Annotated in this window: 42 protein-coding genes (2 of these 42 running past the window's edge); 15 read left to right on the forward strand and 27 right to left on the reverse strand. The window is 44.9% G+C overall.

All coding sequences use genetic code 11. The annotated features are described in order from the left end of the window. Window positions 1-1351: the 3' portion of a bifunctional alpha,alpha-trehalose-phosphate synthase (UDP-forming)/trehalose-phosphatase gene (locus P2W76_RS12620; protein ID WP_276348187.1), read on the forward strand. The gene continues 884 nt to the left of window position 1, outside the view; only the last 1351 of its 2235 coding nucleotides appear in the window; the start codon falls outside the window, past its left edge; it ends in the stop codon at window positions 1349-1351. Here the strand turns inward: P2W76_RS12620 and P2W76_RS12625 are convergent. Beyond that, window positions 1338-3119 carry a glycoside hydrolase family 15 protein gene (locus P2W76_RS12625; RefSeq protein ID WP_276348188.1) on the reverse strand — a complete coding sequence of 594 codons (1782 nt, stop codon included), beginning with the start codon at window positions 3117-3119 and terminating at the stop codon, window positions 1338-1340. The two genes, P2W76_RS12620 and P2W76_RS12625, sit on opposite strands and share 14 nt — an antisense overlap. 225 nt (window positions 3120-3344) lie before the next feature. Here P2W76_RS12625 and P2W76_RS12630 point away from each other — a divergent pair, with 225 nt between their 5' ends. Next, on the forward strand, window positions 3345-4208 hold the full coding sequence (locus P2W76_RS12630) for an N-acetylglucosamine kinase (protein WP_276348189.1): 864 nt from the start codon (window positions 3345-3347) through the stop codon (window positions 4206-4208). A gap of 42 nt (window positions 4209-4250) precedes the next feature. On the opposite strand, the gene P2W76_RS12635 is transcribed toward P2W76_RS12630, so the two are convergent. Beyond that, window positions 4251-4952: an NUDIX domain-containing protein gene (locus P2W76_RS12635; protein WP_276348190.1), complete on the reverse strand. Its 702-nt coding sequence runs from the start codon at window positions 4950-4952 to the stop codon at window positions 4251-4253. 123 nt (window positions 4953-5075) lie between these two features. On the opposite strand from P2W76_RS12635, the gene pfkA reads away from it, so the two are divergent. The 4 genes from pfkA (at window position 5076) to P2W76_RS12655 (ending at window position 9650) form a co-directional block, all read left to right on the forward strand. Beyond that, a complete protein-coding gene (pfkA, locus tag P2W76_RS12640; RefSeq protein WP_276348191.1) occupies window positions 5076-6059 on the forward strand; it encodes a 6-phosphofructokinase in 984 nt (327 codons plus the stop codon). A gap of 4 nt (window positions 6060-6063) precedes the next feature. Then, window positions 6064-6912 carry a hypothetical protein gene (locus P2W76_RS12645; RefSeq protein WP_276348192.1) on the forward strand — a complete coding sequence of 283 codons (849 nt, stop codon included), beginning with the start codon at window positions 6064-6066 and terminating at the stop codon, window positions 6910-6912. Window positions 6913-7029: 117 nt separating this feature from the next. Further along, window positions 7030-8028, forward strand: a complete 999-nt coding sequence (gene gap, locus P2W76_RS12650) for a type I glyceraldehyde-3-phosphate dehydrogenase (protein ID WP_276348193.1) — start codon at window positions 7030-7032, stop codon at window positions 8026-8028. Between the two features lie 653 nt (window positions 8029-8681). Next, a complete protein-coding gene (locus P2W76_RS12655; RefSeq protein ID WP_276348194.1) occupies window positions 8682-9650 on the forward strand; it encodes a Gfo/Idh/MocA family oxidoreductase in 969 nt (322 codons plus the stop codon). A 997-nt stretch (window positions 9651-10647) separates the two neighbouring features. Here the strand turns inward: P2W76_RS12655 and glgB are convergent. The 3 genes from glgB to P2W76_RS12670 all read right to left on the reverse strand — a co-directional run bounded on the left by glgB (window position 10648) and on the right by P2W76_RS12670 (window position 18416). Next, window positions 10648-12606, reverse strand: coding sequence for a 1,4-alpha-glucan branching protein GlgB (gene glgB, locus P2W76_RS12660; RefSeq protein ID WP_276348195.1), 1959 nt, complete (start codon window positions 12604-12606; stop codon window positions 10648-10650). Window positions 12607-12663: 57 nt separating this feature from the next. Beyond that, window positions 12664-15120 (reverse strand): TIM-barrel domain-containing protein, encoded by a 2457-nt coding sequence (locus P2W76_RS12665; RefSeq protein WP_276348196.1) that lies wholly within the window; start codon window positions 15118-15120, stop codon window positions 12664-12666. Between the two features lie 419 nt (window positions 15121-15539). After that, on the reverse strand, window positions 15540-18416 hold the full coding sequence (locus P2W76_RS12670) for a TonB-dependent receptor (protein ID WP_276348197.1): 2877 nt from the start codon (window positions 18414-18416) through the stop codon (window positions 15540-15542). A gap of 218 nt (window positions 18417-18634) precedes the next feature. Here P2W76_RS12670 and P2W76_RS12675 point away from each other — a divergent pair, with 218 nt between their 5' ends. Then, entirely contained in the window at window positions 18635-21076 is a 2442-nt protein-coding gene (locus P2W76_RS12675; RefSeq protein ID WP_276348198.1) for a penicillin acylase family protein, read from the forward strand. 58 nt (window positions 21077-21134) lie between these two features. Here the strand turns inward: P2W76_RS12675 and P2W76_RS12680 are convergent, their stop codons facing one another. The 7 genes from P2W76_RS12680 to P2W76_RS12710 form a co-directional block, all read right to left on the reverse strand. Next, window positions 21135-21494 carry a four helix bundle protein gene (locus P2W76_RS12680; RefSeq protein WP_276348199.1) on the reverse strand — a complete coding sequence of 120 codons (360 nt, stop codon included), beginning with the start codon at window positions 21492-21494 and terminating at the stop codon, window positions 21135-21137. A 133-nt stretch (window positions 21495-21627) separates the two neighbouring features. After that, complete coding sequence (locus P2W76_RS12685; RefSeq protein WP_276348200.1) at window positions 21628-22614, reverse strand: acyl transferase; 987 nt, start codon at window positions 22612-22614, stop codon at window positions 21628-21630. Window positions 22615-22649: 35 nt separating this feature from the next. Continuing rightward, a complete protein-coding gene (locus tag P2W76_RS12690) occupies window positions 22650-22973 on the reverse strand; it encodes a hypothetical protein (protein WP_276348201.1) in 324 nt (107 codons plus the stop codon). Between the two features lie 96 nt (window positions 22974-23069). Beyond that, window positions 23070-24518, reverse strand: coding sequence for a Gfo/Idh/MocA family oxidoreductase (locus tag P2W76_RS12695; protein ID WP_276348202.1), 1449 nt, complete (start codon window positions 24516-24518; stop codon window positions 23070-23072). 22 nt (window positions 24519-24540) lie between these two features. After that, window positions 24541-25113, reverse strand: a complete 573-nt coding sequence (locus P2W76_RS12700; RefSeq protein WP_276348203.1) for a gluconate 2-dehydrogenase subunit 3 family protein — start codon at window positions 25111-25113, stop codon at window positions 24541-24543. Between the two features lie 10 nt (window positions 25114-25123). Beyond that, window positions 25124-26803 carry a GMC family oxidoreductase gene (locus P2W76_RS12705; RefSeq protein ID WP_276348204.1) on the reverse strand — a complete coding sequence of 560 codons (1680 nt, stop codon included), beginning with the start codon at window positions 26801-26803 and terminating at the stop codon, window positions 25124-25126. A gap of 60 nt (window positions 26804-26863) precedes the next feature. Beyond that, window positions 26864-27748, reverse strand: a complete 885-nt coding sequence (locus P2W76_RS12710) for a TIM barrel protein (RefSeq protein WP_276348205.1) — start codon at window positions 27746-27748, stop codon at window positions 26864-26866. 308 nt (window positions 27749-28056) lie between these two features. Between P2W76_RS12710 and P2W76_RS12715 the strand changes: the two genes are divergently transcribed. From P2W76_RS12715 to P2W76_RS12735, 5 genes are all read left to right on the forward strand, one after another. After that, window positions 28057-31437 carry a ThuA domain-containing protein gene (locus P2W76_RS12715; protein WP_276348206.1) on the forward strand — a complete coding sequence of 1127 codons (3381 nt, stop codon included), beginning with the start codon at window positions 28057-28059 and terminating at the stop codon, window positions 31435-31437. A 13-nt stretch (window positions 31438-31450) separates the two neighbouring features. After that, window positions 31451-32617, forward strand: coding sequence for a Gfo/Idh/MocA family oxidoreductase (locus tag P2W76_RS12720; protein ID WP_276348207.1), 1167 nt, complete (start codon window positions 31451-31453; stop codon window positions 32615-32617). A 10-nt stretch (window positions 32618-32627) separates the two neighbouring features. Further along, on the forward strand, window positions 32628-33680 hold the full coding sequence (locus tag P2W76_RS12725; protein WP_276348208.1) for a sugar phosphate isomerase/epimerase: 1053 nt from the start codon (window positions 32628-32630) through the stop codon (window positions 33678-33680). 140 nt (window positions 33681-33820) lie between these two features. After that, window positions 33821-34258, forward strand: coding sequence for a c-type cytochrome (locus P2W76_RS12730; protein WP_276348209.1), 438 nt, complete (start codon window positions 33821-33823; stop codon window positions 34256-34258). 3 nt (window positions 34259-34261) lie between these two features. After that, entirely contained in the window at window positions 34262-34969 is a 708-nt protein-coding gene (locus tag P2W76_RS12735; RefSeq protein WP_276348210.1) for a DUF1080 domain-containing protein, read from the forward strand. Window positions 34970-35073: 104 nt separating this feature from the next. Here P2W76_RS12735 and P2W76_RS12740 read toward each other — a convergent pair whose 3' ends face one another. The 3 genes from P2W76_RS12740 to tyrS all read right to left on the reverse strand — a co-directional run bounded on the left by P2W76_RS12740 (window position 35074) and on the right by tyrS (window position 38376). Beyond that, on the reverse strand, window positions 35074-35433 hold the full coding sequence (locus tag P2W76_RS12740; protein ID WP_276348211.1) for a four helix bundle protein: 360 nt from the start codon (window positions 35431-35433) through the stop codon (window positions 35074-35076). A 161-nt stretch (window positions 35434-35594) separates the two neighbouring features. Continuing rightward, window positions 35595-36719 (reverse strand): DSD1 family PLP-dependent enzyme, encoded by a 1125-nt coding sequence (locus tag P2W76_RS12745; RefSeq protein WP_276348212.1) that lies wholly within the window; start codon window positions 36717-36719, stop codon window positions 35595-35597. A gap of 373 nt (window positions 36720-37092) precedes the next feature. Beyond that, on the reverse strand, window positions 37093-38376 hold the full coding sequence (gene tyrS, locus P2W76_RS12750; protein ID WP_276348213.1) for a tyrosine--tRNA ligase: 1284 nt from the start codon (window positions 38374-38376) through the stop codon (window positions 37093-37095). A gap of 136 nt (window positions 38377-38512) precedes the next feature. Here tyrS and P2W76_RS12755 point away from each other — a divergent pair, with 136 nt between their 5' ends. From P2W76_RS12755 to dapA, 3 genes are all read left to right on the forward strand, one after another. Then, window positions 38513-39187, forward strand: coding sequence for a hypothetical protein (locus P2W76_RS12755; protein ID WP_276348214.1), 675 nt, complete (start codon window positions 38513-38515; stop codon window positions 39185-39187). Window positions 39188-39300: 113 nt separating this feature from the next. Next, window positions 39301-41313, forward strand: coding sequence for an NAD-dependent DNA ligase LigA (gene ligA / locus P2W76_RS12760; RefSeq protein WP_276348215.1), 2013 nt, complete (start codon window positions 39301-39303; stop codon window positions 41311-41313). Window positions 41314-41395: 82 nt separating this feature from the next. Next, window positions 41396-42283, forward strand: coding sequence for a 4-hydroxy-tetrahydrodipicolinate synthase (gene dapA / locus P2W76_RS12765; RefSeq protein WP_276348216.1), 888 nt, complete (start codon window positions 41396-41398; stop codon window positions 42281-42283). Between the two features lie 50 nt (window positions 42284-42333). On the opposite strand, the gene P2W76_RS12770 is transcribed toward dapA, so the two are convergent. The 12 genes from P2W76_RS12770 to P2W76_RS12825 form a co-directional block, all read right to left on the reverse strand. Then, window positions 42334-42531 carry a histone H1 gene (locus P2W76_RS12770; RefSeq protein ID WP_276348217.1) on the reverse strand — a complete coding sequence of 66 codons (198 nt, stop codon included), beginning with the start codon at window positions 42529-42531 and terminating at the stop codon, window positions 42334-42336. Window positions 42532-42784: 253 nt separating this feature from the next. Further along, window positions 42785-44026: a pyridoxal phosphate-dependent aminotransferase family protein gene (locus P2W76_RS12775; protein WP_276348218.1), complete on the reverse strand. Its 1242-nt coding sequence runs from the start codon at window positions 44024-44026 to the stop codon at window positions 42785-42787. 158 nt (window positions 44027-44184) lie between these two features. Next, the gene (ftsZ, locus tag P2W76_RS12780; protein ID WP_276348219.1) at window positions 44185-45804 is read right to left on the reverse strand and encodes a cell division protein FtsZ; all 1620 of its coding nucleotides are present in this window, start codon (window positions 45802-45804) and stop codon (window positions 44185-44187) included. Between the two features lie 122 nt (window positions 45805-45926). Beyond that, entirely contained in the window at window positions 45927-47279 is a 1353-nt protein-coding gene (gene ftsA, locus P2W76_RS12785; protein WP_276348220.1) for a cell division protein FtsA, read from the reverse strand. A 10-nt stretch (window positions 47280-47289) separates the two neighbouring features. Then, window positions 47290-48150, reverse strand: coding sequence for a cell division protein FtsQ (locus P2W76_RS12790; protein WP_276348221.1), 861 nt, complete (start codon window positions 48148-48150; stop codon window positions 47290-47292). After that, window positions 48143-49498 (reverse strand): UDP-N-acetylmuramate--L-alanine ligase, encoded by a 1356-nt coding sequence (gene murC, locus P2W76_RS12795; RefSeq protein WP_276348222.1) that lies wholly within the window; start codon window positions 49496-49498, stop codon window positions 48143-48145. The genes P2W76_RS12790 and murC overlap by 8 nt, the downstream gene beginning before the upstream one ends. A 14-nt stretch (window positions 49499-49512) precedes the next feature. After that, complete coding sequence (gene murG, locus P2W76_RS12800) at window positions 49513-50610, reverse strand: undecaprenyldiphospho-muramoylpentapeptide beta-N-acetylglucosaminyltransferase (protein ID WP_276348223.1); 1098 nt, start codon at window positions 50608-50610, stop codon at window positions 49513-49515. Between the two features lie 2 nt (window positions 50611-50612). Continuing rightward, window positions 50613-51773: an FtsW/RodA/SpoVE family cell cycle protein gene (locus P2W76_RS12805; RefSeq protein ID WP_276348224.1), complete on the reverse strand. Its 1161-nt coding sequence runs from the start codon at window positions 51771-51773 to the stop codon at window positions 50613-50615. Window positions 51774-51825: 52 nt separating this feature from the next. Next, complete coding sequence (gene murD / locus P2W76_RS12810) at window positions 51826-53178, reverse strand: UDP-N-acetylmuramoyl-L-alanine--D-glutamate ligase (protein WP_276348225.1); 1353 nt, start codon at window positions 53176-53178, stop codon at window positions 51826-51828. Next, window positions 53178-54419 (reverse strand): phospho-N-acetylmuramoyl-pentapeptide-transferase, encoded by a 1242-nt coding sequence (gene mraY / locus P2W76_RS12815; RefSeq protein WP_276348226.1) that lies wholly within the window; start codon window positions 54417-54419, stop codon window positions 53178-53180. The genes murD and mraY overlap by 1 nt, the downstream gene beginning before the upstream one ends. Continuing rightward, window positions 54419-55879, reverse strand: coding sequence for a UDP-N-acetylmuramoyl-L-alanyl-D-glutamate--2,6-diaminopimelate ligase (locus P2W76_RS12820; protein WP_276348227.1), 1461 nt, complete (start codon window positions 55877-55879; stop codon window positions 54419-54421). Before P2W76_RS12820 ends, mraY begins: the two co-directional genes overlap by 1 nt. Then, a protein-coding gene (locus tag P2W76_RS12825) for a penicillin-binding protein (protein ID WP_276348228.1) crosses the window boundary here: on the reverse strand, window positions 55879-57671 show its 3' portion. It continues 307 nt past the right edge of the window; the window shows 1793 of its 2100 coding nt (coding positions 308-2100); its start codon lies off the right edge, out of view; its stop codon occupies window positions 55879-55881. Before P2W76_RS12825 ends, P2W76_RS12820 begins: the two co-directional genes overlap by 1 nt.

The following is a 57671-nucleotide window of genomic DNA, read 5'->3' on the forward strand; positions in this document are numbered from 1 at the left end:
TGAATATATCGGCAAGATCGCACTGTATATGATCGTGGTGCCATCACGGGACATGGTGCCCCAATACAGGGAGCTGAGAGATGCCATCGACAAGAAGGTTGGGAACATCAATTCAATCTATCGCACGATGGATTGGTCGCCCGTCCTGTATTTCTATCGTTCGTTCCCCATCGAAGCTATTTCTGCACTGTACTCGATGGCTGATATAGCTCTTGTAACACCCATGAGGGATGGAATGAACCTTGTTGCCAAAGAATATGTTGCAAGCCGCACCACCAATAGGGGTGTGCTGGTACTAAGTGAAATGGCCGGTGCCTCAAAAGAACTTATTGATGCTGTAATAGTAAACCCCAATAACATCGGCGACATCACCCGTTCCATTGTAAGGGCGCTGAACATGCCCGAGGAAGAACAGGAGTTCCGGATGCGCCAGATGCGCAGCATCGTGTCAAGGTTCAATATCTTTCATTGGGTAAAGATCTATATGGAGAAGCTGCAGGAAGTCAAAGAACTCCAGCGGTCTATGCAATCAAGGCATGTCGATACCAGCATCGGTAAATCAATCACGAGAATCTACGCAGAGGCCTCCCGCCGGATCATATTCCTCGACTATGATGGCACCCTTGTAAACTTCAATGCTGATATCAATAAAGCGTCGCCCGATGAGGCACTCTACAAATTACTTATGGAGCTAGTTGCCGACAAAGCAAATACGATAGTGCTGATCAGCGGCCGCGATCATGAAAAAATGGAAGAATGGTTTGGTGATACGGGCATCCACATGATAGCAGAACATGGAGTTTGGCAGAAAGCATACGGCAAGAAATGGAAAAGCCTGCGGGGGCTTAGCGATAAATGGAAAGAGGATATCATGCCCATCCTTAACACCTACACTGACCGTACCCCGGGCGCATTTGTCGAAGAAAAAAGCTTCTCACTGGTCTGGCACTATCGCAAAGTCCCGAAAGACCTGGGTGAGTTAAGAGCCTCAGAACTAGTTAACAATCTTGGATATCTTACTCGTGATCGCGGATTGCAATTACTTCCCGGGAGTAAAATCATAGAGGTAAAAAACATGGAAGTGAATAAGGGGAAAGCAACACTTCACCATCTATACAAACAAGACTACGATTTCATCATGGCCATAGGCGACGACCATACTGACGAAGATATTTTCAAGGCCTTACCTGATACTGCCTATACATTTAAGGTGGGCAGCACGATGTCCGCGGCACGATACTATTTGCGTAATACAACTGAAGTCAGGCAATTCCTGAGCCGCCTGGCTAACGCGCCGGTCATTGAGTTTTCAGAACGTATTTTTAAACAAAGGCCGCTTATAAAAAAATAGGCTTGTCCAGTTTGATGGCGATACGGTATGCAGCATTCATCAGGCCTACATGACTATAGGCCTGTGGGAAGTTACCCCACTGGCTGCCAGTTTCCTCATCCACATCTTCGCTGAAAAGCAATAAATGATTCGAGTATTTCAAAAGGTTCTCAAACTCTTTAACGGCCTCGTCGATCCTTCCCACGCAGGCTAATGCTTCCACATACCAGAAGGCACAGATCAGAAAAGTAGTTTTAGGCTTTCCGAAGTCGTCTGAATGAAGATACCTGTAAAATAATCCATTAGGAGTCTTCAGCTCCTTCTCAAGGGCTATCAGGTGATCTTTAGCACGATCTGAGGCCGGATCCAGGTAATTCATCATAATGAGTTGGAGTGTGCTGGCGTCCAGGTGCGGGCTATCAACCGCATGTGCATACACCTTCCGTACCGGGTCGTAGCAATTCTCAATATGAACAGCAGCACGTTCTTTCAGGGCTATCGCTCTTTGCATCAGCTTCTCGTCGCCAATTGCCCGCGCCATTTTTTCGGCAGCAGAGCAACCTGCCCATTGGAAAAGATTGCTGTAGCAGTGCGTATTGGCAATATTCCTGAATTCCCATATTCCCGCGTCTTTCTCATCGATGGTCAGCTCCACTTTTGTAAGCAGATAATCAATCCATCGTGCAGAATCCTTACGCTCCGAAAAAACAAAACGGTGATCAACATACAGTGGCAGCAGAGAAATCAAAACCTGCCCATAAATATCGTTTTGGATATGCTCATAAGCCTGGTTGCCAACCCTGACAGGCTTATTTCCCATGTATCCCTCCAGATGGTCTAATATATTTTCATAAAGATGCTTCTCACCTGTAATTCCATAAAGGGGCTGAAAACGGCCTTTCTCCGAAAAAGAGATATCCGATACATAATTAAAATAGCGTTCCATTTCTTCGAAATGCCCGATATGGCTTAATGAAGAAATTACATAATATGTATCCCGTAGCCAACAATACCGGTAATCCCAATTACGTCCGCTGCCCGGAAATTCAGAAAGACTGGTCGTACTTGCAGCGATGATGGCACCAGTATCTTCATATTGATGGATCTTCAAGACCAAAGCAGACCGGATAACATTCTTTTGAAAGAAAGCCGCAATTGATGAATGCTTGATCCAAAGCCGCCAGTAAGCCACCGTTTCCCGTAAAAATTGCTCTGAGGTATTCGCTAAAGGGGCTTCGAGCGGTTTACCATAGGTCAGCACAAGATATTTGGTTTCGCTTAATACGCTATACTGCTCATCAATTATATAGTTAATAGGTATATTGGTGGTAAGCCGTACTTTTTCCTCAGTTCCGAAGTACTCTATATGGCTGCTCCCCCGCTGCCGGGAAAGGGTTTTTAATCCGTAATCGTATACCGGTTTGCAAACAACCTTGACCCTCGGCGTTCCCTCCAGCACTTCGATCTTCCTGACAAGCATTAACGGCTTGAAATACCGTTCAAACTGGTTGAAACGCGGTGCAAAATCCGTGATCCTATAAACACCTTCCGTAGAAGTGATCACTGTACAAAGCACATTCGTATTTTCCAGGTAGTATTGTTCCGACTGGTAATCGCCCTCAGGCAGGATCGAAAATTCTCCTCCCTTCTCTCTATCCATTAACCCGCCGAAAATAAACGAGCTATCGAAACGCGGCCAGCACAGCCATTCAACATTTGTATTTTTATGTATATGTGCGAGATATGCACAATTTCCTATAAGACCGGTTTGATAGAGGTGGTTCTTCATAAAAAGTATCTGCTCTCAGGATGGGATCGTTCGTTCGAAATATAAACAAGTATTACACCAAATACCGCCAAAAAGTTTTCTAAAACTTACCGGGTTGTCAGAAATCAGCCTTCCACTGCACGGAAACCCACATAGACCCCTGAATCGCGCACAGAATTTTATTTTGCGGTTTTTTTAACTTTAGTATAAATTCATACATTTAGCTTTTTATAAGGAAACGAACGTATGATCATTATTGCAGATGGAGGGTCTACCAAGACCAATTGGTGTTTATTGAATAAAGCTGGTCAAAAAATATACTTTAATACAGAAGGTTATAATCCATATTTTGTAAGTACAAAGTACATTACAGATTCACTTAAAAAAGATCTTCCGTCAGACCTTGAGCTCGACGAAGTAACTGAGGTTAACTATTACGGCGCCGGTTGTTCAACCGAAGACAAGGTAAAAATAGTCGCCGATGCGATGAAAGCCGTTTTTAAAAACGCAAGCATACATATAGGTCATGATCTTTTGGCAGCGGCCAGGGCGCTCTTAGGTTTAGAGACAGGCTTCGCAGCCATTCTTGGAACGGGTACGAATACCGGAGTATACAACGGAAAAGATATTGTACATAATATTGATTCCGCGGCATATATCCTGGGTGATGAAGGCAGCGGCTGCTATATTGGCAAAAAACTGTTGACCGACTATCTTCGTGGCTATATGCCCGAAGTAGTGAGGCAGCGTTTTTGGGAGACTTATAAGCTTACTGTTGACGAAGTAACCGATCGCGTGTATACCCAACCTCTGGCTAACCGCTTTTGCGCCAGCTTCGCAAAGTTCGTTTATGATAATAATGTTCACGCTGAATACTCAAGGGCCATTGTAAAAACATCCTTTGTCGACTTCTTCGAAAATCTTGTAAGCCATTATCCTAATTATAAAGATTATACATTCAATTGTATCGGCTCTGTAGGATACAATTTCAGGAATGTGCTTGAAGAAACTGCAATAGAATATGGAATGAAAGTTGGAAAGATCATCCGTTCACCAATAGATGACCTTGTTCGATATCATGTTGAGCTGGCACCGAGGAAGAGGGCGTAGTTAGTATCCATTTACATGGCCGGGAATTACTGCCTAAGTAAATTACTTCCCGAATGATAGCTCCTTCTGGAACAACCTCGCATATTTTCTTTTATCGAATTTATAAAGCTTGGCCGCACGGTACGAAACACCCCGCTGCTTTTCATCAAGCTCTTTTAAGATCCCATAATTAAGCATCTTCTTTCGGAAATTACGCTTATCCAGCTTCTTATTAAGTATAACTTCATAAAGATGCTGCAACTGTGTCAACGTAAATTTCTCGGGAAGTAACTCAAATGCAATTGGCTGGTAGCTTATCCGCGTCCTGATCTTGCCAAAGGCCCGCCCAAAGATCTGATCGTGGTCGAATGCAAGATTAGGAAGCTCCGCGATCGGTTTCCAAACCGCCTTCCTGGCATAATCGGTAACCGGAACGGGCTTTAATTCCTTATTCCCACTAAGCCGGATCATCGCATAATAACCAACGGTGACCACCCGCCCCTGCGGGTGCCGGTTAACATCGCCAAAGGTGTAGAACTGATCCATATATATCCCTTTAAGGCCGGTTAGTTCATACAAGATCCGTTCAGCTGCAGTATCCAGGCTTTCATCCTGTTCTACAAGATATCCGGGGAGTGCCCACCAGTCTTTAAAGGGCTCAGCATTACGTTCAATCAGCAAAACTTTAAGCTCACCCTCATCGAATCCAAAAATCACGCAGTCTATTGAAAATACCGAATCGAATTTGGGCAGAATTGTTTCCACGGGGTAGCATTAATTAAAAGACTAAATATATAAGGATTAAAAGTAAAGGGTGAAAAAATCTGGCAAAAATTACTTAGTGTAAAAAATACACCCTATCTTCGTTGAGATCAATAAAGATTAATATTGTCGGAAATAAAAAAAATAGGCGTTTTTACGTCCGGAGGCGACGCGCCGGGCATGAATGCATGTATCCGGGCCGTTGTCAGAACTGCAATATTTAAAAATATCGAAGTGGTGGGGATCCGTCAGGGATACCAGGGAATGCTTGAATGCAATTTTTGGGACATGACGGCCAGAGACGTTGGTAACATTATCCATATAGGTGGCACTATTTTAAAAACAGCGCGATGCCTTGAGTTTAAAACTGCCGAGGGCACAAAAAAAGCCTATGAAAATCTGAAAGCCCACGGGATAGACGCCCTTGTAGCAATTGGCGGTGATGGGACAGCGAATGGCGCCGACCGGCTCTCGAGGACGTTTGATATTCCGGTAATGTGCATACCCGGCACGATAGACAACGATCTTAACGGATCTGACTTCACACTTGGTTTTGATACTGCCACAAATACAGTTATCGAAGCAATCGACAAGATCAGGGATACAGCCGCATCACACGACCGCCTATTTTTTATCGAAGTTATGGGGCGTGATTCGGGTTGCATCGCACTTCATGCGGGTATCGCCGGAGGTGCGGAAGCCGTACTTCTTCCCGAAAGGGAAACCGCTATAGATGAGCTGATAGAGAAGCTTTCGAGCCAGGCAAAGAACAAGAAAACGTCAAGCATAGTGATCGTTGCAGAGGGCGATAAAAACGGAGGCGCCTATCATGTTGCCGCCCGTGTAAAAGAAAAATTTGATTTTTACGACAGTAAAGTCACTATATTAGGGCATTTACAAAGAGGTGGCAGTCCGAGCAGTTTCGACCGTATTTTAGCCAGCAGACTGGGTTTCGCTGCTGTTAAGGCGTTATTAAATGGCAGGACCCGTCAGATGGTAGGCCTTCGCGGCAACGCAATAGTGCTTACTCCTCTTGAAGAAGCATTAAATATTTCCCATTTCAAGCTTGAGGATGATCTGCTGGAAATGATAAATGTATTATCAATATAGTTATATGATTGCGGTAGTTTATAGCGGGTCGAGATTTGCAGATTGGAAGTTGGCTGAAAGAGGAAAGATCGTTTCAGAATTTAAAACTCAGGGGATCAACCCGTTTTTTAGTGACAAGAACTCAATAAATCAACTACTTAACAAGAACGTTCAGCTAATCAATAATGCTGAAAAAATAAATTGGGTTTATTTTTTCGGTGCAGGCGCATCCTCACCGGAGAGACAAAAAATTATATCCGAGTCTTTTGGATCATTCTTCAGATATAGCCGCGTGGTGGTTGATCATGACCTGAAAGCTGCTGCACTGGCAGCCTGCGGCGACGAACGCTGCGTCCTGGGCATTCTCGGCAGCGGGTCAAATGCCGCTTATTTCGACGGGAAAAAAGTCCATAGCAACAATTTTGGATTAGGGTATATTCTCGGTGACGAAGGCTCTGCGAACTGGCTTGGCATAAATTTGCTTAAGGCTTTCCTGAATGAAAAGATCCCATCTGATTTCGAAAAGCTGTTTCTAAAAAAATATGACCTGGACAGGACACAAATCCTCGATAAAGTTTACAGACAGCCACAACCGGCCTTATTTTTGAGCTACTTTTCTGATTTCCTAATGGATCACCGAAATGATACCTTTGTAAAGCAGCTGGTGCTCTGCGGCTTTGATGCTTATTTTAAGACCTATATCATTCCGCTCAAAAAACAGTATCCCGGCGCGCCCGTACACATCGTCGGAACGGTGGCTTCAGGCTTTGAAGACTATCTGCGTGAGTCTGCTACAAATAACGGCTTAAAAATCAACTCCGTGATTAAGGAACCGATATATAACTTATTAAAATATTACTCTAACAAAAATTAATAAACATGAAAACGGCATGAGCTTACCATTTCAAAAACCAAACAAGCTCATGCAAGCCCGTCCGAATGGTTTGGCCGGGCGGACTTCATATCCGCTAAAAAATAAAAATAAAACAAAATGAAAATAGGAATCAATGGATTTGGCCGGATTGGCCGTTTAGCTTTCAGAGCTGCAATTGAACGTGAAGGTGTCGACGTAGTAGGCATCAACGACCTTGTTGAACCAGATTATATGGCATATATGCTAAGGTATGATTCAACTCACGGGCAGTTCAAAGGCTCGATCGAAGTTAAAGACGGTAACCTTGTTGTAAACGGTAAAACCATTCGCGTAACCGCAGAGAAAGATCCTTCCAATCTAAAATGGAATGAGGTAGGCGCAGAGGTTATCATCGAATCAACCGGCTTGTTTTTAACCCAGGCCGATGCTCAAAAGCATATCGATGCAGGCGCAAAAAAAGTAGTGCTTTCTGCTCCGGCAAAAGATGATACTCCTACGTTTGTAATGGGCGTAAACCATAAAGAACTGACAGCAAGTCAGAATATCGTTTCAAACGCCTCATGTACCACCAACTGCCTTGCCCCACTGGCTAAAGTCCTGCATGATAATTTCGGCATCGTTGAAGGATTGATGACTACTGTTCACGCGGTTACAGCAACTCAAAAAACTGTTGACGGCCCGTCTGCTAAAGACTGGAGAGGCGGAAGAGGCGCGTATCAAAACATTATACCATCATCAACCGGCGCGGCTAAGGCGGTAACCCTTGTTATTCCTGAACTGAAAGGAAAACTTACAGGAATGTCTTTCCGTGTACCTACAGTCGATGTATCTGTAGTAGATTTGACAGTTCGCCTGGATAAAGGTGCAACTTACGAGCAGATCAAGAAGGTTATGAAAGATGCTTCTGAAGGTGAACTGAAAGGCATCATGGGTTATACTGAAGACGACGTTGTTTCGACAGACTTCCTGGGAGATGCCCGTACATCTATTTTCGATGCAAAAGCCGGGATCGCGCTGAATGATAATTTTGTAAAAGTTGTTTCCTGGTATGATAATGAATGGGGTTATTCAAATAAATTGATTGACCTGGTTCAGCTGGTTGGATCAGTTAAATAAAAATAGGATTGATAGGATTGTAGGATTAATAGGATGTTGGGCGGAGAGTTCAATGTCATTGCGAGCGGAAGCAAGGATGCTGGGCGGAGATGCGCCGTATTTTTCATTGCGAGCGGAAGCAAAATTTTTAATACAACCGAAGCCCTGCTTAATTTATAGAGCAGGGCTTTTTTTTGAGAACCCAGAGCAGCTTATCAGGACCAGATTCGCTGACTCCGAAGGAGTCAGATCTTTATAGAAAATTATTTAGTACGTTTTCCCGACCCCGAAGGTGGTCGCCCGGATGAACACCGTTCGGACAGGGTCGCATGTTTATAGATAACGTTGTTCATCTTACCCGACCCCGACGGGGTCGTATATTTATAGTAACCGGTGTTCCCGGGCAAATCGACCCCGAAGGGGTCGTATGTAATACAACGACACATGCGACCCCGTCCGAACGGTGTTCATCCGGGCGGGCACCTTCGGGGTCGGGGTGTCGGGCCGGAAAGATGTTCTATAAACATTTGACCCCTTCGGGATCGTTATCTACAGACCACTCGGTGAAACAATGTCAACCAAAATCCTGGATCCTTTAAATAATAACATTGGACGCAGCGGTGGGGTTTTTGCTTCCATTTCCTATTTTTATCTTCATAAAATGTGAAACTTCGATGAAAAAAGTCTCCTGGGGAATTATCGGCTGCGGTGATGTTACAGAAGTAAAGAGCGGCCCGGCCTTCAACCTTGTGCCAAATTCAGAATTAACTGCCGTGATGCGGCGTGATCCAGGAAAAGCAGAGGATTATGCAAAACGTCATGGTGTTAAAAACTGGTATTCTGATGCTGGTGAGCTGATCAATGACTCTGCCGTAAATGCCATCTATATAGCCACGCCTCCCGCCTTTCATGAAGCCTATACGCTGCAGGCCTTCAAAGCTGGCAAGCCAGTTTATGTGGAGAAACCCATGGCCCTGGATTCATCCGAATCGCTGCGGATGGCAGAGGCAGCCGCCAGATATTCCTGCAAGTTAAGCGTTGCTCACTACCGGCGTGCTCAGCCACGATTTCAAAAAGTCCGGCAACTGCTGCAGGAAAAATCAATAGGTGATGTCATTTCGGTAAACCTTCAATTACACCAGGCTTATCAGCCCGGGACGGAGAACACCTGGCGTACCAACCCTGCAATATCAGGGGGCGGTTTGTTTCATGACCTGGCACCGCATCAGATCGACCTGATGGTCTATTTTTTTGGATTCCCGCTGGATGTTAAAGGCAGTTCGCTGAACCGGGCGAATCTGTATGATGCGGATGACTATGTACACGCTGAACTTCTGTTTAAGAATAATATCCGTTTTAGAGGAATGTGGGACTATAACGCCCGGCTTGAAGATGAGTTGGATATCTGCGAAATAACGGGAACACAGGGTACAATCCGGTTTGCTGTGTTCAGCGATTTATGCGAACTGGTTAAAGATGGTCAAACCAAGGTTCTTGAGTTCGATCATTTGCCTCATGTTCAGCAGCCTATGATTGAGGCCGTTGTAAAGCATTTTCTTGATGAAGGGCAGAACCCCTGCCCGGCAGCAGATGCTGTTGAAGTGATGAAGATAATTGATAAAGTTACGGGGAAGATCAACTAGCAATTTGTCAATGAGTAAATCACTGGTGTCCGGTTAAAAAGTTTTGCTGTCGACCCCGACGGGGTCGTATATTTATAGTAACCGGTGTTCCCGGGCAAATCGACCCCGAAGGGGTCGTATGTAATACAACGACGCATGCGACCCCGTCCGAACGGTGTTCATCCGGGCGGGCACCTTCGGGGTCGGGGTGTCGGGCCGGAAAGATGTTCTATAAACATTTGACCCCTTCGGGGTCAGCGCTAATGGCGATTTAATAAGGGGTTTGCTTTTTAAACCTTATCAAAAAACGGTCAATCTAAAGCACAAGAGCATATTTATCAAGAACTTAATGTTAACCCGGACGCTAGTGATGAGTAAATTAGCAAATGGTGGTGATCAGTACAGCAATCACACTCGTCAAAATTGCAATCGTGCCGAATACACTTACACTAAGGTGACTTATGCCCAATAAAAAAACGACACGAACTAAGCGGATCATCAGGGCTGAAATATCTAAAGATCGTAACTGATAAATTTTATCAAAATTCGAGATGCTGCGGCAGACTAAAAACACCACCAACAACGGCGTCAAACAAACAGGCTATTTTACGCGTCCTGTTTCTTATGTAAGTATTCCCCGCATCAGGCAGAATATTTCCTTAGAGAGCTTTATTTTAGCTTAATACAGGGACTTGTCTGAAAACATGTCATCGTTCATTGTGAATTTTGCGATTCGAGATCTTTAGAATACTTTCCTGCCACCTTCTTCGTACCTTCCTCGTACCTTCTTTGTCTATTATTTGCCTGACGTTGGTTAAAATGGCTTTCGAGACGAAGAAGTGACGAAGAAGGCACAAACAAAACCTCTTTTTTAGACTATTTTCTGATCTGGTATAAAAACACGCTTGATTTCAAAAAGCCGCCGATAGCTTTTTACGGTAAAATGGGAAATTCAGGGAAGGTCACCCGCAGTCAACAGGGACACGATAAAAAGCCTGGTACTTACACTAAGTACTACTTAATCTGCCCGTTTAAGAACCATCCCTCCCAGTGGCGGCAAATTCATCAATCCCGATTGCTTCTTTCCATGCCAGGAGATCTCTTCAGAAATGATCATTTCTTCCCTAACAAAGCCACTCCCATAAAACTTCTGATCATCTGAATTGAGAATGATTTGCCATTTACCCTCGGCTGGCAAACCTATGCGCCAGGTAGTCCTCGGCACTGGCGTTAAGTTGAGAACTATAAGCAGGTCCCTGGCTCGCTCGTTGCCTTTACGGGAGTAAACCAATACCGAATTTTCGGAATCCCCCCCTTCTATCCATTCAAAACCGGTACTTTCAAAACTCTTCTCATACAATGCTGGCTCGGAAGTATATAGCTTATTCACAGATTTTACCATTTCGCTAACACCCTGGTGCGGCGTGTGCTCAAGTAAATGCCAGTCGAGTGAACGGTTAAAATCCCATTCAGCGCTCTGGCCGATCTCATTACCCATAAACAGGCACTTTGTTCCGGGATGCGTGAACATATACAGGTACAGCAAGCGGAGATTGGCAAATTTTTGCCAGTCATCCCCCGGCATGCGATTAAGAAGCGATCCTTTTCCGTGTACAACCTCGTCGTGTGAAAAGGGCAGCATAAAATTCTCTGTAAAGGCGTATTCTGTGCTGAACGTGATCCTGTTATGATGGTATTTACGATGAACCGGGTCTCTGGAAAAGTAATCCAGCGTATCGTTCATCCAACCCATCATCCATTTCATACCAAAACCAAGCCCGCCGGCATAAGTAGGCTTGCTGACACTGGGAAAGGCAGTAGATTCTTCAGCAATAGTCTGAACATCGGGAAAATGGCCGTAGACCGCCTCATTGAACTCTTTCAGGAAACTTATCGCTTCCAGATTTTCGTTACCTCCGTATTCATTGGGGATCCACTCTCCTCCTTCCCGGGAATAATCGAGATACAGCATTGAAGCTACGGCATCTACACGCAGACCATCAGCATGATAGCGGTCAAGCCAGAAGATCGCATTACTGATTAAAAACGATCTCACTTCGTTACGGCCATAGTTGAAGATATAGGATTTCCAATCGGGATGGAACCCTTTTTTCATATCGGCATGTTCGTATAAATGAGTACCGTCAAACCGGTAAAGGCCGTGCTCATCGCCCGGAAAGTGCGACGGAACCCAGTCGAGTATCAGGCCGATATCATTTTGGTGCAGTTGCTCAATGAGGTACATGAAATCCTGAGGTGTTCCAAACCGCGATGTCGCAGCAAAATAACCCGTGATCTGATAACCCCAGGAAGGATAAAAAGGGTGTTCCATCATAGGCAGGAACTCAACATGCGTAAAACCCATCTCCTTCAAATAAGGAATCAGCTTCGCTGCCATTTGGCGATAACTTAAGAATTCATTGGGCGACTCCATGCTTCTGGCCCATGACCCGAAATGCACCTCATAAACTGACATGGGTTTATTCAGTGCGTTTCTCTCGTAACGCGACTTCATCCACGATTCGTCCTTCCATTCATACCAGGTATCCCAAACGATCGAGGCAGTTGAGGGCGGCTCCTCCCATCTGAGAGCAAATGGATCTGCCTTCTCCAGGCTTTCGCCTGTATTAGAGTTAATGACATATTTATAAACCTCACCGGTGCCCACGCCCGGGATAAAGGTTTCCCATATGCCTGAACCATCCCATCGTACAGACATGGGATGTGATGACCGGTTCCACCCGTTGAAATTTCCTTCAACCGATACCTGCCGGGCATTCGGAGCCCACACGGCAAAATAAGTACCGTCAAGGCCGTCGTGAGTTACAACATGAGAACCGAACTTCTCATATAGCTTGTAATGTTTACCGGCCCTGAAGAGACTGATATCAAAATCTGAAAACCGTGAGTACCATGCACGGGGCTCTACGGCAGGAACAGGTACCGGCAGAACATGAGGTTGATCTTTTTTGGCCATATTGCTATATCACAGGTAGAACTAAGCACGTATGAATATACCGGTTTATCACAAAGATCAGGCAATAATTTCAATGCGTTTAAAGTTCTTATGGGATTTTATCCTTACACGTTTGAGTTCGTCAAAGCTAAGGTCGCCCACATATTCCTTTCCATCGATATAAACCTTTGCCGGTGTAAACGGAAGACCAATTACCTTTAGATCGTAAGTCTCATACCTTGGTGTGAACAGACCTTCAATAGACTGCGTAATGGTCATAGAAGCAGTGTCGCCCTTAACTACATACTTCTTTTCAAGATAGATATCCTGCTCAAAGGCAAACGTATCATCATGATCCTCGAAATAGAATGAGTTGGCTTCATAGTCTGAATAGTAGATCTGAAACATCAATTCATCAATTTCAAACTCACCCACGTACTGCATTAAGGGTGATTCGGGAATCACTGACCCCGCCTTCACAAATATCGGCATAGAGTCGATCGGGGCTTCCGCCGTATGTTCTTGTCCGCCTTCAAGCAGATCGTGTGTCCAGTAATTGTACCATTTGCCTGCAGGCATGTACACCTGTTTGGTGACGGCTCCCGGATCACTGACCGGTGCTACAAGTATCTTATCGCCAAACGTGAAGAGATCCTGGATACTATGGGTATGAAGGTTCGCCTGTTCCTGCATAACCAGCGGCCGCAGAATAGGGAAATTATGTTTATGGTGCTCCCAGAAAACCGAATAGATATAAGGCATTAAACGATATCGCAGTTCGATGAACTTACGGTTTATTGCTTCGAACTCTGATCCGAAACTCCAGGGCTCACGCTCAGCCGTGTCACCAGCCGAATGTGCGCGCATAAAGGGAGAAAATACGCCCATCTGGATCCACCTTGTAAACAATTCGGCATCCGGCTCGCCGCTGAAGCCGCCAATATCAGTGCCGCAGAAAGATAGCCCGGACATCGATAATCGCTGCAATTGTACGATCCCTATTTTCAGATGTTCCCAGGAAGCCACATTATCGCCAGTCCAGACAGAAGCATAACGCTGGACTCCCGAATATCCGGCACGTGTTATAGTAAACGGCCGCTTATTTTTCTGTAATCGCTTTAATCCTTCGTAGGTGGCCCTTACCATCTGCATGCCATAAACATTATGGGCTTTGCGGTGTGATCCGTGGAACCCATCGTAATTATGTCTCACATCATCCGGAAATGTTCCAGCCCCGAACACCGCAGGCTCATTCATATCGTTCCATACACCGGCAACGCCGGCATCAACCAGCTCTTTGAAAAGCCCACCCCACCATGTCCGCACTTTGGGATTGGTAAAATCAGGGAACTGGCAACGCCCCGGCCAGACATGGCCTTCCATGAAGTAATCGTCGCAGCGCCTGCAGAAATAATTATTCTGCTTCCCTTCCTTGAAAACGCTATAATTCTCATCCACGCGGATTCCCGGGTCTATGATGACTACGGTTTTAAAGCCGTCATCAGACAGTTCTTTGATCATCTTTGCCGGATCCGGAAAATATTTCCTGTTCCAGGTAAAACAACGATATCCATCCATGTAATCAATGTCAAGATAGATCGCATCGCAGGGAATCTTCCGTTCCCGGAAATTACGGGCGATATCCTTTACCTTTCGTTCGGGAAAATAACTCCACCGGCATTGATGGAAACCTAAAGCCCATTTCGGGGGCATCTGATGTGTTCCGGTTAGTTTATGGTAGCTCTTGACAACATCCATCATGTGGGGGCCATGGATATAATAGTATTGCATCTCGCCGCCGTCCGCCCAGAAGCTTATCTTATCGGAATCTTCCTGCGCGAAATCAAAATGACTTTTAAACGTATTGTCAAAGAAAATACCATAACTGGTACCATCCGTTACCCCCATATAAAATGGGATGGTACGGTATAACGGCTGCTGCCCCTTGCCGAACGAGTAAGCATCGGTATTCCAATTTACAAACCTGCTTCCGCGAAGGTTAAGATCGCTGGACTTGTCACCCAGCCCATAAAACGCCTCATTTGGCTGGCATTTTTTGGTCGCATATACATAGTATCCGCCGAAGTCGGCATTTTCCTCCCAATGCATCGGCTTCAGGTCTTCATTTATCACTTTACCCTGAATGTCTTCGAAAGAGACAGTGAAGTCACTTTTACGGACGATACATGCAACCAGGTTAGTTTCAACCCGGTACGAATCCGGCGTATCTTCGAGCCTGAATACAGTTACCTTATGATCGGCAGGCTCAACGCCGTACGAAAACTCATCGAGAAATACACTTTGAGGAGCCAGCCTAACCCTGATAATTTCATCACTTATAACCCGTACTTCAACCTTGGCCTGAGTATCTGAAAAATAGAAGCTGTTTCCTTCCTGAATATAATTTGTTACTGCAGAAAGATATTTTTTCACAATGGGCTCGAGCCCCACTACCGGATTGTTCACATGCTGCATATCGTTTTCTAAGTTATCGATATCCAATTCCGTACTCACTGGTTCCTTACTTACATCCATATTTTTACGTTTTTATCATCAGTAGCGTCTGGTAAAAAATTGGTGCGAACTTTTCTATAAACATGTGACCCCGTCCGAACGGTGTTCATACGGGCGGGACACCTTCGGGGTCAACCTCTGTTTCTGTTTTTATCGGAGTTACCCCGTTTTCAATTCACAAGGTACGCCGGCCCTGATACCTAATACTAAACCACCGGGACAAAATAGCAGTTTAGACAGATAGTAAGAAATAAATATCCCATTTATCATTAACAATAAGTCCCGCTCCAAACGAACGGAACAGGACTTATAACTGGTGGTCAGTGGTCCGTAATCAGTGATGACATACCTTTACTGATTACTGATCACTGATTACCTAGTTACTTGATCACTGACCACTGATTACTGATCACTAACCACTGATCACTTGACCACCATCACTACTGATTAAATGTGAAACCTACATAATACATTCCACCCATCAGCGGGTTACCGTACGATGTAGTATAATATTTATTCAGAAGATCCGAGGCTCCAATCTTAATTACTGACTTCACGCTAGGGATCTTAAGATTTACCTGTGCATCGACGGTACCAAAGGCCGGTACATCGCCTGAAGCGAAAGAGGAAGTCCAGTAGAATGAGTCCTGCCACCTGTATGATGCATTAAAACCTACGTTTTTAACCACTTCACGACTGGCCAGGCCAAGATTGTAGCGTATAGTAGGCGTATTGAAGTCATTGACATAAGTTGCAGGAATATCACCGATTTCATTATATGAAACGTTTCCGTTAAGATTAAACTTCCCAATCATATAATCCATACCAAGAGCAGCACCGTAAGCTGTAACTTCTCCGGCTGCGTTTACCGGAACACCAAACCTGGTGAAGACGTTAGAGACATTTTGATAGACATCGACCGCAGTGATGAAATCTTTATACTGGTTATAATAACCGTATGCATCAATCAGAACGTTGGCGCCGAGCAGGCCTTTATAACCGAGCTCGTAAGCCTTTACACTCTCCGGCCTTACACCTTTTGGATCAAAGGTATAGGTTTGTAACAATGCAGGGTTAGGTGCACCCGCAGAAGCCGACGCGAGGAATGCACGGTAGCTGACATCGGTATAAGGTTTGTTTGTATACAGGCTATATTTTGAGAGACTTTCGGGTAAACCGCCGATCAAACGTGTGGCACCTCCAAGAACTGCCAGATCAATATACTGATTCTGTGTTGTTGGGTTACGGTATCCTGTTTGAAACGATGCACGGATGTTGTTGTTAGGGGCAACAGTTAAAACCCCGGTAACTCTTGGCGTGAAACGGCCCTCGAAGTTCATGCTCTTATCATAGCGTCCGGCAAGCGTCAGTTTAAATATATCGCCAAGTTTCTTTCCCATCTGCACGAAACCGCCGTATTCATTGATATCAATTTCGCGATTCAAATCGTCAAAGATAGTACCGCCGGAGTTAAGGTCATAAACACGGTAAGATGCCCCCACCTGAAGCTCAATTTTATCCTTAAGAAGATTAGTGAAATTATACATTCCCTCATAATGCCACAAGTTCGAGTTATCATCAAATTTCGCTCCCGCCCCTGAACTGATCGTTGAGTTCATGATCTTTTCTTTTGCGGCATTAAACTGGGGGGAACCTACTTCATAACGACCCACATCCGCTGCAGAACGGGCGAGACCGTGAGCCTGCATATCAGGAGCACCCGCAGCACGGGCTCCAACGTAGTTACCTACATACTGAGGGAACCATGTTGAATTGCTTTTTGAAGTTTCGTTAATATAAACACCCAGGATCGAAGAAATATATGAATCACCTGAACGCTCCTGGGTAGTGTAGCCACGCAGCATGAAATCCTGGCCTTTTAATTCTAATTTATACTGCCCGATACTGAAGTTCCTTAATGAATATCGATCAGATCCGGTATAGACAGATGTACCAGCTCCCCAATTAACCTGTGCAATTGCCTCGACCGTGTTACTCAGCTTATAATGAAGTGAATTTGATGTTTTGAAAGACCTCGCATCATAATCAACCAGGTCTTTCTCCATATAGCCTGTTCTTGAAACTGATTGATCAGGAATTAAGCCTGCCCGTAAACCTATATTAAAGGGAATAGCATTTTGAATAGCTGGCCGCAATGCAGCAGGGAAACCACCCAGGAATGTGCCGATTTGAGTTGGCGTTGCAGTAACAGGCAAGGAGGCCGTAATAACCGCATTAATGTTTGGAATAAGTCCGCCAGACGCTGCTGCAATACCTGCTGATGTAGCAGTAAGAACGTTGTTTGCCACGTTCCGCATATTTACGCTTACTTCGTCACCATATACGTTTATACCATCATAATTAGGATCCGTACTTCTGCTGCCGGCTTTCTGGGTACGTGAGTTTCTATCGAAATTAGTGTAGTTTGTCGCCTGCCAGTCATCTGCCGTTAACAATGAAACCGTAGTTTTAACAGCAAATTTATTCCATGCTTTAGCAAATCGCACACCTGCTTCCTGAAATGGCCTGGCTTTTTGATTCGGATCGTTGAGGTGGTTTAAGCCGGTTTTTAATTGAAAACTAACGCCCTGGGAAGTATATGGGCTTTTAGAAGTCAGGAGCATCGTACCGTTGATACCGCCAGCTCCGTAAAGTGCTGATGAAGCGCCTGGCAGAAGCTCAACATTATCCACATCAAGCTCACTCATACCGATAATATTACCCACTGCAAAATTCAAGGCGGGAGCCTGATTGTCCATTCCATCAACGTACTGATTGAAGCGGGTGTTACCGTTCGCATTGAATCCGCGGGTGTTAACAGATTTGAATGTTAAACTCTGGGCGCTCAGTTCCACGCCCTTTAAATTAGTTAATGCATCATAAAAAGACGGGGATGCTGTTTCCTTGATAGCTGAAAGGCCAACACGCTCAATCGACACCGGTGATTCCAATATCTTTTCCGGCGTGCGGGACGCTGCTATAACAACTTCCTGCCCCAATATCGACTGGGCTTCCATCGAAATTAACAGAGCCGCTGACGACGAAGTAACAACCTGTTCAACTGTTCTGTAGCCCAGGTAGCTCACCACGATGGTGAAAGGCACCGCTGCTGGAGTTGAAAGCGTAAACTGCCCGCTTTCATTTGTAGAAGTACCGCCCGACATCCCTTTAACTGTTACCGAAACACCCGGAAGTGTTTCTCTTGTTAAATTATCCGTCACAGTCCCCGAAATGGTGATATTCTGGGCAAATACCATGCTCGTAGCCGCTGCAAATACAATCAATATGCAAGCCAGACGGGTGAAAACTCTACTCATAATTGTCAGATTAGTTTTTGGTTATTTTAATTGTATTTATAAACTTAAGTAGAATTTTGATTCTGGCAAGCACTTTCAATTAATTTTTTTATGCTTGCATAGTATTATTAGTCGCTTATTTATCATAAATTAACATTTTGATAAAATTAAATATTAAGACTACAACAACATTCTGAGATCATTTTGTAACTTTTAACCGGGACAATCCCGCTTCGTAAATGAAAATTATCAAAGCCATTCTTTCTTCAGCACTTGCTTTAATATTGGTTGTCTCCCTGAATAGCAAGTTCGGCGACATCCCTCCTTTAGGTAAGTTCCTTGATCCTTTCCGGGGATTCTGGAAAAACGCTGAAAACAGAAAAATAAATCCCGAGCGTAACTTGAAAGTGGATGGGCTGCACGGACCGGTTGAAATTAAATTTGACGAACGCATGGTGCCCCACATATTTGCCGGCAATAATTACGATCTGTATTTCGCCCAGGGATACGTGACAGCCAAGGACAGGCTTTGGCAGATGGATTTTCAGACGCGATTTGCTTCAGGCCGGCTGTCTGAAGTAGTGGGTTCGAAAGCTATTGAACTGGACCGGTACCAGCGGCGGATGGGAATGACCTATGGTGCCGAAAACATGGTGAAGACCATGATGAAGGATCCGGTGATCAAGGAAATTATGGAAGCCTATGCAGCAGGGATAAACGCTTACATCCATTCGCTCAAGCCGGGCCAATACCCGTTAGAATATAAGCTATTGAACTATATCCCTGAAGATTGGACCCCGTTGAATTCGGCGCTGTTACTAAAACTCATGTCGGCCACGCTTGCCGGCGGATCTAATGAATTCTACATGAGCAATATTCTGAATAAATATGGACCGGAAATTACCCGGGACCTCTTTCCGGACTATCCATTTCGTGAGGATCCGATCATACCCGCTGGAACGAATTGGGATTTCACCCCGGGTGTTCCCCCAAAAAAACCCGAAGTACTAAGCAACAACAAAAAAACTTACAATATCAAAACACGTGAACTTGAAGACGGTATTGGCAGTAATAATTGGGCGGTAGCAGGTGCAAAATCTGCGAGCGGATACCCGCTGCTGGCTAACGATCCTCACCTTGACATTACCCTGCCGTCAATATGGTACCAGATACAACTGGTATCTCCGGACCTCAACACCTGCGGGGTATCCATCCCAGGCTCGCCAGGGGTCATCATCGGATTTAACAAGGACGTAGCCTGGGGTGTTACAAATGTTGGTGCTGACGTGCTGGACTGGTATAACATTGAATTTAAAGACGCGACAAAAAAAGAATATTGGTATAATAACAAATGGAATGAGGTGAAGGTTAGAGTAGAAACCATCGAAGTTAAAGGCGGCGAGACCATAACCGACAGCATCTATTATACTCACCACGGACCTATTGTTTATACCAGTGAACAAAGACCTGAAAAATTCTCGAAAATCAACAACATCCCCACCGGGCATGCATTGCGGTGGGTAGCGCATGACGGTTCAAATGACGTCAGAACCTTTTATGAATTAAACAAGGCGAAAAACTATACGGACTATCGTAAAGCTCTTACCCACTATTCGGCACCTGCACAAAACTTTATTTTTGCCAGCGTCGAAAACGACATCGCAATCACTCCTAATGGATATTTTCCAATGAAGTGGAAGGGCCAGGGGAAATTCCTTATGGACGGCTCTGACCCTGCGAACGACTGGCACGGCAGGATCCCTGCGGAGCAAAATCCGACGGTTAAAAACCCCGCGCGGAATTTCGTGAGCTCTGCGAACCAATTCCTGACTGATCAGAGTTATCCTTATTATATCAATTGGGAATTTGCAGCATACGAACGCGGGCATAGGATCAATAAACGCCTGGCCGTAATGACACAGGCAAATGTAGACAGTATGAGAAATCTGCAAAACGACAATTACAGCATACTCGCTGAAAATATTCTGGCGACACTTGTCTCACTTGTTAACACCGAAAAGTTAAATGCCAGCCAGCGCGAAGGGTATGAAATCGTCAGTAAGTGGAACAAGTTTTTTAATGCGGAAGAGATTGGAGCAAGTATTTTCGAACTATGGCATAAAAGCCTGGCTAAAGAGATCTGGGAAGATGATCTGGGTAATCCTAAAACTCCAATGCGCTATCCTTCCCGCGACAGAAACGTTCATCTTTTACTCAATGAGCCAAATTCTCCGTGGTTTGACAATGTTCATACGGCAAAAAAAGAAACCCGGGCAGACGCGGTAAATGCCGCATTCAGATTCGCTATTGACAGTCTTGAAAGAAAATACGGGCCTCTGAAAAAGGAGTGGCAATGGGGAAATGTGAAGCACACGAATGTTCCCCACCTGGCAAAAGTCGCCGGCTTTGGGTCCAAATTCCTGAATAACGGCGGGTCTAAATCTTCGGTCAATGCGATGAGTGAAAATAACGGGCCATCATGGCGTATGATCGTCGCCCTGGGCAAAGAGGTAAAAGCTTATGGCGTCTTTCCCGGGGGAGCATCAGGCAACCCGGGAAGTTACTATTATGACAACATGGTAGATACCTGGTCGGAAGGAAAACTTAATGAATTGGTTTACCTGAAATCGAAGGACGAGAAACGGGCGGGTATTATAAGTACGTGGAAACTATCTGATTAGTTGTACGTTATACGTTTTACGTTGTAAGTTGCTGGGTGTTTAGGTATGACGGAGAAAGTTAAAGAGCAGAACGCACTTTGTGGATTAATGAGATTAACATTGCCTTGATTTCATTTATATTATCATTTAAGACGCGATGCTCTTCTTTTGGTAAATATCCAAGGTCTTTTGATAAAAGCAGAAAATATTCAGCTTCATTCGCAGACCCTAATGCAATATTTAGAAAATTGCTAAACTCCTTTTGAGTATTCTTACCACAGCCTTCCGCAATATTAGCAGGAATTCCCGATGAGCACCGCCTTAGCTGATTTGTCAAAGTGTATAACTCCTCTTTGGGGAACACTTTGGTAACATGATAAATTCTAAGAGCAAACTGATGAGCCTTTTCCCAAACCTTTAGTTCTTTATAATTCTGCATATACAGCAAACCTAGCGAACATAAAGTGTTACACAGGAATTGACTTATTAAGCGGTAGGTTCGGTTGTGTATCCGTTCAGAACGTAAAACTTTATCCGTCCAACTTACAACGTATAACTTACAACGTACAACTCTACTGTACCAGCAGATTACATCCACGAATATCACTATTATCAAATCGTCCCAAAACTTCAAAAGTCCCCCCTTCGAAAGTTTTTCCGAGATCCTGAACAGCTATAAAAGAACAGGAATTAATATTAGCCAGATCGGTCACATTAATTCCCCCCGTTTGTCCATGGCTTAAAAGTTCCAGCGGGTCGTTGGTATCACGGATGCTTACCCTCATCCAGGGCGGGCAGTGAAAAATCCCGGCTCCCTTTGAATAAGCTTGTGATAAGAGCTCAGTCATTCCATATTCTGAATGTATTACGGGAACTCCAAAGCCACTGCATAATATTTCGTGCAGTTCTGTTCGTACCATTTCGCGCCGCTTACCCTTCATTCCGCCGGTTTCCATAACTATCAACTCAGGAAAGTCGACAGAATGGCCCTCCGCAAAATCCAGCAGAGCATAGGTCACGCCTATTAATATCGTGTGAGTTTTTGTACTCTTCAGGTGAAGCAGAGTGTCGTTTAATGTTTTATGGTCATAAAGAAAATAGCCGCTGTTATCATTCTCGCTCCCCCTGATCAGATCATCAGCCATGTATATCAGTGATGAACCATCTCTTTCAAGGTAAGACGGCAATAACGCGAGAATGGCATACTTTCTAATATCGCCATAAAAGATCTCAAAAGTCTTGCGAAAACTTTGTACATAAACTTCCACATCGAGCACCGCGTGCTTACTTTGCGCCATTCCGGTGGTACCCGAACTTGTGAACACTTCTTCCGCAGTTCCCGAACCACTCATAACCTGATGGCTTTTAAAAAATTCTATAGGGAGAAAGGGTATGCTGTTTAGATCAGAGACCTTATCAGCTCTGATACCAAGATTTTTTACAAAGTCTGAGTATACCTGACAATTTTCAGCCTGATACCTGAATATTTCCAAAGCCAGGCTTTCGAACTGCGGTTGACTCTGGATCGAAAAAATCGCTTTCGGATCAATTTTATGCACGCCCAAAGATACAACTTGATGATGTAGATTCCCTGTCAGGCTTTTTCGGGTATGACCATTGCCTGTCTGAAATAATATCCTGCCAGAGAGCAAAATCCAGCCGCAAGAGCACCCACGAGCCCAGAAATCAAAATGACAATTATCCAGTTAATACCCGTTTCAGGAAGTCCCAGCATCGCCCCTATCCTGTTTGCCAGAAGGTTCCCGTTGGGAAGGCTATAGAATAATGCTGTTCCGACCCATAAGATAAAAACCCCAAAAAAGCCTGATGAAAAGGCGTGGCTTGCATTTTTTGCTTTCCAAAACGCGGCTCCAAAAGCTAGCGGGGTTATTATCCACCATGGGAGAAATAACTGCATCAAAAAACAGATGATTACGATTATGAAAAACAACATGGCTTATCTCTTTAACTGTTAACTTTCTCCGTTACGCACGTAAAACGTACCACGTGCAACTTACAACTTCAAATCCTTCCATCCTTCCCTGTATTCCCTCTTCACAAACTGGTTAGCCAGATCAAAATTAGTGATCTTCATATTTGGCCCGTCCCAAAGAAGTTTCCTGAACCTTCCCGGATACTGGAAATTATTACCATTCGGCACGCGGATATCAAAACCCCGGATCGCCAGGTTACCCATAAGCAATGCTTCGGTTAACGGCCCCGCGATAGAGAAGTCTGAGCTGAGTTCCATCTTTCCATAACCAGCGATTGATGCATCGACCCATTGAGTATAATGGCCTGCTTCCTCTCCCGGTACGCGGGCAAGTGTTTGAGGGATACTAACTACCTCATTCAGCGATAGCGGCAATAAGCGAGGGTTCTTGCCGTATGTATCACAAAGCATTTTTCCTTTAGTCCCGATGAACAAAACACCATTCCCGCCGTCGCCGAATTTATCATCCGGCCCGAGTTCCTCAGGACGTTCCGGTTGGATTCCGCCATCCATCCAGTGGAGCTTAACCAAGCCTCCGCTTTGCTTCGCCGACTTGAATGTCATGGTCACATGTGACGATGGGGGGCAACTTTCCGGGAAATATCCCCGTTTAAATTCATCTACATAAACGCTGCCTACACTGCACTCTACATCCAGCGGATATTGCAGGCCAAGCGTTCTGAACGGGGCGTCCACCAGGTGACAGCCCATATCGCCAAGGGCGCCTGTTCCATAATCCCACCATCCTCTCCAGTTAAACGGTACGAGTTTATTTACATAATCCTTATAAGGCGCTGTTCCTAACCAGAGGTCCCAGTCCAAACCTTTCGGCACGTCGGCTTTTAAGTCAGACCATGGCACACCCTGAGGCCACACCGGCCGGTCGGTCCAGCAATAAACAGTATGGACATCGCCAATCAGGCCAGCGTTATACCATTCCTGCAGCTTACGGGTACCGTCAGATGAAGCGCCCTGATTTCCCATTTGGGTAACCACTTTATATTTCTTTGCAGCTTCGGTAAGTATCCTTGCCTCATAAATATCGTGAGTTAAAGGCTTTTGAACGTATACGTGCTTTTTCCGTTTCATAGCCTCCAGGGTAACCAAAGCATGGTTGTGATCCGGGGTTGAGACCGATACTGCATCAAAGTGCCGATGTTCTTTATCCAACATCTCCCGCCAGTCTTTGTAGTATTTAGCTTTAGGGAAGTTCTTTATTGAATTAGCCGCGCGGCGGTCGTCTACATCACAAAGAAAAGCAATTTCTGCCTTCGGATTCTTTGCGAAGCCTGTCAGGTCGCTCGCACCCTTTCCGCCGACACCAACGCCGGCGATAAGCAATTTATCGCTTGGCGCCAGAAAGCCTTTACCTCCCAGTACGTGACGGGGCACGATCATAAATCCGGCTGCTGCCACCGAAGCAGCCTTTACAAAGTCTCTTCTTGAAGTTTTAGTTTCTTGTTCGTTCATTTTATAGCTTTATTAATATCTATTATGCGTTTGCCCACATCCGGTCACCCTTTGTATAAGGAACATTTCCATCGTATCTTCCTGGAGTTTCGATATACCGGAGTGCTTTGGTTGCTCCTATTTCCGAGGTAAAAAATCCCAGCAGTGTCAGTTCCTTAACCATTCTAAAATAATGGGAAGGTTGCTCCGCTGTTTTTGCATCCATATAAGCTTTCTGAAGACCGTCCATTTTTACGAAGAACTTAGTCCGCTCTTCCGGTGTACATTCCATAAATGTTTTGCCGGTATCTTCCTTACATCTTTTCTCAAGCCTTGTAATTCCCTCACGGAATATCCCCTGATCCTTTTTTGTATAACAATCCTTAACCATTACCGCCATAAATTCGCCAACCTTAGCTTCTTTAGCTCCGGGTGTGCTGGTTTTTGGCAAAATAGTTTCGCCCATTTCGTTCAGCAATGCAATGGTTTCCGTATCAAAGAAGTCTTTAGCTTTCTCAGTACTTGTTTTGCATCCGGATTCAAGAAAGATACTACCTCCTACGATGGTGCCACCCAGCAGCCAGCTTACTTGTGTTATTGCTTCTCTTCTGTCCATGTAACTAAGATTAAATATTGCCCTTTTTCAATTCTGACACTGCATGATCTACTGCCCTTGCCGTCATCGCCATATAGGTTAATGAGGGGTTCTGGCATGCTGCCGATGTCATGGCTGCACCGTCGGTAACAAACACATTTGTTGCATCCCATACCTGGTTAAACTTGTTTAATACAGACGTTTTCGGATCATGGCCCATACGTGCGGTACCCATTTCGTGAATTCCCATCCCAAGGGTATAACCAGTATCAAATGTTTTGACATCTTTCAAACCTGCAGCTTCCAGCATATCTTTTGCATCCTGCATCATGTCTTTGCGCATCTTAAGCTCGTTATCTTTTATTTCTGCATCAATAGCAAGCACATTCAGACCCCATTTATCCTTGTTTGTTTTATCGAGCGTAACTTTGTTCTCATGGTAAGGCAAGGTTTCGCCAAAGCCGGTGATGCCCATATTCCAGTTCCCTGGTTCGCAGAGAGCATCCTTAAAATCGCCGCCAATGCTCATTTCGGCTATGTTCCTTCCCCAACCTTCCCTGCTGGCCGAACCCTGATAACCGAAACCGCGCAGGTAATCCCTTTTCTCACTTCCAAGGTTCCTGAAGCGTGGAATATATATTCCATTCGGTCTCCGGCCATAAAAGTATTTATCATCAAATCCCTCGGCCCTGCCCGATGCACCAGTCCGGAAGTGGTGATCCATTAAATTGTGGCCAAGTTCGCCACTGCTGCTGCCCAAACCTCCATCCCATACGTCGGTAGCAGAATTCATCAGTATCCAGGTTGAGTTTAATGCTGAGGCATTCAGGAAAATAACCTTGGCAAAATATTCATAGGTTTTATTCGTTTCCGCATCTAAAACCTCTACTCCCTTTGCTTTCCTTGTATCCTTATCATATAATATCTTGGTAACTATCGAAAACGGGCGCAGCGTCAGGTTCCCCGTTGCTACTGCTGCCGGCAAGGTCGACGACTGCGTGCTAAAGTAAGCGCCGAAGGGACATCCGAGCCAGCACTTGCTCCGGTACTGACAATTTGTACGGCTCTGAAGGGGCTGGGTAATATTTGCAGTCCTGCCGATAACCATATTCCTTTCGCCCTTATAGTGAGCTTTAATTCTGGCAGCTACGTCTTTCTCCACAACGTTCATTTCCATCGGAGGCTGGAACTCGCCATCAGGCAGTTGTGGCAAGCCGTCACGGTTACCGCTAATGCCTGCGAAACGTTCCACATAACCATACCATTTCTCCAGATCCTTGTAACGGATCGGCCAGTCGACTGCAATTCCTTCCTTCGCGTTTGCTTCAAAATCAAGATCACTGAGCCGGTAACTCTGCCTTCCCCACATCAATGAACGGCCACCTACATGATACCCCCGGTACCAGTCAAAACGCTTCACTTCGGTATAAGGGCTTTCCTTATCCTTTACCCAAAAATCCAGGTTCTTTTCATTCAGAGGGTAATCCCGCTTAAGTACAGGATAATTCTCGATCATCTCCTGCGTTCTGCCTCCCCTGTGAGGAAAATCCCATGGATTTTTAGTTGCATTGACATAGTCCTTAATATGCTCTATGTTCCTGCCTCGCTCAAGCATAATCGTTTTAAGCCCTTTTTCTGTAAGCTCCTTTGCCGCCCATCCGCCACTGATCCCGGAACCAATTACTATTGCGTCGTAAGTATTATCAGCCATTTTTAGTTGTACGTTTTACGTTGTAAGTTTTACGTTCTGTATTTGTTCTTTATTCGCCTTCTACACGTCACACAACTCCACCGCCTGCCGTAAGGATCCCAGCTTATCGGCTTTTACAGGAATAAATTCCTGGGCAACATACCCTTTGAACCCGGTTCCTACTATTGCCTTCATAATTGCAGGGTAATTTAGTTCCTGTGTTTCATCGATCTCGTGCCTTCCAGGTACTCCGGCCGTATGGTAATGCGCAAAATACTGGTGATTGTCACGGATGGTCCGGATCACATCGCCTTCATCGATCTGCATATGATAAATATCGTAAAGCAGTTTGAAGTTCTCCGAACCAACCCGCTTCACGAGCTCCACACCCCACGGTGTTTTGTCGCACTGGTAGTCTTTATGATCAATCTTACTGTTTAATAGTTCCATAACCAGGAGAACATTGTTCTTCTCAGCAAGTGACATCAACTGCTTCAGGCCTTCGGTACAGTTGGCAAGACCAGTTTCATCATCTTTTCCAGCCCTGTTACCGCTAAAACAGATCAGGTTTTTATAGCCGGCTTTCGCCAGCAAGGGAATCATATCTGAATACTGCTTGATGAGTGTCGCATGGTATTGCTTATCGTTAAACCCGTTAATCAGATTTATCTCGGCACCATTACACATACTCGAGTCCAGTCCATATTTCTGAAGCATCGGCCAATCCTTCGGCCCAACGATATCTATGGCCTTTAAACCCATATCCTTAGCTGCAATGCATAACTCTTCAACTGAAAACGAGTTAAAGCACCACCGGCATACCGAATGATTAATATTACCTTTCAACACCCGGGCGTTTGAATGACTGCCGGAATCAAAGGATGAGAGTAAACCTGCAGAAGTAATTGCTGCAGTTCCGGTAAGAATGTTTTTAATAGCCCGACGGCGATGTGTATTGGAAGCCATATCATATATATTTAACAGGTTGACATTAACCCTGGTGGCACTGTAGCTTTGCTAATGTATTAATGGTTTGATTAGTTAACTGATTTGAATTGATACAAATCGAAAAGTCTCCAAACCGGTAAAACGCTGAATATAAGGACTTGGTGTAATTTATACACGAACTTTCCTGAATATTTGCGATTAAGACCGCATAAATGCATTATTCCATATTGCAATTTAGTTTACTTGTAATAAATAAATGTATATTTTTATTTTTAAAAATCATACTTCCCATTCTCAAACCCGGTAAGTTTTAAAGACAGCCTAAGATGAAAAATTCAACCCTTATATTATTCTCAACCGGGATCTTGCTTTCACTATTATCCTTTAGGATGCTGACCCAAACGTCAAAACCCCGGATCCTGGTTTTCAGCAAGACACCGGAGTACCGGCACGAGTCGATCGCTGCAGGAAAGGCTGCAATTATGAAACTCGGCAGAGAACAGGGCTTTTCGGTTGATACCACAGAGGATGGAAGATATTTCACAGAGGATTCCTTAAAAAAATACAAGACCGTTGTATTTCTGAACACCACAGGAAACATTCTCAATACGCCCCAGCAAATAGCCTTTGAACGCTATATACAGGCAGGAGGCGGCTATGCCGGCATCCACGCTGCGGCGGATACCGAATACGACTGGCCCTGGTACGGCAAACTTGTGGGTGGGTATTTTGCCAGTCACCCTAAAATCCAGGCAGCTGTGATTAATGTGGTAGATCGTACAAATGCAGCCAGCAGTCATTTACCAAAAAAGTGGAAGCGAACTGACGAATGGTATAACTATAAAAACCTTAATCCAGACGTAAAAGTCCTTGCATATCTGGACGAATCCAGTTACGAGGGCGGGCAAAATGGCACAAACCATCCTATTTCCTGGTATCATGCGTTTGACGGGGGCAGGGCTTTCTATACAGGCATGGGGCACACTGACGAAACGTTTTCCGACCCCTTGTTCTTAAAGCACCTTCTGGGGGGCATAAAATATGCAATGGGAAACAACACTGTACTTGACTACTCAAAAGCAAGCACCCCGAACGCACCAGAGGAGAACAGGTTTGTACGAACAGTTTTAACGCAGGGGACGCTGTTTGAGCCAACGGAAATGGCTATCCTTCCCAATCTTGATATACTTTTAGTGCAGCGGCGCGGCGAGATCCTTTTATATAAAGAACAAACCAAAAGCATTAGTCAGGTCGGTTCGCTAAATGTTTACTCAAAGACCTCAGTTCCGGGTGTGAATGCTGAAGAAGGCATATTAGGTCTGGCTGCCGACCCCCGATATAAAGAAAATAATTACATCTATATTTTTTACAGCCCGACTGACACGTCAGTAAACCGTTTATCACGATTCCGATTCGTGAATGACCAGCTCGACCGATCCTCGGAAAAGATCGTCCTGGAGCTTTATTCACAGCGCGAGATCTGCTGCCATACAGGAGGTTCGATAGCTTTTGGCCCCGATGGTCTGCTTTATCTTTCAACGGGAGATAATTCAACGCCGTTCGATGTTCCGAATCAAAAATTTACCAACAAGGGCTTCGCGCCTCTCGATAACCGCCCCGGATTGGAACAGTATGACGCGGGAAGAAGTTCGGGAAACACCAACGACCTGCGAGGAAAGATCTTACGGATCCGGGTTCTGCCCGACGGGTCCTATCAGATCCCTGAAGGAAACCTGTTTCCACCCAATACACCGAAAACGCGCCCTGAGATCTATGTTATGGGAAACCGCAACCCGTACAGGATATCGATAGACAGTAAAACCAATTTCCTATACTGGGGCGAAGTAGGACCGGATGCAGCGAATGATATAGCGGAACGAGGACCTCGCGGTTATGACGAATTAAACCAGGCAAGAAAGGCAGGCTTTTTCGGCTGGCCTTTCTTTGTGGGGAACAACTATCCTTACCGCCGTTATGATTACAGGACCGGCACGAGTGGTGAGGCTTTCGACAAACTTAAGCCGGTAAACAACTCGCCTAATAATACGGGCCTCGAAGATCTGCCGCCAGTATCTCCCGCATTTATCTGGTATCCCTATGCAGCATCGAAAGAATTCCCTCAACTTGGAACAGGCGGAAGAAATGCGGAAGCCGGACCTGTGTACTATAGTGAATTGTTCCCTAAGGAGACTCGCTATCCGGATTATTTCGACGGCAAGCTATTTATGTACGACTGGATACGAGGCTGGGTTAAGTTAGTCACCATGAAGCCCAATGGCGATTACGACAGCATGGAGCCTTTTATGGGATCAACATCGTTTATCGCTCCGATAGACATGGAGGTTGGTCCTGATGGCAGATTATACATCCTGGAATATGGAAAGGGGTGGTTCTCTAAAAACGTAGATGCCGGCCTGGTGAGAATAGATTACGTTGCCGGTAACCGGCCGCCAAAGATAGACGATTTGATGATCAGCAGCACAAGCGGGATCATGCCTTATAAGCTGCAGGCAAAAGTAGCAGCGGCCGACCCGGACCGGGACGACCTGACATATTTATGGGATTTGGGCAACGGAGTTAAAAAGACGACAAATCAGCCCTCTATTGAATATGTGTATACCAAAACCGGCGAATATCCGGTTAGTGTGCAGGTTACTGACAAGACCGGTGCAAGCACGGTAAGTCCTGCAAAAAGCGTATTTGCAGGAAATGCACAGCCTAAACTGAATATCGCGTTAAAGGGTAACAAGACGTTCTATTTCCCTAATAAGCAGGTTGAATACACCGTCAATGTAAGCGACCAGGGTTCAGCAGTTAACAGGGCTAAGATCTATGTCAGTACTACTTACACTAAGGGAATTGATATGGCCGGGGCTTCTCTGGGGCACCAGGAAGTACCCGAGATACAGGTTGGTGAAAGCCTGATGCTGAAATCAGATTGCTCTGCCTGTCACAAGGTAAATGCACCTTCGGTGGGGCCTTCTTTCACTCAGGTATCATCAAAGTACGGGAAGGACCCTAATGCTTTGACCTATATAGCTGCAAAAATTCTGAAAGGCAGCAGCGGGGTTTGGGGGGAAGTGGCTATGCCGCCACATGCAAGTATGCCAGAGGATCAGGCTCAGAAAATAGCGGCCTACATTTTATCGCTTGGCAGCAAAACCTCCACCAGGCCGAGTCTTCCGGCACAGGGTAAGATCATGCCGGCGGCCGGTTCCGGCGAGAACACAACTCTGAACATTCACGCGTCGTATACCGACGCAGGCTCTGCAAGTGTAAGGCCATTGACCGCGTCGGGAGTGGTTCATCTGCGAAGCAATAGTATACATGCAAGAGAGATCAGCCAACGCGCCCGGCTGAATTTAAAGGATTCAACGGCGACAGGCCTTATCGGCTATCCGCAAACCAACGGCTGGATGAAATTAAGCGGCATAGACCTGACCGGGATCAGCAGCATTAATCTAAGCTCTATCAACGGACAAGACGAGGGAGGCTTCACCGTAGAGATCAGGCTGGGTCAGGAAACAGGTCGATTGATTGGCCGCGGTGACGTTAGCTCAGGTGGCACTCAAAAACAATTTAACAGCCTGATTAAATTGCAGCCAGTTGCTGATGCAAAGCGCCATGATGTTTATATCATCATAAAGTCTTCAGCGCCGGTCAGGCGACGGCCATTTCTGCAATCACTAACTTTTAATTCTATCTAAATATTATTACAAAATGAACAGAAAACTACGGATGGGGATGGTCGGCGGTGGCAAGGACGCCTTTATAGGCGCCATCCACCGGATAGCGGCAAACATGGACGGCCTGGCAGAACTGTCGGCAGGCGCTCTGAGCATAGATCCTGATATAGCGCGCGAAAGCGGTAAGATGTTATTTTTACCGGAGGATCGAACATACGTGAGTTTCGAGGAAATGATCGAAAAGGAGAGCAAGCTGCCCGCCGACAAGAAAATAGATTTTGTCACCATAGTTACGCCGAACTTCGCTCATTTCGCACCGGCCATGGCAGCCCTGGATAAAGGCTTTCATGTAGTTATCGAAAAACCGATTACATTCACTCTTGAAGAAGCCAAACAGCTCCGGCAAAAAGTTAAAGAAACCGGACTCATCCTGCTCCTCACCCACACGTATGCAGGGTACCCTATGGTAAAACAAGCTAAACAGATGGTAAAAAATGGAGCCCTGGGCAGGATCCGGAAGATCTATGTTGAATACCCACAGGGATGGTTAAGCCGTCTGTCAGAAAGAGAAGGAAACAAAGGGGCTGCATGGCGCACAGATCCTAAAAAATCAGGCAAAAGCGGAAGCATGGGCGATATAGGCACTCATGCCGCTCATTTAGCAGAGTACGTATCAGGGTTGAAGATCACAAAAGTTTGCGCCGACCTGAATATTGTTGTGGAGGGAAGACAGCTTGACGATGACGGGAGTGTGCTTCTTAAATTTGAAAACGAGGCCAGCGGTGTTCTTATGGCTTCACAGGTGGCTGCAGGTGAAGAAAATGCGCTAAAGATCCGGGTTTACGGAGAAAATGGCGGCTTGGAATGGGCCCAGCAGGAGCCAAACACCCTGTTGGTAAAATGGTTCGACAGACCTACCGAGATACTCCGGGCAGGCGCAGGGTATGCCGACAGGCTTTCTTCTTATGCAACACATAATTGCCGGACTCCGGGAGGGCATCCTGAGGGTTACCTTGAAGCCTTCGGAAACCTATACCGGAATTTTGCATTAACATTGTCGGCCAGGATCGACGGCGTTGAGCCTTCTGCGGAAATGCTCGACTTCCCTTCTGCAGAAGAGGGTGTCAGGGGTATGGCGTTTATTGAGAACGTGGTAAAAAGCAATGCAAGTAATGAAAAGTGGACCGACTATACTGTTTAACATTTAGGATATGACTACGATTAAAGGGCCGGGAGTATTTCTGGCGCAGTTTATAAGTGATGAGGCACCATTTAACAGCCTCGAATCCATTTGCAAATGGGCAAAAAGCCTGGGCTTTATCGGGGTTCAGATACCCACACTCGACCCCCGCTTTATTGATCTTCAAAAAGCAGCTGAGAGCAAGACATATGCTGATGAGATCAAGGGAATTGTCAACTCATGCGGCCTGGAGATAACCGAATTATCTACACACCTGCAGGGGCAGCTCGTGGCAGTTAATCCGGCTTTTGATAAGCCATTCGACGTGTTCGCTCCGGCGCATTTGCAAAATAACCCTAAGGGAAGACAGGAGTGGGCAGTGCAGCAAATGAAATACGCCGCGACAGCTTCCAGAAATCTCGGTTTAAACGCTCACGCCACATTCAGCGGCTCGCTGCTTTGGCACATGTGGCATCCATGGCCGCAACGGGCTGATGGACTCGTGGATATGGCGTTCACGGAACTCGCCAAACGGTGGAGGCCGATCCTGGATCACTTTGACAGGGAAGGTGTGGATGTTTGTTATGAGATCCATCCAGGTGAAGACCTTTTCGACGGAATAACCTATGAGATGTTCCTGAAAAAGGTAAACAATCATCCGAGAGCCTGCCTGTTGTATGATCCCTCCCACTTTGTATTACAGCAACTGGATTATATCCAGTATATAGATCATTACCACGACCGGATCAAAGCATTTCACGTTAAGGATGCGGAATTTAATTCTACTGGAAAGCAGGGAACTTTTGGCGGCTATCAAAACTGGGCGAACCGTGCCGGGCGTTACCGCTCGCCGGGCGATGGACAGGTTGATTTCAAACGCATCTTCAGTAAGCTGACACAGTATGATTATTCTGGCTGGGCAGTAATGGAATGGGAATGCTGTATCAAACACCCGGAGGATGGCGCGCGCGAGGGATCTGCATTCATAAAAGATCACATTATCCGGGTTACGGAGAAAGCGTTCGATGATTTTGCAGGGGGAGCCAGCAATGACGAGCTGAACCGTACGATCCTGGGGATATAAATTAAAAACTGTAACTTCACAACGCTGTTAACATGATACAGCAGATCTTAAAATAACGAACGTTGCATGGGCTTACCGCTCAGCCATGAAGATAAGCTCATGCAATCCCGCGCGTGCGGGACATAAAAAATTACACACTAATGAAAAAAGCAATTCTTATTCTCGGAATATGCAGCGTGATAATAGCTTGCAACAGTAATGAAAAAACCGGCTCGTCAGCAGATTCCTCATCGCCCGGCCAGGATCAAAGCGCGGTTGCGCAGCAGCCGGATGTCGATACTAATGTGAACAAGATCGGAACGGATTCGCCTGTTGCATCGGCAGGGAAAGGTGAAGAGCTAATTAATAAAAGCGATTGTCTCACCTGTCATAAAGTTGATGTAAAGCTTTTGGGACCAGCTTACCAGGATGTAGCGGCAAAGTATGCAGCAACTGATGAGAATATCAAGATGCTAGCCGGCAAGATCATCAATGGCGGCAGCGGTAACTGGGGCGACATTCCCATGGCTCCACACCCGTCTATTTCAGAAGCTGACGCCACTGAAATGGTTAAATATATCCTATCCTTAAAAAAATAACATATGAGATCTTTGAGTTTTGTAATTCTTGCCGCAGTGATTTTATCAGCATGCAGCTCCGGAAGAAATGCTATGAACAGTTCAGAAAGTAAAGGCTGGCAAAAATTATTCGATGGGAAGACAACCAGCGGATGGCACACCTATGGCAAATCTGCCGCGGGTACTGACTGGAAAGTAGCAGACGGGGCTATATTTCTTGATGCAAAGAACCGGACTCCCGGACAGGGCGGCGACCTGGTTACAAATGAAGAGTTTACGAATTACCACTTAAAACTGGACTGGAAGATCTCAAAAAACGGAAACAGCGGTATTATCTTCAATGTCAACGAAGACCCGGCTAAGTATAAAGCAACATACAATACAGGCCCTGAAATGCAGGTTCTGGACAATGATGGACATGCCGATGGTAAGATCATAAAACACCGCGCGGGAGACCTCTACGACCTGATAAAGAGCCGCAAGGAAAATGTCAGGCCTGTTGGCGAATGGAACACCTCTGAGATCATCCTGAATAATGGCCAGCTTGAGTTCATCCAAAACGGCGAATCAATTGTTAAAACAACGATGTGGGATGATAACTGGAATCAACTGGTAGCCGGCAGCAAGTTTAAAGCATGGCCAGGCTTTGGAACATACAAAACCGGAAAGATAGCACTGCAGGATCACGGAGATGAGGTTTGGTATCGGAATATTGTTATAAAACGACTTTAGTTTTTGAGGAGGGGAATTTCAAACGTTCAGTTTTATTCTTAAGGTGAAGGCTGAGCCGACTAACATTCGGAGCTGAAAGTTGTAAACTGAAAGCTGAAATAAGCCTAGCGATTAAGAGAGGATTTAATGGTTTTAACAGTACTTACAAGCATTTGAATTATTTCGCTGCAATCTGGGATAATGGACGAAAACTCTTCTTCAGTGAGATAATGTGAATCTTTCAGCAAAAGCAACCAAAACTTAGTCTCATTGGCTTCTTTCAAAGCAATGTTCATTTTATTTAGAAAGTCCGCTTTTGACTGTGCATGTTCTGCTTCATAGCTAAGAGCATCAGGAGCTGTTCCGCTTCTCAATAGCTGTTTGGAAAGCACGAATTCCCTTCTAGTTTCACATAAAAACTTATAAAGCTTTACGATCCTTATTGCAAATGCATACGTTTTAATCTGGATAAGGCTGTCTCTCATTAAATTGCTGCATTATATACGTTGCAACTTAATGAGAGAATAGGTGATTTGAGTAAATAATTATTTTACGACACAAGCCCTTGATTTAACGGAATTCAGTCTCGCTTTCCGTTTTCAGCTTTCAGTTTTCAGTTTTCAGCTTTCAGTTCCCAACTCTCAACTTATTGAGATTTCCCCCGGGCCAGCACAGGTATAATTGACTCAACCTTATCATTCCTGATCCCGTAAATTATATCATACAGGTTAACGATGGGATCACAGTGGGGAGCTATAATTTCCAGCTTATCACCAACTTTATAGGTCTTATTTGCTTTCTCAAACGTTATAGCCCCAAACTCGTCGGAGCCGGCATTATAGTTAAATCCAGGTTCGCCGATTACAAGCGGAGTGGGTTTATTAAGAGTGAATGCTTTCGCGCCGGAATCTGTTGTCAGACGGCCGGGAACACGGTTGTTAATGACGGTGGCTATAACCGTCAGCGAAACGTCGAAATCATCAAATACCGTTTCATTTTTCTCCCCTCCTATTTCCACGTACTGGCGGTCCATGAATAGGTAGCTTCCCACCTGAACATCGGTAAATCCGGGAACTACACTCATGATGTCGTAAGTACCTGTCCCTCCTCCGCTGAATATCTCCATGTTCAACCCCGCAGCCTTCATCATATCGTAAGTTTTTACAACCGGCTCGAAGGTTTTCAGTGCACGTTCCTGTCGTGCCTTGAATCCAACTACATGCTGGACGCCACCATCGTAAGCAAGTATACCGCAGAATTTGAGATTCGGCATTTTATCAATCATTTGCGCAAGCGCCAGAGCCTGTTCACCAGGAGCCACGCCGGTTCTCCCGATCACGTCTATGTCAAGCGTAACCTCGGCTTTAATACCTGCCGCTTTTGCTGCGTCCTGAAGGTCCTGTATGTTTTGAGCGTTATCTACAGCCTGAATAAAGCCGCTGTGCTTCTTCCGGAGCGCCATCGCTTTAATAATCTTCGGAGCCGAAACATTTACAGTGGTCAACAACACATTTTTAATCCCATTCTCCAGCATCACCTCTGCTTCGCCAAGCTTAGCAGCACAAACCCCCAAAGCTCCGGCGGCAACTTGCATTTTAGCTATAGCAGGCGATTTATGAGTCTTGACATGCGGGCGTACACCTACGCCGGTGCCTTGCAGACGAGTATGTACTTTCTTAATATTCCGCTCCATTTTGTCGAGATCGACAATTAACGCGGGTGTATCGAGATCCCATTTAGATTTGCCGATTGCCCCTTTATCTAAAATCATTTCTAAATTTTTAGCCTGTAAGGCGGGAGCTAATAAAGTTCCGGCGCCGGCCAGGGCGCTTGTTTGCAGAAAATTGCGACGGCTGAAAGACGACATAGTTATTGTGTTTAGGTTGTCATAAATCTAATATTTATTTTTCATTTGTTTTATGAGAAAGCGAGAGACTGCAAAAACCGGTGAATTAAAGCAACGACTGTAACAATAGGGTGTGCTTAAACACCGCTCATTCTCCGCTTGAGGTCCGGTTTAGGAATGGTTTAGGACCGCTTGGACTCCGGTTGCGGCCGGAACTGGCGGGCGAGCCGAAATTGGTGTCTATCGAATATAGAGTCTCACTGATCCAGGAATAAGAAAGGATACCACGAATGAAAATTTATTCTGAAATAATCAGAAAGTAATTCTTCTTGCCTTTTTGAGCCACGAGAAATCGTTCATTAATGAGATCAGAAGTTGAGAGTAAATGTGCGGGATCATCGACCTTCTGCTTATTAACAGACACGCCCCCGCCTGTTATCATTTTCCTTGCTTCGCCTTTTGACGGGAAAACAGAAGTCTTTTCTGCAAGCAGATCGGTTACATTAATTCCGGCAGACAATTCATCTTTTGACACAGCAAATTGAGGAAGGCCGTCAAAAACCTCCAGAACCTGCTCATTATTTAATCCATTCAGGAATTCGAGTGAACCTCCGCCGAAAAGAAACTCTGATGTTTTCAGGGCAGTTTGAAGAGCTTCTTCAGAATGGCTTCGCACTGTGATTTCTTCGGCAAGTGCCTTTTGAAGAATCCTTAAGTGCGGAGCCCGGTCATGCTCGGCTTCTAAGGCTTCGATCTCTTCCCTGGATTTCAATGTAAAGATCCGGATCCAGCTTTTAGCATCTGCATCCGTAGTATTTAGCCAGAACTGGTAGAATTTATAAGGAGATGTTTTGGCCGGATCAAGCCATACTGCACCACTTTCGGTCTTGCCAAATTTGGTACCATCAGCTTTTTTAATAAGTTGGGTTGTTATCGCATAAGCGGTACCGGCAGCTTTACGGCGGATCATCTCTGTACCGGTAACAATATTTCCCCATTGATCTGAGCCGCCCATTTGAACAAGGCAATTCTTTTCCTTCCAGAGATAATAGAAGTCGTAACCCTGCACTAACTGGTAGCTAAACTCAGTGAAGGACATGCCTGTCTCGCCTTCAAGACGCTTCTTAACAGAATCCTTCGCCATCATGTAATTGACAGTAAGATGCTTGCCTACATCCCGTATAAAATCAAGGAACGTAAAGTTCTTGAACCAGTCGTAATTATTCACCATTTCAGCACTTTTTGCCCCGCAATCAAAATCGAGGAATTTCTTCAGCTGAGATTCCAGGCATCTAACGTTATGGTTGAGCACGTCTTCCGAAAGCAGGTTCCGTTCGGCAGACTTGCCTGATGGATCACCAACCATACCCGTGGCACCTCCTACCAGGGCGACAGGTTTATGCCCCGCACGCTGAAAGTGGATGAGCGTCATGATCTGAGTCAGGTGACCGACATGCAGAGAATCAGCGGTCGGATCGAATCCTATATAGCCCGAGGTAAGTCCCTTATTAAGTTCTTCTTCAGTACCAGGCATTATATCATGCAGCATTCCCCGCCAGCGTAATTCTTCTACAAAATTCATTTGATTATCTCGTTTTTGCCTGCAAATATAACAGAATTGGCAACACACGGGCATTGCAAATTTTTCGTAAATTTATAGCAGACGAGCGCTAATACGTATTTCCCATATTAGTTTGAAAGAGCTTATAAATTCCCGCATGAACTTTTTGTCGCATTTTTACTTTGACAGGCATACCAGCGATCCAAACATCGTGCTCGGTACGGTATTGCCAGATCTTGTAAGAAATGCGAGAAAAGACTGGAAATTTCGCCCTGAAAAGAGGGAACACCTTTTTACAGGGCAGGCGGAAAAAGCTATCCTAAAGGGGTGGAAACGACATCTTGTTGTCGACAAACACTTTCATAATTCCGGCTTTTTTATCAAGCACACCAACGCCATACGAACGGCTATAGCACCTGTACTCGAAAATTCGCCGGTACGCCCCTCATTCCTGGCACACATTGCGCTGGAACTTATGCTTGACAGCATTCTGATCACTGATGATGTCATCGATGCGAACGATCTTTACTCTAACCTCCGGCGTGCTGACGACCTGGCTATCAATAAGTTTCTTAAACTTAACGCGATGGACGACACGGCTCACTTCTTCAAGTTCTTCGAGAAGTTTCTCGAATCAGGTTATCTCAACGGTTACCGCGAGGCACATAATATCATGTACGCCCTTAACCGTATCTGTACGCGAATCTGGCCGGACCCAATGAATGACACACAGTTACTGCAAGCGAGCGCGATCTTGCTTGGGTACCAGGACGAGCTCCGGGGGTGTTATGGAGAGATTTTTGAGGAAATCGGGAAAGTAGTTGAAAGTTGAAAGTGGAAAGTGGAAAGTTGATTTATCTTGTGAAGTAAGTTCCTCGTCGTAAGAATAATTATCACTTTCAATTTTCAACTCTCAACTTTCCACTTTTACAATTATCTTCGCAAATGTCCCTTTTCCAGATCAAAGAACGTATAGATACCCTCGTTAAAGAGCTTAACGGCCATAATTACAATTATTATGTTCTGGCACAGCCTACCATTTCGGATTTCGAATTTGATAAAAAACTGGCTGAGCTGGCAGAACTGGAAAAACAGTATCCCGAATACCAGGATCCGGATTCTCCGACGCAGAAGATCGGCGGTGATATCACAAAAGAATTTAAAACAGTACGGCATAAATGGCCGATGTTATCGCTCGGCAACACTTATAATGAGCAGGATCTCAGAGAATTTGACGAACGGGTGCGAAAAGCGATCGGTGACAGGTTTGAATATGTTTGCGAGTTAAAGTTCGACGGCCTTTCGCTGAGCCTTACTTACGAGAATGGGAAACTGACAAGAGCGGTGACCCGCGGCGACGGCACCCAGGGTGACGATGTAACGGCCAATGCCCGGACAATACAAACCATCCCCAAGATCATTCGCGGAAACGGATATCCGGAAATGTTTGAGATCCGGGGGGAAGTATTTATGCATAAGCCTGCGTTCGACCGGCTAAATTCAGAACGAATAGAGAATAATGAAGTGCCATACGCTAATCCCCGGAATTTTGCATCCGGCACTTTGAAGATGCAGGATTCGAGCGAAGTTGCTAAACGGCCGCTGGATTGCTTTCTTTACTTCCTCTACACGGACAAACGTCTCTACAATACTCATTGGGAAAGCCTTCTTGCTGTAAAAAACTGGGGCTTCCATATTTGCGAGCATACAAAATTATGCACGGATATTAGCGAAGTCCTGGATTTTGTACATCTGTGGGAGGAAAAACGGTTTGATTTAAGCTACGATATTGATGGCATTGTCATAAAAGTCAACAACTTCAGCCAGCAACAGGAACTCGGCTTTACCGCCAAATCGCCGCGCTGGGCTATCTCCTATAAATATAAAGCGCAGGAAGTCGAAACTGTGCTGGAAAAGGTGACTTACCAGGTCGGCCGTACCGGGGCCGTAACACCTGTTGCAAACCTCAAGCCGGTACTGCTTGCAGGTACAACAGTGAAGAGGGCAACATTGCATAACGCCAATGAAATAAGCCGTTTAGGTCTTCATGAAGGCGACACAGTGCTTGTTGAAAAGGGCGGAGAGATCATCCCTAAAATCATTGCTGTAAATACAATAAAAAGGAGGGCTGGTGCTGCAGCAATCAGTTATCCTGAAGTTTGTCCGGAGTGCGGCAGCAATCTTGTCCGGAAAGAGGGAGAAGCTGTACACTATTGCCCAAATGATGAAGCCTGCCCGCCGCAGATTGTCGGCAAGATGCAACACTTCATCAGCCGGAAGGCTATGAACATTGAGGGGCTTGGACAGGAAACTATTGATACCTTTTACAAGAAGGGCTTAATTGAACATATCAGCGATCTTTATACCCTTCATGAGAAAGAAGACCAGTTAAAACAGCTGGACCGTTTCGGTGAAAAATCCATCAGCAATATGCTGGAAGGCATAGAAAGATCCAAACAAATGCCTTTTGAAAAAGTATTGTTCGGGCTGGGTATACGCTACGTTGGCGAGACCGTCGCTAAAAAGCTTGCCGGACATTTCCGGAATATTGACAGCCTGATGAGTGCGAGCCTGGAAGAGCTTAGATCGGCGGAGGAGATCGGTGAGCGGATAGCAGAAAGCCTGGTCGAATATTTCCAGGGACCCCGGCATATACAACAGATTAACGAGTTAAAACGGCATGGGCTGCAATTCGAAAGCGCGGAGCAGACTGTGGAGCTGCAAAGCACGAAGCTGGATGGGCTATCCTTTATAATATCGGGGGTTTTTGAAAACTATAGCCGCGATGAGTTGAAAGACATTATTGAGGCCAATGGCGGCAAGATATTGAGCAGCATCTCTGCTAAATTAAATTATCTCGTTGCGGGCGACAATATGGGTCCTTCTAAGTTAGAAAAAGCAACAAAACTTAAAATTCCTCTTATTTCTGACATTGAGTTGCTGGAAATGCTGAAATAATCAGTAATATTTCAATAATCGTTTTAAACTAGAGGCTTATCCTCTTAAATTCGCAAAATAAATTCGTATAAAAAATACCAGAATGAACAAATTTCATGGAACAGGAGTAGCGCTCATTACCCCATTTAAAGCAGATGGCTCAGTTGATCATTCCGGTCTTAAAAATGTTATAGATTACGTTATTTCCGGTGGTGTAGAATACATTGTTTCTTTAGGAACTACAGGAGAAGCCGCCACCCTTTCAAATGATGAAAAGAAATCCGTTTGGGAAACTACAGCTGAGCATAATGCTGGCAGGGTAACACTTGTCGCCGGTATAGGAGGTAATAATACCGCAGAAGTAGTGCGTGACCTGAAAAACTTTCGAAATAAGGAATACGACGCGGTACTCTCAGTGTCGCCATATTATAGCAAGCCAACACAGGAAGGAATCTATCAGCATTATAAAGCAGTAGCTGAAGCATCTGATCTGCCGGTAATGCTTTACAATGTACCCGGGCGCACAAGTATGAATATGACGGCAGAAACGACTCTGCGGTTAGCCCATGATTTCAAAAACATTATTGCCACAAAGGATGCGTCCGCAAATTTTGACCAGTTTAATAAGATCATCCGCGACAAACCAGAGGATTTTCTTCTAATATCAGGTGATGATGCGATCGCGTTACCCCTGATATCTATGGGTGCAGCGGGAGTTATTTCTGTCGTGGGCAACGCGATACCCGGTCTATTTTCGACAATGGTGCGTATGTGCCTTGATGGCAAGTTTATAGAAGCTCAGCCACTTCACTTCAGCGTTATTGAAATTATTAACTTATTCTTCGCGGAGGGAAACCCCTGCGGCGTAAAATCTGCTATGAAGCTGCTTGATATATGTAGCGACACATTACGGCTGCCGATGGTAAATGTAAGTACAGATACCCGGGATCTAATTCTGAAGGAGCTGAAAAAACTAAATCTTGTTTCATAAAAAAACCCGTCTCTAGCTTATAGGACGGGCTTTAAATCTCTTCTGCAAAATTATTTTTTCTTAGCTTTTGCTGCTTCTTTGTTTTTAGTTTCCTGAACCTCAAGGCGGATGGCCTGAGCCAGGTTTTTAAGATCCTGCATGCCTTTTCTTACGCGGGTTCCTGCTGCGCTGTTAGCTTTGTTGTAGAATTTGTCAGCATCTGCTTCCAGTGATTCGAATAAACTTTTTGCTTCTTGGAATTTTTTCATGTTTGTATTTCTTTAGTTTAGAGGTTAGTACGATTACTATTAGCTAATGTATAATGTTTTTTCTTAAAAAAGAATATTTGAAAAAAATAAAATCATGCGTTTTTAGCGTTTTTTTCCACATTTATTGAGTTTATCCACAATAAAAATATCTTTTTAAATGCTAACCTATTTTAAATCAGCGATTTATAAAACAACTTTAAACAAAAAGCGCCCCTAATGGTGTTTAAGGGCACTTTTATTAAATTACGAGTATTTATACCTTCGCAAGGTTCTTCTCTTTATAATGGCCTTTTTTCAGCTTCACAGCAAGTTCACTGTATGCATCGAGAGTACGATTAACGTCTTCAATCGTATGCAAAGCTGTCGGTATTAACCTTAGCATGATCAGTCCTTTTGGTATAACGGGATACACAACTATCGAACAGAATATTCCGTAGTTCTCTCTCAAGTCCATAGTAATGGCCGTTGCTTCAGACAACTCCCCTTCGAGGAATACCGGCGTTACCATTGTATCAGTTACGCCAATGTTGAACCCACGTTCTTTTAAGCCATTTTGAAGGGTGGTAGCAACTTCCCATAATTTCTCTCTTAACTCCGGCTTGCTCTTTAACAACTCCAACCTTTTACGCAGGCCAACAACCATCGGCATTGGAAGCGACTTCGCAAATGTTTGCGATCTCATATTGTATCGCAGGAAGTTTGTAATTTCCTCAGTTGATGCAATAAAGGCGCCTATTCCGGCCATTGATTTTGCAAAGGTTCCGAAATAAATATCTATCCCGTCAATACAACCCTGCGCTTCATGAGTTCCCGCGCCGGTATTACCCATGGTACCAAAACCATGCGCATCATCAATTAGTATCCTGAAATTGAACTTCTTTTTAAGCCCGACAACTTCCTTAAGTTTTCCTTGTGCACCTGACATCCCAAATACACCCTCTGTAATTACGAGGATAGCACCGCCGGTATTTTCAACCCACCGTGAAGCGCGCTCAAGTTGCTTCTCAAGGCTTTCCATGTCATTGTGAGAATACACAAAACGCTTTCCCTGATGTAAACGAACTCCGTCAATGATACATGCATGCGATTCTGCATCGTAAACGATCACGTCATGGCGATCCACAAGTGCGTCGATTGCAGACATAATACCCTGGTAACCATAATTCAAAAGGAAAGAATCTTCCTTTCCAACGAACTCAGCAAGTTCCTTTTCGAGAGCTTCGTGATTGTTTGAGTTGCCTGACATCATACGTGCACCCATCGGATAAGCGAGGCCGAACTCCCTTGCACCCTCAGCATCAGCTTCACGTACTTCAGGATGATTTGCCAACCCAAGATAGTTGTTCAGACTCCACACTAAGTGCTCTTTCCCCCTGAACTTCATATGCGGTGCGATCTCGCCTTCTAACTTTGGGAAAGAAAAATAACCGTGCGCCATTTTTTGGTGCTGACCCAGGGGGCCCATATTTTTCGAAATTTTATCAAATAAATCCAAACCTTATAGTATTTAATGTTAGCGTATTTTTCTGCAAAGTTAAGATTTAGCGACCTGATTATCAAAAGCTAATTAATAGCCTGCAATAGTATCGCCATAAAACAAGAACGCCTCTATCCAACAGGCGAATAGAGGCGTTCATTCATTATGATTTACTATTAATCCACATTGTCGTGAAGAAAAGAATTATTCGGCCTGATCTCCGTGATTCCATCTTCGGTACTTAAAGTAAACCGCGAAACCTGTGATTCTGACGAATGCGGAACATCCTGCAGAGACATTTGCTTGCGTTTGTAAGCTGGTTCGTTTTCAAGCTCCTGAAGGCCATTGCTCGTGCGCAATTTCATGCTCAGGTCTTTCAGGCGAAGAATACGTTCTTTAGATTTTCTTAACTGTTCTTCGATAGATTCGTCAGTTTTATTCTCATCAGGGTTGGGCTGCTGCTCTTCTTCAAAAGCTTCTACCACAGGCAAATCTTCTTCTTTTGCAGTCTCTACTTTAAATACGAATTCATCTTTCTGAGTTTCAAATTCAAAAGAAGATTCAATTTTGATGCTGTCGGCAGGAATCTCATCGTTCAGGGTATGGCGCACATAATCTGCCTCTGGCGCGGACTCCATTTCAGCCTTGGGAGCACTTTGAAAGAAACCTGCAAAAAGATCTACCTGGCTCTCCTCCTTTTTCAAAACAGGCTCGTTTATCTCCCCTTCCACTCTTGGCGCAATGAAGGTATTTTCATGCACTGGCCTTACAAGCGGAGCCTGCTCAGGCGTAAGCAGGGAAACCTTACGTACCTGGCTCTTCTCTACTTCACGCTCTTCCTTGGTTTGGAAGCCTGTCGCAATAATTGTTACCGAGATTTTCTCTCCCAAAGCCTCATCTGAACAGTTACCCCAGATCAGATCAGCAGCAAGCCCCGCTTCCTGCTGAATATAATCGGTTATAATGCTTACTTCATCCATGGTAACTTCCTTGTCGCCGGAACTAATATTCAGGAGAATATAGCGTGCTCCCTCTATCTCATTATCCTTTAACAACGGTGATGCCAGGGCACCTTCAACTGCCCTCAAAGCCCGGTTTTCTCCTTCAGCGGCGTAGCTTCCCATTATGGCAACACCGCTTTCTTTCATAACGGTACGTACGTCTTTAAAATCAACGTTTATATAGCCTGGAATGGTGATGATCTCAGCGATACCTTTTGCTGCTGTAGTCAAAATATTATCTGCCTGAGCAAATGCTGACCCAAGCGTAAGATTGCCAAATATCTCGCGCAGGCGATCATTGGAAATTACCAGATAAGAGTCGACATATTTCTTAAATTCTTCCAGGCCGTCCTCAGCCTGAAGCTTTCTTCTTTTCCCCTCAAAAGAAAACGGAGTAGTAATAATGCCGACCGTGAGGATATCCATCTCTTTAGCAGCCTGTGCGATAATAGGACTTGCACCAGTTCCGGTACCACCGCCCATCCCGGCTGTGATAAAAAGCATTTTAGTATTGCTACCAAGCATCCGCTTAATATCATCAATATTTTCGATAGCTGAATTCTTACCGACCTCTGGGATCGATCCGGCTCCCATCCCTTCGGTAAGGCTGGCACCAAGCTGAACTTTATTAGGTATCGGGCTTAATTCAAGAGCTTGTGCATCGGTATTACATATAATGAAATCAACACCGGTGATCCCCTGACGATACATATGGTTAACAGCATTCCCGCCGCCGCCACCAACACCAATCACCTTAATGATCGATGATTTTTCTTTTAACATTTCGAACTGCATACTCTTATCAGTTAGGTAAAAATCTATGTTCTCTGACAGTTTCCGTTGTAATATTAGCTAATTATCAACATACGTTTTCCACAATTGTTGGATATGTGGGAAACTCGTCAGCTTGTGGATAATTAACGTATATAATCTTCGTCTTTAATATCGTCCTTGATGAATTTGGCACCTGATTGCAGGATTTTTTCAAACAGGCCGAGGCTCTTTTTAGACTTATCGGTCACCTGCACTTTTTCTTCAGAAATGCCAACACGCCTGCTTGATTCTTCCAATTGTTCAGCCTTCTGGATACCTTTAATCAGAAGACCGATACCGGTGGCAAACATTGGGCTTTTTAATTCGTCATAAGTAAGCTTTGGCAATACATCGTTTTTTGCCAGATGCTCATTCGGATAGCCTACACGGCTATCTAAGCCGGTAACATATTCCACCAGTTGTGGCAAGTGCTTTAGCTGCGCGCCTCCACCGGTAATCACAATCCCTGCAATAAGCTTTTTCTCATACCCTGAAGACTTAATCTCGTAATACACGTGCTCTATGATCTCCTCCATCCTCGCCTGGATGACAAATGCAAGATTCTTGACAGAGATCTCCTTGGGTTCCCTTCCCCGAAGTCCTGGTACACAGATAATCTCATTTTCTTTGTTCTCTTCAGCAAGCGCGGATCCAAAACGGGTCTTCAGTAATTCTGCCTGGTTCCTCATTACTGAGCATCCTTCCCTAATGTCCTCGGTAACGCTGTTCCCGCCAAAAGGAATAACAGCTGTATGACGAATAATGCCTTCATGGAAAATTGCCAGGTCGGTAGTTCCTCCACCTATGTCCACCAATACCACCCCAGCTTCTTTTTCTTCGTCGCTCAGCACCGACTCAGAAGAAGCAAGCGGTTCCAGAATAAGTTCCTGGGTTTCGAGGCCTGCATTTCCAACGCATTTAATAATATTTTTCACAGCACTAACATGGCCTGAAATAATATGGAAGTTTGCTTCCAGGCGCACGCCGGCCATTCCGATCGGGTCTTTAATGCCAGGCTCATTATCTACCGTGAATTCCTGAGGAAGAACATGGATAATTTCTTCGCCCGGAGGCATTACCAGTTTGTACATATCTTCGATGAGCTTATCGATGTCCCTTCTCTGAATCTCAGTATTAAGATCTTTTCTGGTAAGAATACCGCGATGCTGGAGACTTTTAATATGCTGTCCGGCAATACCGACGTTAACTATCTTCACATCGACATTAGACTGGGCACTTGCATCTTCAACGGCAAGCATAATTCCCTGGACCGTCTTTTGAATATTAGATACCACACCACGGGTCACTCCCGCGGATTCGGCTTTTCCCATACCTAAAATTTCGATCTTACCATGTTCGCTTCTGCGACCCACGGTAACACAAATCTTAGTTGTCCCTATATCAAGGCCTACAACTATTGGTGAATTTTTTACTGAAGCTGAGTTACTCTTATCCATATTATGTGCATTAATTTATTGTTGAATCCTGATTTGTCACAAGTGTACTATCAGCCGTCAAATCAATCGGCTTTACACTGACAGCCGTACTGTCTATTATATTTTTTTCGCAGATGATCTGATTGGCATATTTTAAGTTGATCGACTTATAACTATCCCATCCCACCTTCGGTATTGCTTTTTTATAAAACACCAGGAGGTTCCGGAATTTTGTTTCCAGTGAATCTGCTGTTCCCAGGATAATTTTGTGGTCGCCGACGCGGGGAACAATTTCAATATCACCCTTCAGGTCAACAAAGAGCTGCTCGACCTGATCATTCCACAATGTATCTTGCCGGATAAATTTCGCTGCTCTGAACAGATCCTTCACCAATTGCGAGCTCATCGTGTCGACTTTGCCGGAAAAATCCTCATTTATCAAACCATTTGCCACAAGAACCCTGGCAGTGTAGTTATCTGACATAGGTATCTTAAAGCCGTTTTCATCGACGTAAAAGTTAACATTTGCCATATTAATGATCCTTATGACTGGTTTACGCTGCCGGATATCTACGTGGATAACCCCGTTCATATCGGCAAATACTTTCGCGTACTCTATAAAGGGATTTTCATTCAGTACTTTTTCCAGTTTATGAATATTAATATCTTCAAGTCCCCTTCCCACCAACGGACCGCTATTCTCAAGCAGGATACGGTCAACTTCATCGCGCTCTATAAAATTGTTAGCACCCGGAAGCATCACCTTAAGATCGGTGCACTTCTGACTATTTTTCTTTACACCAATAAAGCTCATGAGCACAACCAGCCCAGTGAGACACATTATCCATGTGAAACAGTAAAAAATAAGCTTCCAGTTGATCTGCTTAAGCATTTTCTAAAACTTTCTTCAATGGTTCAATTAACGTATCTATGTCACCAGCCCCTACCGTCAGCAACAGCTCAGGTTTCTCCTCCCGTATATATTCGATCACATTAGCTTTCGTAAGGATGTGTTTTTCTGACAGGCTAACCTTATCTAAGATCATCTCAGAATTGACGCCGGAAATCGGCAGCTCTCGGGCCGGGTAGATATCGAGCATTATCAGTTCATCCGTCATGCCTAACACTTCAGCGAACCCATCTGCAAAATCCCTCGTCCTTGTAAATAAATGCGGCTGAAACACGGTTGTCAGTTTTTTGCCTGGATAAAGGGTTTTAACTGCCTGTATACAAGCCCGCAACTCTTCGGGGTGATGAGCATAATCATCTATATAAACATGGCTCTCATTTTTTACAATATATTCAAAGCGGCGCTTTACTCCTTTAAAATTACCAAGCGCTGCTCTGATCTTGTCCGGGCGTATACCCAGTTGAAGCGCTACTTCCACGGCCGCAACCGCATTTTCTACATTATGAAGGCCCGGCAGTCCCATCTGAATATTTTCGATAATCAGCTCACCGTTTTTGAAATCAAAATAGAAGCTCCCTTTCTCAACACGTACATTTACAGCCTGAACATCGGCAATGGCGTTTGCAGCATAGGTTTGCCCGTTTTGCAGATCAAGGCCTTTTCGATAAAGGAGTTTACCGCCCGGCTTTAACTGTGATGTAAATTGCTTAAACGACTCTACTAAATGGCTCTTATCGCCATAGATATCAAGATGGTCGGCATCCATCGAAGTAACAATCGCTATATCAGGATGAAGGGTCAGAAATGACCGGTCAAACTCATCGGCTTCAACTACCAGAGTATTATTATCGCCGAACAGCACATTGCTGTTGTAATTACTCGCAATGCCACCCAAGAAGGCAGAACAATCATACCCGCTGTCTTTCAGCACATGGGCTATCATACTGGAAGTAGTTGTTTTACCGTGTGTGCCTGCCACAGCTATAGTGAACATGCTTTTGCTAATAATACCCAGAACTTCCGAGCGCTTCTTGAATGCAAACCCTCCGGATTTAAAGTGGTTCAGTATTGGCGAATCTTTAGGAATCGCGGGAGTATAAATAATGAGGGTATGAGCATCCTTTTCCTGGAAGCTCATCGGAATATTATCGACCTCGTCCTGAAAAACAACGGGAATCCCTTCGTTCATCAGGGAGGTTGTTAATGGCGTACATGTCTTATCGTAACCGCATACAACACACCCGCGCTTCTTAAAATAGCGCGCCAGGCCGCTCATGCCAATACCCCCGATCCCTATCAAATAAACCCGCTTAATATTTTCTAACTCCATATTCAGATGATATTTTAGTTGGCAATTGTTAATACTTCCCTTGCAATTACTTCGTCGGCATCAGGCAAAGCCATTTTGCCTATATTTTCCGAGAGCTTCTTACATTTTTTATCATCGTTCAGCAACTTGATAGCTATCTCTAATAATTCACGTTCTGCTTCACTGTCCTTTACAACTACTGCTGCTTCGTTCCCGACAAGTGCCATAGCATTTTTTGTTTGGTGATCCTCCGCTACATTTGGAGAAGGAACCAGAATAGCCGGCTTCTTTATTGAGAATAATTCAGCTATTGTGCCTGCACCTGCACGGGATATGATCAGGTCGGCCGCTGCATAAGCAAAATCCATCCGCTGCAGAAATTCAAGGATCCGGATCCCGGGCCGGTCGATCCCTGCCATCTGCGCATTGATCGACTGATAATAATATCTACCTGTTTGCCAGATTAGCTGAACACCCTCCTGTTCTATTTTATCCAGACCGGCAACGATACTCTTATTGATCGTTGATGCGCCCAGGCTACCACCAGTGACCAGGATGGTCTTCTTATGTGATGAAAGGCCGAAGAATTTCAATGCATCATCACGTTTGCCGTCGATATCAACCGCTTCCTTACGGATGGGGTTACCGGTTATCAATATTTTATCTGCGGGGAAAAATTTCTCCATACCGTTGAAAGCCACACATATTCTCTGGGCATTTTTGCCCAAGCCCTTATTGGTAATGCCAGCATAAGAGTTTTGCTCCTGGATCAGGTAAGGGACTTTCATCAAGGAAGCCGCATATAACAACGGCCCCGACGCATAACCGCCAACGCCCACAGCTACATCCGGCTTAAAATCTTTAATAATACTTCTCGACCTGATCAAACTCATTAATATTTTAAAGGGTAACAGAATATTCTTTACAATTGAACTCCGCTGAAAGCCCTGGATATCCAGTCCGATGATCTTATATCCAGCTGCCGGAACCTTCTCCATTTCCATCCTGCCATTTGCCCCAACGAACAGTATTTCCGTATCGGGAGCAATTCTTTTGAGTGCATCAGCAATTGCTACGGCCGGGAATATATGCCCGCCCGTACCGCCACCGCTTATGATCACTCTCTTTCCCATAATTACATCGCCGGAATTTCTCCCACAATTACCTTTTCGTTATCTTTTTGCTTCTTCTCTTCAATGTCCCTGCTTACACTAAGTATAATACCAAACGCTACACTGGTAAAAAGTATAGATGTTCCTCCCATACTGACCAGGGGCAGCGGAACGCCCGTCACAGGCCCCAGCCCTACTGCTACAGCCATATTGGCAAACGCCTGTATCGTCAGACTAAAACTCAGGCCGGCAGCGAGTAAAGCTCCAAATGCCTTGGGACTATGGGTTACGATCAATACGCAGCGGTACAGAAACACCAGATACAAAAGCACCAGTCCAACTCCTCCAATTAGCCCATACTCCTCAATGATCAGAGCGAAAACAAAATCTGAATATGGATGGGGAAGAAAATTCCTCTGCGTGCTGTTTCCAGGGCCTTTTCCAAATACCCCCCCTGTGGCTATCGCAATCTTAGCCTGATTGGCCTGAAATGATTTATCAGGATCCACCTTTTCCGGATGAAGGTAGGTTTCAATACGTGAGATATATGTCTTGCGTCTCGGCCCGAGCATCATTACACCTCCCAATAAGATTATTCCGGCAAGACTCACAATGGCAATTTGCTTAATACTGATCCTTCCCATAATAAGCAGGAGTATGCTAACGCCGAAGAGCATTAAAGCAGTGGAAAGATTCGCTAAGGCAATGAGTACAAAAACACCGCAGACCGAACCCATGATGGGAATGAAAGCTTTTTTAACATCCTTGATGTTTTCCTGCTTCTTACTGAGACTCCGCGCCAGGAAGGTGATCAGGGCAAGTTTTGCCATATCCGACGTTTGGAAAGTCTGGTTGATAATCGGAATGGTTACCCACCGGCTTGCTTCATTTACATTCGCACCAAAAATCAGTGTGTACAGCAAGAGTGGAATGGTCACGATCATCAGAATCTTTGAGATTCCTGCATAATGTCTATAATCCAGCAAATGGGAAAAATACATCAGCGCTATACCTCCAACGATCATCACAAGGTGCTTGATAAGGAATTGCTCGGTACCTACACCCTTCTTGTAAGCAAGCGTGCCAGTCGCGCTGTATACGGCCAGCAGCGACCATATCGATAGCAGGATTACGATAAGCCAGATCCACCGGTCGCCTTTTGTTTTATTTATGAGTCTTTCCATTCGTTGGCTGTTAGTTGTTTGTCGTTAGCACGTAGAACGTACCACGTAAAACTTATAACTCCATAACCGCTTTTTTAAACTGATTACCTCTGTCTTCATAATTCTTAAACAGGTCGAAACTCGCACAGGCCGGTGACAATAGAACTGTATCGCCCTTTTTGGCCATATGATATGCTATTTGCACAGCTTCACTTGCAGAAAAGGTATTAACGATCACGTCAACATCATCTTCGAAAGCTTCATGGATACGTTTATTATCCTTTCCCAGACAAACAATTCCTTTAACCTTACTTTTCACCAGATCTTTCAGCATATTATAGTCATTCCCCTTATCCACGCCGCCAAGAATAAGAATCACCTGCGCGGGCATACTTTCAAGGGCGTACCAGGTTGAATTGACGTTTGTAGCCTTAGAATCGTTAATGAAGTCAATCCCGGAGATCTTTGCCACGTGTTCGAGCCGGTGTTCTATATTGCTAAAGCTTCCCATGCTGTCGCGAATGGATTCGTTTCTCAGTTCAAGCACTTTGGCCACTATTCCGGAAGCCATGGAGTTATAAATATTGTGCTTGCCTTGCAGAGCTAATTCGTTAATGGACATAGTCAGAGGTTCTTGATTTTCGTGGTTAAGGTCTATTGTTATCTTTTCGTCTTCCAGCCAGGCGCCCTTAGAGAGCGTCTTCTCAATGGAAAATGGATATTTTTGGGATTTTATTTCGCGTCCTTGTAGTCCGGACAGAATTTCTTTGTCGTCTGCACAGTAAATAAATACATCATTATCTGCCTGATTCCGGATGATCCGAAATTTAGATTCGGCATAATTCTCCATTTTATAATCGTAGCGGTCAAGATGATCAGGAGTTATATTTAGTAACACGGCTATGTCTGCCTTAAAGCTGTACATATTATCCAGCATAAAGCTGCTGATCTCAAGAACATAGTAATCGTAGCTTTCAAAGGCCACCTGCTTGGCAAAACTCTTCCCGATATTACCGCCAAGGCCGACGCTCAGGCCCGCGGCTTTAAGCGTATGATAAGTAAGCATTGTGGTGGTCGACTTGCCGTTTGAGCCGGTTATACAGATCATTTTTGATTTGGTATAGCGTCCGGCGAACTCAATTTCTGACAGAACGGGCACGCCGCGCTCGAGCAGCTTCTTTATTATAGGAGCTTTGTCCGGAATACCCGGGCTTTTAATTACCTCAGCGGCCGACAGTATTCTCTCCTCTGTATGCCCGTTTTCCTCATAGTTAATATCGGCCTCTTTTAGCTCCTTGCTATAGTTCTCAGATACAGGGCCCATGTCTGATACAAAAACATCATAGCCCTGCTTCTGCGCAAGCAAAGCCGCACCAACGCCGCTTTCACCAGCACCCAGAACAACGATATATTTCTTTGCTTCCATCAGCGGAGTTTAAGGGTTACAATAGTCAGTATAGCGAGCATGATTCCCACTATCCAGAACCTGGTTACGATCTTAGCTTCGTGATACCCTTTCTTTTGGTAGTGGTGGTGCAGGGGTGACATTAAAAAAACGCGCCGTCCCTCGCCAAACCTGCGCTTTGTATATTTAAAATAAGCTACCTGAATGACTACCGAAATATTCTCGATCAGAAAAACCCCGCACAGTACCGGGATCAATAGCTCCTTTCGGATCATGATTGCAAAAGCGGCAATTATACCCCCAATAGCCAGGCTTCCGGTGTCGCCCATAAATACCTGTGCCGGATAGGAATTATACCATAAGAATCCTACACAGGCTCCGACAAAGGCTCCGGCGAAAATCACCAGTTCACCCGAATGGGGGATATACATAATATTCAGGTAATCGGCGAAAATTGTATTTCCTGAAACATAGGCAAGTATTGCAAGCGTAATGCCCACGATTGCCGACGTGCCCGTTGCCAGGCCATCTATGCCATCCGTTAAATTCGCCCCGTTGGAGACTGCCGTTACAATGATTATAACAACGAGAAGAAATACGATCAGCGAATAGCCTTTCAAGTCTTCATCGAAAAAGGTCAGCACCTTTGCGTAGTCAAACTCATTATCCTTGTAAAAAGGGAAATTCGTTTGCGTGGACTTCACATTCTGGGTGTAGTAAAAATCGTTTCCTTTCTTGTGAACTTCCAGCGGAGCACGAACATCGGACCTCACTATAACCTGTTCACGCACGACAATATCCGGGTGAAAATACATCGTCCAGCCAATAATAAGAGCCAGGCCCACCTGTCCCATAATTTTAAATCTGCCGGCGAGACCCTCCTTATCCTTCTTGAAAACTTTTATATAATCATCTACAAAGCCGATTGCTCCCATCCAAACCGTTGTGATAAGCATGAGCATGACGTAGATGTTATCAATCCTGGCAAACAGGACGGTCGGTAATAAAATACCCAGAAGTATGATCAAGCCGCCCATTGTTGGCGTACCCTGCTTCTGCATCTGACCTTCCAACCCAAGATTCCGCACCGATTCTCCAACCTGTTTGGCCCTAAGAATCCTGATCAGCCTGCTGCCGTACACTGTTGTAAGGAACAATGACAAGATAACCGCCATGCCGGTGCGAAATGAGATATACTGGAACAATCCGGCTCCCGGAATATTATATTGCTGATCCAGCCAGGTAAACAGGTAGTACAACATCAGCCCATTAGATTTAAAAGTTCAGTTAATATCTCCTTATCGTCAAAAGGCAGCTTAACTCCAGCTGTCTCCTGGTACTTCTCGTGACCTTTTCCAGCAACGAGGATAATATCACCAGGTTTTGCCAGATGGCATGCTGTACGAATTGCTTCCTTTCTGTCAGTGATTGAAAGCGTCTTCTTCCGGTTCTGCGGCATAACGCCAGCCTCCATTTCACGTATGATCTGCTCTGGATCTTCGGTTCTAGGATTGTCGGATGTCAGCACCACTTTGTTACTCCAATCGCAGGCTACCTGTGCCATTACCGGCCGCTTGCTCCTATCCCTGTCGCCGCCACAACCGATTACCGTGATAACCTGTTCAGCTCCCGACCGTATATCCTGGATAGTTTGCAGAACATTCTGAACGGCGTCAGGAGTATGGGCATAATCTACTATGCCAATTATGCCGGAAGAAGAAATTATATAATCGAACCTGCCTTCTGCGCCGCTTAGCCGGCTCAGCGAAGTGAGCACCCGTGTACGGTCCTGTTCTAATAACATAGCCGCGGAGTACACTGCAAGTAGATTATACGCATTAAAACTGCCAACCATTTTAAACCAAACCTCCTGGCCATCTATATTTAAAAGCAACCCGCTAAAATGGTTCTCAATGATCTTTGCTTTGAAATCAGCGATGTTCTTCAGCCCGTAAGTTTTCTTGTGCGCCCTGCTGTTTTGCAGCATAACGATGCCATTTTTGTCGTCAATATTGGTCAGCGCAAATGAATTGCTTTCCAGCATATCAAAAAATGCCTTTTTGGCTTTCAGATATGCGTCAAAAGTCTGATGAAAATCCAGGTGGTCATGAGTCAGATTTGTAAATATTCCACCAGCGAAGGTCAACCCGGTTATTCTATGCTGAGCTACTGCATGTGAGCTTACTTCCATAAAACAATAATCACAACCACTGTCAACCATGTCGTTCAGCAAACCGTTAAGAGCCACCGGATCGGGAGTTGTGTGCGTAGAAGGAATAACCGTATCATTGATCTGGTTCTGCACGGTAGAAAGTAATCCGCATTTATATCCCAGATCTCTGAACAACTGAAAGAGTAAGGTTCCGATTGTGGTTTTGCCGTTTGTCCCTGTGACCCCAACAAGCCGCAGTTTGGATGAAGGGTGATCAAAAAAGTTCGCTGCTATTATTCCCAGCGCCTTTGCAGAATCGTCAACCAGAAAATAGCTGACTTCTGCCTCAAGTGTAGCAGGAAAAACGCTGCACACAACCGCCTTCGCACCCAGGCTTATCGCTTTCTCAATAAAATCGTGGCCATCCGACAAAGTACCTTTAACAGCAACAAAGAGCGCTCCGGATTGTACTTTCCTTGAATCAAAGCAAACCAGACTTACTTCCTGGCTGGTTGATCCGGCAACTTGTTTCAGTGAAACACCATATAATATGTCTTTCAGCTTCTTCATCAATTCAACTCTAAGACAATTGGATACCCTTTGCCTACTTTGGACCCTGCCGCAATAGACTGTTTTACTACTTTGCCACTTCCCCTGACAAGAGGGCGAAGGCCGGAATTACCCAACACGTAAAGTGCGTCTTTAAGTCCCATCCCGCTTACATCCGGAACAAAACCGTCAATTACTCTGACCTCAGGGTTGATGACCCCTTTATTGGTATCTACCGATAACTGTTCTGAATTAGCGGCAAATAATGTCTTTATTCCAAAAGCTTTATAAATCCGCTGGGTTGCTTTCTTCTCACCCGTTTTCGCCGATGGCATTTTTAGATTGCCGGCCAATTTCTGATCATTCAGCGAATTATACATGTTAATGTCGCCCGCATATACCCTGTCTGCAACTTCCCGGAAAACAGGGCCGCTTACCTGTGCACCGTAGTATCCGTTTTTCGGATTGTTTATTACAACGATGAGAGAATATTTGGGGTTATCAGCCGGGAAATACCCAACAAATGAAGCCTGATATTGCAGTTTGGCCCGATAGCCTTTATTAGCATCCGCTACTTGTGCAGTACCCGATTTACCAGCAACCCTGTAATGAGGGTTTTTTATAATAGTTTTGCCTGTACCGTCTGTTATTACACCTTCCAGCATGGCTTTAATTTTACCCAAAGTCTCATCGGAACAGATCTGTTCATTTATAACCCTGGCTTTAAATTGCTCAACAGTGTTTCCCAGACGTTTGATTTCCTTTACAAATATTGGTGCGATGTATCTTCCATCATTTGCTATCGCATTATAGAACGAAAGCATCTTTAGGGGAGTAAGTTGCATTTCATAACCGTATGCCATTTGGGGCAAAGTCATGTTTTTGTTCCAGCTTCTGTTCTTTGGGTTTTTTACTACCGGCTGCGCCTCGCCAGGGATCTGCAGCCCAAGTTTCTCATGCAAATGCCACCGGTATAAGTGATCGGTAAACTGCGACTGGTCTGTTTTATAAGCGTCAACCACAAGCTTAGCGATTGCAGCATTAGATGACTGCTCAAATGCCTTTTTCACGGTCACGATTCCAATACTTCCATGTGAATCCCTGATGATCTTGCCAGGAATGGGATAAGTACCCGTGCCCACCAGTGTATTAGTATCCGCCTTTTTGTCCTCAAGTATTGCCATGAAAGAGGCTACTTTAAATGTAGACCCCGGATCCTGGTTACCGGCGATCGCGTAATTAAACTTTTCCTTGTATATCCCTTCGCTTTCTTTGCTAAAATTGGCGATAGCCCTGATCTCACCTGTAGAAACTTCCATTAAAACCACGGTTCCATGGTCGGCATTGCTCGCGATCAGTTGCTTCTTCAATGCGCGCTGGGCTACGTCCTGCATGTTGACGTCAATTGTCGAGATAATATCTGCTCCTTCTTTCGGTGCAATTTCGATATCCTGATTAACGGGCATCCAAATCCCGCCCGCAATGCGCTGAACAAGCCGCTTTCCACTTTCCCCGTCTATATATGAGCCGTAAGCCCCTTCCAAACCAACGGGCTGTACATTTGCGTTTTTATAACCGATAGTACGAGCCGCCAGGCTTTGAAAAGGCATAATTCGCTTGTTTTGCTGCACGGCTATTAAGCCACCCTTATATCTTCCCATATTAAATACAGGAAATTTTCGGATAGCTTTAAGTTCCTGGTGGGTAACATTTCTCTTCAACAGCAAGTAACGGGCCTTATCCTGTCTTGCATTTCGCAGCATCCGTGAATATTGCTTTGCAGATTTATCGTCAAAAAACGAAGATAATTTCG

Source organism: Daejeonella sp. JGW-45, assembly GCF_029360805.1.
Classification (GTDB): Bacteria; Bacteroidota; Bacteroidia; order Sphingobacteriales; family Sphingobacteriaceae; genus Daejeonella.

Bases quoted from the DNA above. Each gene is read 5' to 3' on its own strand.
- P2W76_RS12625 (WP_276348188.1), bottom strand. From the start codon at position 3,119: ATGAAGAACCACCTCTATCAAACCGGTCTTATAGGAAATTGTGCATAT.
- P2W76_RS12630 (WP_276348189.1), top strand. From the start codon at position 3,345: ATGATCATTATTGCAGATGGAGGGTCTACCAAGACCAATTGGTGTTTA.
- P2W76_RS12645 (WP_276348192.1), top strand. From the start codon at position 6,064: ATGATTGCGGTAGTTTATAGCGGGTCGAGATTTGCAGATTGGAAGTTG.
- gap (WP_276348193.1), top strand. From the start codon at position 7,030: ATGAAAATAGGAATCAATGGATTTGGCCGGATTGGCCGTTTAGCTTTC.
- P2W76_RS12655 (WP_276348194.1), top strand. From the start codon at position 8,682: ATGAAAAAAGTCTCCTGGGGAATTATCGGCTGCGGTGATGTTACAGAA.
- glgB (WP_276348195.1), bottom strand. From the start codon at position 12,606: ATGGCCAAAAAAGATCAACCTCATGTTCTGCCGGTACCTGTTCCTGCC.
- P2W76_RS12665 (WP_276348196.1), bottom strand. From the start codon at position 15,120: ATGGATGTAAGTAAGGAACCAGTGAGTACGGAATTGGATATCGATAAC.
- P2W76_RS12670 (WP_276348197.1), bottom strand. From the start codon at position 18,416: ATGAGTAGAGTTTTCACCCGTCTGGCTTGCATATTGATTGTATTTGCA.
- P2W76_RS12675 (WP_276348198.1), top strand. From the start codon at position 18,635: ATGAAAATTATCAAAGCCATTCTTTCTTCAGCACTTGCTTTAATATTG.
- P2W76_RS12680 (WP_276348199.1), bottom strand. From the start codon at position 21,494: ATGCAGAATTATAAAGAACTAAAGGTTTGGGAAAAGGCTCATCAGTTT.
- P2W76_RS12690 (WP_276348201.1), bottom strand. From the start codon at position 22,973: ATGCAGTTATTTCTCCCATGGTGGATAATAACCCCGCTAGCTTTTGGA.
- P2W76_RS12695 (WP_276348202.1), bottom strand. From the start codon at position 24,518: ATGAACGAACAAGAAACTAAAACTTCAAGAAGAGACTTTGTAAAGGCT.
- P2W76_RS12700 (WP_276348203.1), bottom strand. From the start codon at position 25,113: ATGGACAGAAGAGAAGCAATAACACAAGTAAGCTGGCTGCTGGGTGGC.
- P2W76_RS12705 (WP_276348204.1), bottom strand. From the start codon at position 26,803: ATGGCTGATAATACTTACGACGCAATAGTAATTGGTTCCGGGATCAGT.
- P2W76_RS12710 (WP_276348205.1), bottom strand. From the start codon at position 27,748: ATGGCTTCCAATACACATCGCCGTCGGGCTATTAAAAACATTCTTACC.
- P2W76_RS12715 (WP_276348206.1), top strand. From the start codon at position 28,057: ATGAAAAATTCAACCCTTATATTATTCTCAACCGGGATCTTGCTTTCA.
- P2W76_RS12720 (WP_276348207.1), top strand. From the start codon at position 31,451: ATGAACAGAAAACTACGGATGGGGATGGTCGGCGGTGGCAAGGACGCC.
- P2W76_RS12725 (WP_276348208.1), top strand. From the start codon at position 32,628: ATGACTACGATTAAAGGGCCGGGAGTATTTCTGGCGCAGTTTATAAGT.
- P2W76_RS12730 (WP_276348209.1), top strand. From the start codon at position 33,821: ATGAAAAAAGCAATTCTTATTCTCGGAATATGCAGCGTGATAATAGCT.
- P2W76_RS12735 (WP_276348210.1), top strand. From the start codon at position 34,262: ATGAGATCTTTGAGTTTTGTAATTCTTGCCGCAGTGATTTTATCAGCA.
- P2W76_RS12740 (WP_276348211.1), bottom strand. From the start codon at position 35,433: ATGAGAGACAGCCTTATCCAGATTAAAACGTATGCATTTGCAATAAGG.
- P2W76_RS12745 (WP_276348212.1), bottom strand. From the start codon at position 36,719: ATGATTTTAGATAAAGGGGCAATCGGCAAATCTAAATGGGATCTCGAT.
- tyrS (WP_276348213.1), bottom strand. From the start codon at position 38,376: ATGAATTTTGTAGAAGAATTACGCTGGCGGGGAATGCTGCATGATATA.
- P2W76_RS12755 (WP_276348214.1), top strand. From the start codon at position 38,513: ATGAACTTTTTGTCGCATTTTTACTTTGACAGGCATACCAGCGATCCA.
- ligA (WP_276348215.1), top strand. From the start codon at position 39,301: ATGTCCCTTTTCCAGATCAAAGAACGTATAGATACCCTCGTTAAAGAG.
- dapA (WP_276348216.1), top strand. From the start codon at position 41,396: ATGAACAAATTTCATGGAACAGGAGTAGCGCTCATTACCCCATTTAAA.
- P2W76_RS12770 (WP_276348217.1), bottom strand. From the start codon at position 42,531: ATGAAAAAATTCCAAGAAGCAAAAAGTTTATTCGAATCACTGGAAGCA.
- ftsZ (WP_276348219.1), bottom strand. From the start codon at position 45,804: ATGCAGTTCGAAATGTTAAAAGAAAAATCATCGATCATTAAGGTGATT.
- ftsA (WP_276348220.1), bottom strand. From the start codon at position 47,279: ATGGATAAGAGTAACTCAGCTTCAGTAAAAAATTCACCAATAGTTGTA.
- P2W76_RS12790 (WP_276348221.1), bottom strand. From the start codon at position 48,150: ATGCTTAAGCAGATCAACTGGAAGCTTATTTTTTACTGTTTCACATGG.
- murC (WP_276348222.1), bottom strand. From the start codon at position 49,498: ATGGAGTTAGAAAATATTAAGCGGGTTTATTTGATAGGGATCGGGGGT.
- murG (WP_276348223.1), bottom strand. From the start codon at position 50,610: ATGGGAAAGAGAGTGATCATAAGCGGTGGCGGTACGGGCGGGCATATA.
- P2W76_RS12805 (WP_276348224.1), bottom strand. From the start codon at position 51,773: ATGGAAAGACTCATAAATAAAACAAAAGGCGACCGGTGGATCTGGCTT.
- murD (WP_276348225.1), bottom strand. From the start codon at position 53,178: ATGGAAGCAAAGAAATATATCGTTGTTCTGGGTGCTGGTGAAAGCGGC.
- mraY (WP_276348226.1), bottom strand. From the start codon at position 54,419: ATGTTGTACTACCTGTTTACCTGGCTGGATCAGCAATATAATATTCCG.
- P2W76_RS12820 (WP_276348227.1), bottom strand. From the start codon at position 55,879: ATGAAGAAGCTGAAAGACATATTATATGGTGTTTCACTGAAACAAGTT.